Raw genomic sequence first — 55,095 nt, 5'->3', positions numbered from 1 at the left:
GCGCTGGGTCATCGGTCCCGGTCCTTGTTGCCGGGCAGCACCGAGATGTGCACGTGGTCGAAGTGGTTCTGGGTGATGTTCCCCCGGTCGTTCATCGCCCGCCAGCCGGGACGCTGGATGTTCCAGATCTGCTGTTTCCAGATCACGTAGGAGATGTTCAGGCGCCTGGCGTTGGCGACGGTGTAGGAGGCCACGGCGTCGCCGAGCTGGCGGCGGGACTCCGAGGGCATGCGGCCGATGGTGGTCACCATGAAGTCGCAGGCGCGCCCCAGGGCGTGGTCCTGGGCGCCGGCGCCGCTGCGGTAGCAGCCGATGGTGGGGAAGGGACCGTAGCGTTGGTCGAGCTCCTGCACGACCGCGCCCATGGTGGCGGTGATGTTGTTGCCCATCAGCGGGGACTTGCCGCCGCCGGGCCTGCGGCCCAAAGCGTCGCTCGGGCTGCCCAGACCGAGTTTGGCGCGGATGTCGGGCCGGGCCAGCGGGCGGGTGGAGCCCATCCAGTCACGGCGGGTTTTGTAGTTCTGCACGCCGATCGCCGGGCGACAGCTGGCGCACCGAGCAACGATCATGGTGCCTTCGGTGGGGTTGATGACCATGCCGACGTGTCCGGGGTTGTTGGCCGAGGTGCCGGGCCCGGAGTTGAAGAAGACCAGGTCTCCGGGCTGTTCGGTGCCTTTGGTGATCTTCACGCCGAAGGGCCATTGCTGGAAGGTGGTGCGCGGGATGGTGATGCCGACCGCGGCGTAGGCGGCCTGGATGAGGCTGGAGCAGTCCCAGGCGTCGGGTCCGGTGGCGCCGAACACGTACGGCTTGCCGCGCTGGGCCATCGCGAACGCGATGATCTTCTGGACCAGACCGCTGACGTCGGCGGGGGTGCAAGCGGCCGCGTCGGACTGGCCGGTCCCGGCGTCCTGGCCGACCGAGAAGTTGCCGGCGGCGTACTTCTCGGCCCATTGCATGGCCCGGGTGGCATAGCGTTCGGCCTCGGGCCCGGCGCCGTTGTAGCGGCGGATCGCGGTACGCGGGTCGACCTTGAAGTAGCCCTTGTCCTCGATCAGGATGCGAGCGGCAGCAGCAATGGCGTCGGCGGGGTCGTAGATGTCGTAGCGGCCGTCGCCGTTGCCATCGGTCTTGAAGCGGCTCCACATGTCGGTGGCAGCGCCGCCGATGCCGATCTGCATGGGCCCCGCTGCGCCTGCCGAGTTGGCACCCGAGTTGATCCCCGGGTCAACGCCTCGGCCGTGGTCGGACTCCAGCTTGCCCATCGCGGCTAGATACACCCAGGGAATGCGGTACTTGGCTCCGGTGAGCTGGTAGAGCCGCAGGTAGTGGGCGGGGATGGTGGACTCGGCCTCGCGGGAGGCGTTGGGCTGGCGGGCGGAGTCGGGTCCGGTGCAAGCTCCGGCTCTGTCAGCGCCCAGGGCCAGCACCACCAGCAGCATCGCACCCAGCAGCAGCGCCGCCAGCAGCGCAATGACCGCGATGAGCACTTTCGTCACCGCCTGCACGACTGATCCCCCGTAACGTCTATCGCTCTCCACGAGCGGGTGATCATCTAAGCAGGAGTTTGGCACCCCTGGTCAAGAAGTGTCACAACAGTGGTCATTCATCCCGCTAAGATCACCACGCCACGTTGATCACTTCGGGGAGGTGACATGAACGTGCGCATGCTCGCTTCGCCACGAAGCGCCGCCGCGTCCACCGAGTCCACCGCGTCGGCTGCGGGCGAGGTCTCTGCCAGCGAGGCGTTGTTCAGCCGGTATGTGCTGATCGGAACGCACGGCGGTGCTGGCACCTCGACTTTGCTGCGGTTGCTGGACCCTCAAGGTGAGGGCGTCTTCACCGAGTGGCGCAAAGGTCAGCAGGCCCCATCTGGACGGACGCCGCTGCTGGTGGCGCGGTCCACTCCCAGCGGGATGCTGACCGCCGCCGGCTGGGTCGCCAACTGGCGGCCCGGCGTGGCCCGCCCGGCACTGGTGGTGGTGGCCGATGCGCCTTTCCGGCACCCGCCCGCGGTGCGGTTCCGGCGACGTGCGCTGCAGTCGCAGGTGACCGCGGTGATCGACGTGCCGTACCTGTATCGGCTGCGGTATGTCGATGATCCCGCCGAGGCGCTGAGCGACCGGAAGGTCGCCGCCGCCGTCCGGAGACTGCACCGGCGGCTGGCCGAACTCCCCTTTCCCTTCGTCCCCCCTGTTGGAGCACCGTGATGCTGCTGTCATTGGCCGTCCGTGTCGAGAACGCTCTAGCTGCACTGGCCGCACCGGATGACCCTCCGCCCGGCGGTGGCCTGCTGGACAACCCTGCCCCCAGAGCACCTGGTGGCCTGGCCGATGTGGCCCAAGACTGGCTTGCCTGGGGCAAGTGGGGATGCCTGCTCGCCGGTGCCCTGGGGCTGCTGTACTGCGCCGGACAGATGGCGGTGGGCCGCCGTAACCGCTCGCACATGGCCGGAGAGGGTGCCGCCGGGATTCCCTGGACGGTGGCGGGCTTGTCGCTGGCGGCGATGGCGGTGCCGTTGGCCACCTCGGTGATGACAGGCGTCGGTAGTTAGGCGGCGTCTTGATGACCTCTGCCCAGCAGATCAGGGACGCCGTCCGACGTCGCCAGCGCCGCACTCGCCTGCTGTTTGGCACCGTCGGATTGTTGGTGGTGGTCCTGGCGGTCTCGGTGGTGATGTCGGGCGGGGGCACCTCTGGACCGGCTCCCTCGTCATCTGCACCGGCATCTCGGCAAGGGGGCGGAGTGTCGGCCCAAGGCGAAGTGACCCTGCCCGGCGCCGCCGAACTCGCCGACGGCAAGTTCCCCGTCCGCTTCCCCCACACCCCCCACGGCGCCGTGGCCGCGATGGTGGCCATGCTGAACAACAGCTGGACCATGGACGTCCAGCACAACCTCAAGGCCGCGGACATCTACGCCCAACCTGCCAGCCGTGAGAAGGCCCGGCTGGCGGCCGAGCCTTCGGCGCAGCGGCTGCGCGAGGGCATCGGGCTCCCCCTGACCGGAGGGGTTCCCGACGGGGCTTACTCCACGGTGACGCCGCGCGGAGTCAAGTGGCAGGCCCTGGGCCCTGACCGGGTCAGGGTGGCGGTGATGGTCCGCTTCACCGCGGCCGCCAGCTCCCAGACCACTCCGGTCGTCCGGGATTTCGCGATGTCCTCGGACTGGCTCTGGGACCCCGCCGTCCGTAGCGGCGACTGGGTGTTGAGCCTGGATCAGGTCGATGAATTCACCCCCGACCTCGCCGAGCCCGGCACTGCCCGGTTCAAGGAGTTGGGCTGGCTGGCGGTCCAGCGATGAAGGGGCGGCCGGTGTCATTCCGCATCGCTGCGCGTTCGGGCAGATCGTGGTCAAGCCGGTTCGCCGGGACGATGACAGCGCTGATGGCGGCCGTGCTAGCCGTGCTGGCCGTGGGCCCGACCGCAGCATCGCCTGGACCGGTCCCAGCGCCGGCCCCGATCAGCCAGCCGATGGCGGTCGTTGCGCCCACTGGTACTCCAGGGCCAAGCCCCTCACCCTCGACGCCCCCGCCTCCCGGCCCGTCCACAAGCCCGTCCCCGGCTCCGTCGGGTTCCCCTTCGGCCCAGCCCCCGGGCGCCAAGGAGTGCCTGCAAGGCGTGCTCCCGCCGCTGATTGATCCCACCGACCCCGAGCGGTCTCGGCGGGAGGCCGAAAAGTGGCGCAACAAGTTGAAGGAGTGCGTGAAGAAGGGGCAGGACGCCGTGACGCCGCCCAGCCCCACCGATGTGGTGAACGGCGGGGTCAACGCGATGTTGTCGTCGCTGGCCGAAGGGGTGGCCAAGGCTGTCACCGACATGGTCCGCGTGACCATGACCGGGTGGCTGTATGCGCCCTCGATCCAGATCGACAAGGACTCGGGGGTCGTCCAGGTCAAGCCCGACGTCCGGCAGCCCGACGGCAAGAAGGGCGACGAGCTCTACAACGGTGGGTGCATGCGGCCGCTGCCCAATGTCCCGCTGAACACCGCGCCGCCGTCCAGTGGCCCGGTGGGGTCGCAACCGGCCAGTGTCGGTCCTTCGACGTCATCGGCGCCGGGGGGTGCCTGCGACCCCAAGGCCAGCTCGATGAGCCAGATCTCGAGCCTGGGGGTGCAGGGTGTGATGGCCAGCATCGGCGCGCTGGTGGCGGCGCTGCTGTTGATCGTGCAGGGGATGCGCACCGCCTTCTCTCGCAAGGGCACTCACGTGATGGAGGCGGTGCGAGGGTTGTTGGTGGCGGCGGTGATGGCGAGCGCGGGCTTGCTGCTGCTGAACACGTTGCTGGTCTTCAGCGATCTGCTGACCGGCTGGATCCTGGACAGCTCCCTGTCCAAGGGGCTGGAGGCCCGGGTCACCACGATGATGGGTCTGTCGGTGGCCACGTTGGGGCCGGTCCCGGTCATCCTGTTGGGCGTGGTGGTGTTCACCATCGCGGTGGTGCAGCTGGTGATGCTGTTCATCCGCCAGTCGGCGATCCCGGTGCTGGCGATGCTGATGCCGGTGGCGGCCGCCGGACAGGTCGGCGGCCAGATCTCCCGGCAGTGGCTGGTGCGGCTGTGGACCAGCCTGTTCGCAATCGTGCTGTACAAGCCGCTGGCGGCGCTGATCTTCGCGGTGGGGTTCTTGGAGACCGGGCAGGGCCAGGGGATCTGGGACGTCATCCGAGGCGCCACCACGCTGGTGCTGGCGATCTTCGCGTTGCCGACGCTGATGAAAATCTTCACGCCGATCGTTGGGCAGGAGGTGTCGATCGGCTCGCACAACCTGTCGCTATCGGGGTTCGTCAGCGGGTTCGCCGAGGGCGGCATGGCCGGGTTCGGCCTGCTGGGCGGCGGCAAGAGCAGCGAGGGCAAGGACGGCGGTGACAAGGGCGGCGGCGGGGTGACGCCCACCGACCCGGCCGCCTACGAGCGGGTCGGGCTGCCGGGCAAGGAAGCCCTGGGCGCTGGAAGCGTGGGCTCCTCCAGCACGGCAGGAGCAGTGGGCGCTGCCGTCCCGGCGGTCGGAGGTGGGTTGCTGCTGGCCGAGAAGGCCGGTGAGGTGGCCAACCAGGCTGCCGACCGGTTCGACCAGGCCGTCGCCCAAGGAGCTGACGCCTTCATCGGCGGTGACGGGGTCGCGCCGGCGGCCGGTAGTTCCCCCAACGACGCGGGCTCAACGTCACAGCCTGGCTCCCAGCAGGGGCTCGGCGATGCGGCCGCTGACCTGACGCCCATGCCGTATGACCCGCGCGATGACCAGGAAATGGACCAGCGGCGTCAAGGGCCGCCCGAACAAGGAGAAACCAGCAGGTGAGCGCGGTGCGTCCCGACGGCTACGGCGACTGGCGAGTCTCGCGGTCCATGGGGCTGGGCGGCATGGACACCCGGCAGACCGTCATGGTGGTGGCCGCCGTGGTCGTCCCGGTGTTCACCTTCGCCTACATCGGAATGACGGCGGGTCTGGTCACCCTTGGCCCGGCGCTGGTGCTGGGGGTGCTGGCGGTCTCGCGGCGCGGCGGGGTGTTGCTGATCGACCTGGCGGTGGCGCGGCTGCGCTGGCAGCGAGCCCACCGGCGCGGTGAGACCACCTACCGGGGTCAGGCGTTCGCCGAGGTTCCCCGCGCTTGGGACCTTCCGGGAGTGCTGGCGCCGCTGCGGCTGGTGAATGTGGAGGAGCCGGGACGCGGCCAGGTGGGGGTGGTGTGGAACCAGGCGACCGGGCGCATGTCGGCGACGCTGTTGTTGTCCCCGGCCGGGGCGCTGCTGGCCGACCTGTCCACCATCACCACCCAGGTTGCCTCCTGGGGGCATTTGCTGGCGTCGCTGGCCGACGACGACAGTGTGCTGCACGCCGCGGTCACCATCGACCTGGTGCCCGAGGCCGGTACCCAACTGGCCGATCACATCGCCGAGCGGATCGTTCCGGATGCTCCCCGGCTGGCCGCCGAGGTGCTGGAGGAGCTGGTGGCCGCCGCGCCGGGCGGAGCCTCGCAGGTGCGGGCGCGGCTGACGTTGACGGCCGATCCGGTCCGTGGCGGGCGTGGTGCGCGCTCGGCGCTGGAGTCGGCGGCCGAGGTCGCGCGGACGCTGGGCGCGTTGCCGATCACCGCTGCTGGAGCCGAGGTCCTGCGCCGGGCCACCACCGATGACCTGGTCCGGATCGTGCGCACCGCGTTCGACCCGGCCGCCGACGCCGCCTCGGCGACGGCCTGGCGGGATCTGGAGTGGGCCGAGGCCGGGCCCGTTGCGGCCGAGGAGCACCTGGATCACTACGAACACGACGGCGCCTACAGCATCTCCTGGGTTCTGCTGGCCGCCCCACGCCAGCGGGTCGCCCACGACGTGCTGTTTCCGTTGTGCAAGCCGGGCCGCTTCGCCCGCCGCGTGACGATCATGTACCGCACCCTGTCGCGGGAAGAAGCCGGAGCGACTCTGGAGCGTGAGGCCAACGTGGCCGCCGCACGCGAGTACGCCCGCCGCAAGTCCAAGCGTGACCCCACCGCCCGCGAGCACGCCGACCGGGACCGGGCCCTGCGCGCCGCCCGCCAAGAGGCCCGCGGCGCAGGTCTGGTCCAGTTCGCGATGTATGTCACCACCACGGTGACCGACCCGGCCGACCTGGAGGAGGCGCGCCGCGAGGTCGAGCGCGCGGCCGGTGACTGCAAGCTGAAGCTCCGGGTGGCCCGCGGCGGGCAGGCGGCGGCGTTCGCCGCCGGCCTGCCGGTGGGCCTGTTCCCGCCCGACGCGTAACCGGGAGCCCCAGGTGTTCTCCAAGTCCGCCAACAAGTCCGGCAAGAAGTCCGTCCGGCGCCCTGCGGCGCCCTCTGACCCACGCAACCACGGTGAGGCCGAGCGGCCGCCCGCGCTCAACCCCAAGGTGATCGCGCCTCGGCGGGGCTGGCCGGGACCAGCGGGCGGACGCGTCGCGCACGTGGAGTCAGGATCGGTGTATCTCGGCACCACCACCGAGGTCGCTGGCCTGTTCCCGTTCCTGCAGGCCAGTGGACTCCCCACCGAGGGGGTGCCGATCGGCCCGGATCTGTACACCCACGAGATGGTGTGCCTGGACCCGGCCGGATGGGTGGGCCGACTCACCTCCAACCCGGGCATCTGGATCCAGGGTCAGCCCGGGGTCGGGAAGGCATTGGATGTCGACACCCCGATTCCGACCCCTTCGGGTTGGACACGGATGGGTGACTTGCGTGTCGGCGACCACGTCTTCGACGACAGCGGCCGTCCCACCCCCGTTGTGGCGGCCTCCCCGGTCTGGACCGGTCGCCGGTGTTTGGAGGTCGTCTTTTCCGACGGCTCGAGCCTGGTGGCCGACGCCGAGCATTTGTGGGTGACCGAGACTGCGGCCGATCGCCAACGCCGCCATGGCGAGCGCTTGCGGCCTGCTCGGCGGCGCGCTGTGGGCAACGCGCAAGAGTTGGCGGCTCTGAGAGTCGCGCAGGAAGCGACACCGTCAGGCAGTACCACCACGATCATCGCACTTGCGCGGGAGCTGGGATGGAGCGACAGCGGCCGCGACTGGGACCTGCAGCGCGTGTACCGCTGGACGAGCGATCTACAGACGGCTGCGAAGGGACCGGGCGGCAGGAGGCTGCTCGACCGGACCCAGGTGCTGGAGCGGTTGCTAGAACGCATGTCGACCTCGGCGCACGACCAGCGCGATCGCGTCCTGGGCAAGGGGCCGGTGACGACCGCGCAGATCGCCGACACATTGCGCACTGCGGGCGGCAAGGTCAATCACGCCATCCCGGTCTGCCCCCCGGTGCAGACCCCGCCCGCCCAGCTCCCGATCGACCCCTATGTGCTGGGCGCCTGGCTGGGCGATGGACATACCGACACCGCCCGGATCACCACCACCGACCCGCAGATCGTGGCCTTCATCGAGGCGGCCGGGTACACCGTCGCCAAAAGCTCAGGCGGACCGTATTGCTACACGATCCACGGTCCGGTCAAGGCCCGGTCCCGACCCGACATCACCTGCCCGCGGTGCGGCCAGCAGGTTCGGGCGCGCCACCACCGGCAGCGGTACTGCTCGCGCAGCTGCGCCGCCCGGTCCTCCATGGGCGATCAGACCACCTCAGTCTGGGCGCGTTCTTGTGCCCGGTGCGGCACCGCTCTGGCACGAACCTCTACCGGCGAGGTCTGTTGGAGCTGCTGGACGACCGGCACGCTGCGCGGGCAGCTCGCACGGCTCGGCGTGCTGGGAAACAAGCACATCCCCCAGCTCTACCTTCGGGCCGCGCCCGAGCAGCGCCGTGCCCTGCTGGCGGGACTGCTGGACACCGACGGAACGGTCTCGCCAGGCGGGCAGGTCCAGTTCACCACCACCAACCCGCGGTTGGCCGAGCAGGTGCATGAGCTGGTGTGCTCGTTGGGGATGCGGCCGACGCTGCGCCAGGGGCGGGCCCGGCTTTCCGGACGGGATTGTGGTCCCAAGTGGACGATCGGTTTCACCACCGGCGAACCGGTGTTCCGGCTGTCCCGCAAACGCGTCGCCCAGCAGCAACGCGCCCGGCACGGCCAGGGAACCTCGTCCTCAGTACGGACCCGTCTGCGGTACATCGTCGACGTACGACCGGTGGAGTCCCGCCCCGTGCGGTGCATCCAGGTCGCCACCGACAGCGGGCTGTTCCTGGCGGGCCGCTCCTTCATCACCACCCACAACTCCGCCATCACCAAGCGCCTGTGCCTGGGCCTGACGGCGTACGGCTACATGTTGCTGTGCCCAGGAGATGTCAAGGGTGAGTACCGCGACCTGGTGCAGGCGCTGGGCGGGCAGGTGGTGCGGATCGGCCGCGGTCTGGACCGGATCAACCCGCTGGACGCCGGGCCGTTGGGTCGCCGGTTGGCGTCGCTGCCGGCGCGAGAGCAGCAGCGGCTGCTGGCCGAGGTCAACGGACGTCGCAGCGAGCTGGTCCACGCGCTGCTGGCGACGACCCACGGGTTGGGGCGGCGGCCGGTGGCCTCAGAGTCCACCGCGCTCAACACCGCGATCCGCATCGCGGTGGACAAGACGATCGGGGTCGATCCGACCATTCCGGACCTGGTGGGGATGCTGCGAACGCCTCCCGATGAGCTGATGGGCAAGCTGATGGCGACGACCCAGGAGGAGTACGTCGCGCTGACGCGGGAGCTGGTGACGGCGCTGGAGAACCTGTGCGACGGCCCGCTGGCAGGGCTGTTCGACGCCCCCACCACCACGCCGTTGGATCTGGATGCCCCGGCTGTCAGCGTGGACCTGTCGCAGCTGCTGACGGCCGGGGACACCGTGGTGGCCGCCGGGCTGTTGGCGACCTGGGCCTACAGCTACTCGGCGCTGGACACCGCGCGCGCGTTCGGGATGGCCGACCGTCCGGTGGTGCTGCCGCTGGATGAGTTGTGGCGGGCGCTGCGGGCCGGGCCGGGGATGGTGGAGGCGATGGACGCCATCACCCGGCTGAACCGGGCCAAGGGTGAGGTGTCGATGCTGGTCACCCACTCCTTGGGTGACCTGCAGGCGCTCCCGACCGAGGAAGACCGAGCCAAGGCGCTGGGGCTGATGGAACGGTGTGACATCACGGTCCTGGCGGCCATGCCCGCCTCGGAGCTAGAGCGTTTCTCCCAGCAGAAGCCGCTGACCGACCGGGAGCGGAAGCTGGTGTCCTCCTGGGCCGCGCCGACGGCGACCGGAGTGGACGGCACCGCCCAAATCCATCCGGGCCGCGGCAAGGCACTGATCAAGATCGGGCACCGGGTCGGAATCCCCGTCCGGTTGCGCCTGACCGAGGTCGAACGGCGGCTGTTCGACACCGACGGCGCGATTCGGCGGCAGATCAGAGAGCAGCAGCAATGAGCGGGTCCGGCGGGCACGGCGCAGGCAATGCCGCCCCATGGTTGATCTTGAGCGTCATGGGCGGCGGCGCGGCCGTGGAAGCGGTGGTCTGGCTGGGCGGCAGTCTGGGCGCCCTAGCTTCGGGAGCGGGATGGAATCCGCCGTCCTTCAGTGTGGCCACGTTGTTCACCCTGGTGCGCAGTGGGCCTGAGGCGCTGTGGCCCGGAGTGGGGGCGGGCTGGCTGTGGAGCGGCATCGCGGTGGTGGCCGCGGTACTGGTCGCGATCGCCGTTGCGGTCGCTCGATGGGTGTGGATGCGGTCGTCGGGAATCGCGGGCCTGGCCCGCCGCCGGGAGCTGGAGGCATTGACGGTCAAGGGCCTCACGCGGCGCGTCAAGGGTCTGCGTCCCAGCCTGGCGCACGAGGCGGAGATCGATCCCGACCAGGTGGGAATGCTGCTGGGCGAGCTGGAGCCCGACGGCCTCGAGCTGCGGGCTTCCTGGGAGGACGTCATTTTGGCGTTCATGGCGCCGCGGTCGGGTAAGACCACCGCGTTGGCGGTTCCGATGGCGCTGCGCGCACCGGGCGCGGTGCTGCTGACCAGCATCAAGCCTGATGTGTATGCGGTGACGCGCGCTGCGCGGGCCCGTCGTGGCACGGTATGGGTGTTCGACATGCAGGGCATCGCCCACACGCAGCAGGGCATGTGGTGGGACATGCTGGCGCAGGCGCGCACGCTGGAGGGAGCGCGCCGGTTGGCGGGGCACTTCATCACCGCCAGCGTCGATGCCGCCAGCCGTCGCGACTTTTGGTTCTCGGCCGCCGGTAACACCCTCACCGCGCTGTTCTATGCGGCGGCCTGCACCGGTCGCACCGTCAACGACGTGCTGGTGTGGCTGGCGCAACCCGCCGACCGCACCCCGGTCGATCTGCTGAACGACATCGGAATGACGGCGCTGGCGCACCAGTTGGAAGGCACCATCAACGGCGCTCCTGATACCCGCGACGGCATCTATGAGACCGCACGCCAGTGCGTGGCGTGCCTGCTGGACCCGCAGATCGCCGCCTGGGTCACCCCGCAGCCGCACCTGGAGCAGTTCGTCCCCGACCAGTTCGTCGACTCGCGCGACACGCTGTACCTGCTGAGCGAGAACAGCGGCGGCTCGGCCACCGGCGTGATCGCCGCATGCACCGATGCGGTGTTGCGTGCCGGGACGGCGCGGGCCTCACAGCAGGGCGGACGGATCGACCCGCCGCTGGTGGCGGTGCTGGACGAGGCCGCCAACATCTGCCGGATCGAGGATCTGCCCGATCTGTACTCCCACCTGGGATCGCGCGGGCTCGTCGTGCTCACGATCCTGCAGTCCTTCCGGCAGGGCGCCAAGGTGTGGGGAGAGATCGGAATGGACGCGCTGTGGTCGGCGGCCACGATCAAGGTGCTGGGTGCCGGCCTCGACGACGCCGACTTCACCGAGAAGGTCTCCCGCCTGATCGGCGACCACAAGGTCCCCGAGCTGACCGTCTCTCACGGATCAGGTGGAAGGTCCACCAGCATCACCCGGCGGATGGAACGCATCATGCAGGCGGCCGACATCCGCGCACTCCCCAAAAGCACGGCGTTGCTGTTGGCTACCGGAGTGCGTCCCGCGCTGATCCGGCTGCGCCCCTGGTACGCCGAGCCCGACGCCGATGAGCTGTCGCGCGCTGAAGCAGCCGAGACCAAGGCGATCACCGTGCGGGCCCGCTCGACCTCGACTGAATCGGAGCGGCGGCTATGACCGTCCCCTCCTCGCCTGGACCGGACGCTGACGGTCCCCCGCAGCAACCAACACCGCAGGCTCCTACGGAGACGCCGGCGGGCTGGGACGCGCAGTTCGACCTGGTGGAAGAGCTGGCCGAGCAGGTGGCCGACCTGACCCACACGCTCGACGAACACACTCTGGCCCTGGCCGACCATGCCACTGCGATCGAGGCTCTGCAGGCCGCCGCCTCCTCCGGTGCGCCGCAGCTGGACGATGACGACGCGCATGAGCACGACCGCGAACCGGAGAAGCAACAGGGAGCTCCGCCGTTCATCCTGCTGTATGACGTCGACAGCCCCGAAGAAGAAGCCGAGCTGACCGCGCTGGACAACTGGGTCGCCGTGGTCCTGGTACCGACCTACATCACCCAGGTCACCTCCCGCCAGCCATGGTGCGCCCGCTGGTGGGAGCATCCCGAGGCGGTGGCGCGACTGCACGCGCTGTGGCTGGCCTGGCAGGAACTCACCGACGAGCACGCCTCCGGGCACACCGGTCCCAGCATCTGGCACACCAACCACCTGGACCCGGCCATGGCACGGCTGCGCGACCCGAGCGGCCCTTTCCAGAGCTGCATGATCGACCCCAAAAAACCCACGCATCGCCCGAGTCCGTCAGTGCCCGTGGAACGTTACGAAGAGCGAGCAGCAGGCCGTCAGGCAACGCCCTTGGCGAGGCTTTGAGCGCGGGCTGAGCGATCAGGGATGGGATGTCCTCACGCCGAGGCGGCCATCACTGACCCTTCTGGCGTGGGCGCGCGGGCGTTCGGCTTCTCCGAACACCAAGAACTTCTCGGGCCAACCGGAGACGACAAATTCCGTGTCAGGAAGAACGATGCTCAGCAAGTCACGTCGCAGGCTCACCGACGTTGGCCGTGATCACGTGGTGGGGATGGAGGCATGGGGGGCTTCTGATCACGGGAGAGCGCCGAGGAAGCTGGACGACCGGCACTCGGAGTGGGCGACGCCCCACGAGGGGACCGTGACCGTGATGCCTGGGCTCTTGAGGCCGGGCGTCCGGCCTGCCTCTGGTTGGACTCGGTGGCGGCGGGATTCCGCGCGGGGGACGCCGACTCGGACCGCGAGGACGGGAACGGGGTCGACGTGGGGCTCTGCGGCCCAGAGGAAGTGGGCGGGGTGCCGTCCTGCACGATCGAGCGTGCCTGTTCCATCAGGGACTGCCGGACGGCGGTGGTGCGAGGGTCGCGGGTGCGTTGCCTGGCTTCCTCTTGCGCAAGTGTGTCGAGCGCGAGCTGTGCCGCTTTGGGGTGGCGGCTTTCCAGTAGCAACTGGGCGTAGCTGTTGACCAGCACAGCCGGACTGCCTAGGCGTTCGCGTGCGGCCACTGTGAAGGCCATGTGGGCCCGGCTGAGCAGGCCCTCAAGATTCCCGAACGCCGCCAGCGCACGTGCGGCGTTGAGGTAGGCGCTGAACCTGAGGTCGGCAGGCTGGTCGGCGCCAAGTCGCTCCTCGAGCCGGTGGAGGAGCCTTAGCGTCTGGGTCTGATCTCTGGCGGTGACGTGTGCAGGAAGCAGCTCGACGGCGATGCGCAATCCGGGGGTTCCCCATGCGCCTGGCCGCCTGCGCCACTGCCCGATCTGCTCCAAGGCCTGGCGACCGAAGGCAATGGCGGAGTCCGGGGACCCTGCTTTGTGGAGGCAGCGCACCGCGCCGGCCGCCGCATCGCCCCACCATCGGTCCGAGGGGGTGAGCTGTTCGGTCAGCGATCGGTACTGATGGGCGGCGGCGTCGAAGTCACCGGCCATCTCCCACGCCTCGGCTCGGCCGTGGAGTGCGTCGTTGCGTACGGTGGGAAAGGTGGCGGCCAGGGGGTTGTCTGCAACGGCGGTGAAGTCCTCCACGGCCTGTCCGGGCCGGTTCTCATAGAGGGCATCCCTGGCAGTGGATAGGTCAATGTGGAGTTGCTGGTATTCCTCTTCCGAGATGCCATGGGAGAGATATATCGCGGGGCACCCTAGCCGTTCAGCCAGCGCTTCGATCTCTCGGGAGGTCGGGGCGTATTTTCCATGTTCCAGCCGCGATATCTGACTGGAGTCCATTCCCGGAGGGGCTGCCTGCCGTTGTGTCATTCCCTGTTGCGTACGCAGGTCATGGACCCGCCTCCCGATGGCCTCCGGCGAGCCGTCAGGACCCAGGTCGGTCATCGATCGATACCTTTCCAGCCACTTGCCCGTGATTCATCGAACAACGTTCAAGGTCACGCCATGGCATCTTGCCCCGAATTCCAATATGGATTAGCATCCATCTGCCGGAATGTTGATTTGGCGGGCAGGGGAGAGGCGTGCCGGGAAGACCTGTGGCCATCGGGGAGCTGTACATGGACGGCCGTACCGAATGGCGGGAGGGCAGCCATCTCACGATCACCAGGGCAGCGGTGGAGATTCAACTGTTCCGCCGGTTGCCTTCGCGCGAGCTGATCGAGGCGGTCCGCTCCGCTCCCGTCCGCTTCATGTGGGTCGATAGCCCTGGTGTCGCCATGGTGCGCCTGTTCTTCTCCCAGCAGGAGCGTCCGCACGAGTCTGCATGGTTCGACATCATCTACACCCCGCGCACCGAGATGATCGGTCGTGGGCGGCCGCCCGGTGTTCCGGGACAGCCGATCACGGTCGTGGTGACCCTGGTCGATGCGGCGACGGGAAGGGTGGCCGCGGTGCGCACCTCGACCTGGCCGGTCGAGGATTCGGACTTCGTCCGCGCACGTCTGGAAGGCGAGCTTGCCAAGGATTCCTCGCCTTCCGCCGAGCGCGCCTTCATCCACAGTGTCCGGGGCGGGGACATGGGCTTCGCGCACGGCCGCGCCTGGTTCGCCCGCTCGTGAGCACCTCGTCAGCAACGCTCTGGAGGCAGGAACAGTAAGCACGGCCGCGCCCGCCGGCCCCACCAGATGCCCTACCCGTTGCCCTGTCATCGGCGACGCCGTGCCGGGCGGGAGGCCGTCAAGGGAAGGCTCCGGGGAGCGGCCGGCGGCAGGGTGGTCTGGCGCGGTTGAGGCGCAGCGTCATGGTGGGCGGCCAAGCCTTCCTGCCGCATCGCCTCGGCCAGGGCCTGCTGCTCGGCACCGGGGTCTTCAGCCAGGTGGTGCTCGTCGGTGCGGCCACGCTCGGCGTCGGCGGCGGCGCGGGCATGGTCGGCCAGTCCCATCTCCTTCGCCGGCGGCTCCTCCTCGGGGAGAGCGGGGAGGGGGTGGGCGGCAGGTGCCGGGAGCGCAGCGGGCTCGGCAGCATCGTTCCAGGCCGTGGTGTTGGGGTGAGGGCCGAAGAGCCGTTGCCCCAGCAGTCGCAGGGCGCGGCGCGGTCGCGAAGACATGATCAGTTCCCGGGGAGGAAGGCGCGGGCCACAGGGAGTTATCGCCGTGCGCTGTGGCCGTGGTGTCGATCGTGCGGCGCTGGAGAGGGGCGGGGTGCCACCAGTCGATCACCAGCGGCCGGAGCCGGCGCGGTTCCTTGGGTGGAACGGGAGCGCGCGCCCTGATGACGGGTCGAGGCGTTGGCGTCGTCGTTCGGGCTGGGGGACTGCGTCAGGGTCTTGATCCTGGCGATGAGGACCTGGGTGGGGGAGACCACGCCGGTGAAGTCGCGTTGCGTGACCGCGTGGCGCAGCAGCGCCGGGACGTGGCGGCCCTGGCGAGCGGCGACCTGGATGTGGTCGTGCAACGCGGGCCAGGCCGGATCCTGAACGATCTGGCGCATCGACGGCGCTTCGGGAACGCCGTGGAACGCCTGGCCCAACGCGGCCTTGCTGCCCTCCTGGCCCACGGGGCTCTCAAGGTGGCGAAAGATGACCGAACGCAGAACCCCGGCTTGAGGTAGAGGGCTGAAGGGTGCAGGTCTGGGCTCGTTGGCGAGTCGGTCGCGTAGGTGCTGAACCACGTTGATGCCCAGAGCCTCAGCGCGCGACATCCGGTCCATCAGGCCGGGGTCGCCGAGCAGTTGGGCGGTGGTGCCGGGCTGCACGTAGCCGTCCAGAGCGCGGTTGAGCGTCTCCAGGTGATGGGCTTGGCGGGCGCCGAGTGGCGCTGTTGGCGCAGGCGGCGTCGCCGAGTCGGCCGAAGGGGTCGGCGGCGCGGTGGTGAAGGTGGCTTCTTGCCCCGGTGCGCTGGGGGCGGGCGGAGCTCCCTGGGGAGCTGTGGCGGTGGGAGCGGAGGGCGTCTGCGCGGTAGTGAGGTCAGACCGCAGGTGGTTGATCATGTGCTCGGCTGACGAGGTGTTGGCGGGGATGAAGGGAGCATCAGTCAGCAGCACGGCAGGGTCATGGCCGTCGCGGCGGGCCTGTTGGAGCAGCTCGGCCAGTTGGGGCCAGCGGGGGTCAGTGAGCACCCGCTCGGAGGCGGCGCTTTGCCCATGGGTCGAACCGCTGAGGGCTTGCTGAACGGCTTGGCGCAGGGCCGGGTCGTGGGCGGCGGTGCTGGTGGGGGTGGGGCGGTCGCCACCCAGGATCTGGGCGGCCTGACGCAGCAGCGGCAGAGCTTTCTCGGCGGCGGCCTGCTCGGTCTTGAGGTTTTGCAGTTTGTACCAAGAGATGGCGGCCTCGATCGCTCCGGCAGCGGCGATGGTCAGCAGCGCCAGGGCGGCGATGTCGCGGCCTTTGCCCAGAGACTGGGCGGCACCGTCCAGAGCCTGGGTCGACAGACGCAGCCCGAAGCTGAGCTGGTCTTGCACACGCGCCATGCGGACGCGGGCCGCGCGCTCGTACTCAGAGGCGCCAGCTTGAAGGAGGTCACGGACGCGGTCAGGGGCGTGGTTGGCGATGACGGTGAGGGTGTCGCCGAGCTGTTGAGCGTACGCGGCGCGACGCTGGTCGTCCGAAGCCTGTGCCGGGGACGGCTGCTGGGATGGTTGCTGGTGCTGAGCCTGCGCGTCGGGCTGGCCCTGGATCGGCTCAGACCCCTCGGGTCCGTCAGTCCCTGGGCGGGGGACGGACGCGGCGGCCTGCACCGGGGGAAGGTCCTGCTGGCCGTCGTTGCGGCGCGGGGTGTTGGGACCGGCGGTCTGCTGCTCGGGGATCTCCGCCGCGCTGTGACCTGCCTCGGCGGCCTGGACTGGCTCCGTCCTCGGATCCGTCCTCGGCTCAGTGTTCGGTTCGGTGATCGAGACGGTGGGCTGGGGAGCCGCAGTGAGCAGTGAACCCGCGATCGGAGGTGGCGGCGAGGTGAAGGAGGTGGTGATCTGGTCCAGGGCGCTGGCGGTGGAGGTCGCGGCGGTTTCCGCCGCGGTCTGCGGATCCACGCCGTCGGGGCCGCCGCCTGCGGTGGTTCCAGCCGCAGGCGCAAGGCCCTCGGCGAGCCGTTGGGCGATCAGCGGTGACACAAACCGCTCTTGGATCCGGGGCAGCGTCAAGTCGGGAGCACCCAGCCAGGCGGCGGGGTAAAAGCGTTCGGGGATGCCCTCAGGCGCCGGCAGCGCCAGGGCGTAACCGCCAGGCAGGGGTCGCGCGTTTTGGCTCGTGCGGCGCTCGACACGCAGCCCTTGGTCTTGGAGTCTGGCGAAAAAGTCTTCGGTGTCGCGGGCAGCGGCCGCGGCCCGGCGGACGTACTGGTTCAGAATGCGGCGCTCGGGAAGGTCCAGGCCGAGTTGACGGGCGCGGGTGATCTCGCTGCGGGTGATTTCGCCGTGGGTGATTTCGACGTCGGGGGAGGAGCCGCTGTCCACAGGCGGGCCGTCCTTTCTGCCGTCACAGATGCATGTGAGAGGTCACCGTGTCCGGCGGTGATCATGGCGGTGGTCGGGTTGAGAGCCCGGCGCCGGCGGGGTCGAGGGACGTTGGGGCCCTGGGCGGGGGCTGGGAGCAGCTCCGCGGGACGAACGTGCCAGGGCGGCAGCCGCTCTCCCAATCGTCGGCGGCAATGCGGAAAGGGTGCCGGGCTGGGTGATGCGGATCGTCATACCGTCGCTGGCGAACCGGTTCTGTTCGCGGGCCGCCATCTCCATCGCCAAGGCGGTCAGCGTGCCTTGGGCGTTGCCGCCGCGAACGGTCGCTGCCCATTGGTGGCGCAGTTGGGCATCGCTCAACTGGGCGTAGGGGCGTGCCGCTTGGGTTCCGGCGTTGGTCCGGTCGATGGCGATCAGCGCGGTGGCCAGCTCATCGCGCACCATGATCTCGGCGTTCAGGCGGCCCACCGAATGTCCACCGAGTTCTGGCTGCGCCGGGTACAGCGTGTGGATGAGGGGTTCGGGAGCCATGCGGCCGCCGTAGGCGTCGCGGCCTTCGTCGAAGGCCTTCCTGCCGTACTGCCAGCGCAGCGCGTTCTGGTTGACCGCGGTCTGCCGGTCCACCTCCACCGAGACCACCAGTCGTTGTCCGTAGCCCTCACGGCGCAGGTTCCCCAGCAGCCGTTGCGCGTGGCCCAGGTCGCGCATGGTGCCGTCGTACAGCAGGTTGTAGCCCTGGCTCCGGGCCCACCGTTCAAAGGCGCTGTTCAATGTCGAGGACTCGCGGTGCACCAGGGCCGCCATCTCAGCGGGGGCCAGTCGGGGCTGGCCGGGGATTTCGGCCTGCCGGGGCGCATCGGGTGGGAATCCGCCATGGCGCAGCAGCGCCGCTTTGAACTCGTCGGGATCCAGCCGCACGTAATCGCCGAGCTCGACGCCGTGCACCTGGTTCAGCTGGCGACCCAGCTCATCGTCTTGGCCCTGGCGCTGGGCCAGCATCTGTTGCGCGGTGCTCTTGCCGGCGCCGGGCGGGCCGGAGGTCAGCAGCACCGCGTTACCGCCGCGGGGCAGGCCCTGGCAGCGTTGCTGGAACTCCTCCAGGATCTGCTGGTGCAGGCGGCCACGGTGCTGCTGCCAGGAGCCGTCGCTGTTGTGGTAGCGGGCGAAGGTGTCGCCGGGGCCAGAGGCCAGGGCACCATTGACCATCTCGTGCTGCAGGTACCGGTAGAGCTGGTGGTAGCGAGGTTCGAGAACCTCCATCTGCTCTGCCCCCGGTCCTCACGATATGGATGATCTTCGGGGACTTTAGTGCGAATCGCGTCGGCGCCGCCAGATCTCCTCGTAGTCCTCCTCGGTGATCTGGCGCAACAGCCGCGCTTCGTGCAGCACTTCGGTGGTGTTGTCCTGGTGGGTTGGAAGGTCGTGGCCGGGGACGAACTCAACGTCTTCCAGCGGCCAGGTGGCGATGGTGTCCAGCATCTGCTCTCGGCTGATCTGGCCGTCGGCGTAGCGCTGGAGGAAATCCTTCAGCGAGTTGTTGGTCATCGGGGTTTCCTTCGTTTGTGACGGGGTCGGTCATCAGGGCTGGGACAGGGGTTAGCCAGCGATCACCGGCGACGCGGCCCGTGCTCTGGCGGGCTGGAATCGCGCCGCGGGGGCGGTGGCGGTGGCGGCGTGGGACGCGTGATCGGTGATGCCGGTGCCGGGCGCTCGGGTGCGACGCCGTCGGGCCGGACCTGACGCAGCCGGTCAACGCTGGGCGTGGCGGGGTCCAGGCGAGGTGAACGGGGACGGGACTGCGCGTGGTGGGCCGCACGTTCATCGCGTTCCAGACGACGCCGGTCAGGCGACAGGCCGCGCCGGACGCCGAGTTCGGCTGCGATAGCAGCGAGCTGTGCCTGCAACCCCGCCTCGGAGAGCTTCCCGAGGTTCTCGTGGTGCGGCTGACCGTCGCCGGGGAGGTCGGGGACGGCGGTTGTTCCGGCGGCGCGCTTGGGTGAGATGTCCCGGCTAGGGGCGCCCTGGCTCGGCGGAGCATCGGCGCGGGTTCGGCGGTGTTGTTCGGCTTGGATCCGGGTGACCAGGGTTCGCAGGTCGCGTTGGGTGTAGGCACCGTAGGAGCGCTGGGACCAGTGCGGCACATCCTCTGGGCGGTCGGCGGTCACCCTCGGCGCTTCGCCCCGAGGAGTCGCACCGGTGTCGGCTGGTTGCTGGGGATCGTGACCACCAGGACCGCTACCCGGAGCGCCGTTGGAAGGCGCAGGCGTCACCGAGGAGGCCGTCTTGGCGGCAACCGGGAGCGCGGCGTCGAGGGCGGGGTGCAGCGGACGCGGCACGTACAGGTGGATCTGGGAACCGGCGCTGGGCGATACCAGCGTCTGTGCGTCGGTGGGGAGCGCGACGGTGTAGGCCAGGATGGTGTCGGCGGTGCGCAGGTGGGGGTCGGTGACGGGGAGCGCGGTGGCGTGCACCAGGTCGCCGTTGAGTACGCGGCGCAGCGGGACGGTGGTGGTCGTCGGCTCTTCCCGTCTTGCGTCCTGTGGTTGCCACTGCACGATGACATCGCGGTCGCGGAAGCCGGTCACCGTCCCATAGGGGATGGTCGAGCGCGCCCACGGGGTGGAGGCGTGCAGGCTGATGTGGTCGCCCACCGCCAGGGGCAGGACGCGGCCGCCGGGCAGGGTGTAGTGGCGGTCGGGACCGGTGATCTCGCCAAGGACGCGGCGCAGCGCACGGGTGGCCCGGTTGATCTGCGTGGCGTCGCGTTCGACGCCGGTGACGATCTGCAGGTGCGCCAGTTCGTCGTGGGGGCTGGCGAAGGCGCGCCGGGTGCGGATCTCCGCCCAGTCGGCGACCAGCTGCGCGATCGTGCGGTCGCGGTCGTCACCGACATGCACACGCTCATGCACACGCTCGGTGTCGGGCTCTGCGCGCGGTTGTGAGCGGTCGGGGTTGTCGTCGTGCGGAGGCGGATACAGCGGGGGCTGGGATCTCACCGGGGTGCGAAGGCAGGGCGCCTCCAGCAGACGATGCACGGTGGCGTAGCCATGGCCGGGGGCGTCGGGTAGCCGCCCGGTGAGCACCACCTTGGTGGCGGTGTGCTCGGCGCGTTGAAGCAGCTGCGTCAGGTCCGCATCATCGAAGGCAGCCGGGTTCTCCACCACCAGCACCGCAGGGCCATGTGACGGCGGGACGGAGGCGGCGGAGAAGGTGGTGCTGGGGATCGCGGTGGCGGCGGTCAGCGCCTGGGCCTGCTGCTGGGTGCGGGCGATGCCGTGCACGGTCAGTCCGGCGGCCTGCCAGGCAATCCGGCAGGCGTCCAGCACGGTGGCGCGCCCGGTACCGGGGGCAGCCGCCAACGTGTCGATGCCGTGGCCGGCGGTGGTCAGCCGCTGCACGGCGGCACGTTGGTCACCGGTCAACGTGATACCTCGGGTGGCTTCGACGGCGCCGACCGCCATGGCGGCGGTGTCGGGGGACACCACAGCGTGAGCAGCGGTGTGTTCGGGGCGCAGCCGCACGCAGGTCTCGATCAGTTGGTGGCGGGCGAGGGCACGGTCGCGTTGCACATACCGCTCGCGGTGGGTCTGGTAGCGCGGCCCCTGAGTGAGGTCGGGACGCACCGGATCGGGTGGTAGCGCGACGGCGGGGCCGTTCGGCATTCGAAGGAGTTCTTCGGCCAGCGCCTGGGCGTGGCCGGCGTCGGCAACGCCTTGTGGCAGCGCGTCCAGAACCGCTGCCAACAGGCGCGGGTGGGTGGCCACGCGCCCGCCGGCGGTGACCCCGTTGGCGGGGTCGAACACGCGCTGCGCCAGCCCACTCAACGTGGCCTGCCGCGCGGGAGCGGCGGAGGTTGCGGTGTGGGCCGTGGAGCCGGACCAGCAGGACCGCACCATGTCTGTGGGGTCGAATCCCGCAGCGAGGGCCTGTCGTCGCCAGGCGGTGCGCAGCTGCGTCCCTTGGCTCGCGACCGCCGCGGCGGGAACGTCGTCGCCGATATCGGCGTGGCGCGCCGTTGGGGCGGGCGGTGCGGTCCGTGCGGTTGGCGCGGTGTGCTTGCCTTCGCGGGACATCGCGGCGGCGGCCTTGGTCATCGCGGTGGACGTCGCCGTCATGTCGCCCATGCCCAGCGCGGCCAGGGTGGTGCGCGTTTGGGCGGTGCGCTTGGAGAACAGCTCGCGCACCCGCCGGGGCACCCCGGCCAGCTCCCATTGGGTGGACCCGTTGGTGGTCCACCGGAAGCCCAGTTCGGTGGTGGCGTGGCGAAGCCGCGCCTGGGCCAACGCACCAGCTACCTGGACGTGGCGATGGAGTTCCCGGCCTCCGTTGGCGGGGGTTGACCAGCGCCCGTCGACACCGCGGACCAGGTGTGCGATCACAGCGTGGGCGTGCAGATGGGGGTCGGGCACACCGCCGTCGACGGGCCGGGCGACCTCGTGCCACATCACCCAACCCAGCAGCCCTGACGTCGGCGTCCGGGTGGCGGTGCGCCCGTCGCCGTTCTGCCCGCGCAGCGCATAGCCGCACCAGCGCTCCAGGTCGACGAGAGTGTCGTTGACGGCCTGGCGGAACGCCTTTTTCAGCAGCGCGGCCGTGAACTCGTCGCCCAGCGCCCACACCACGCTGGGCGACTTGGGGAAGTCGATGGTCAGGTCAAAGCCGCGAAGGCCAACTCGCACGCTGCGGCCGCGGTGAGCGCGCGCTGAGGCCAGCTCGCGGGGAGAGTAGAGGTCGTCGAGTCGGATACCGGCGGCTGAGGCCAGTCCGGTCTGCACCATCTCCAAGACGGTCAGGGCGACACGGTGGTCATCGCCGACACGGTGGACCATGCGGCGTATGCGGGTCAGGTGCTCGAAAGCCCGGCGGGTACGGAGCAGGTGCGACGGCGCGACGCCCAGCTCTTTGGCGGCCTGGTCCACCGCGTGAAGCAGGGGAGCGGCAGGCAGCTTGCTCGCGGGGTGGATGCTGCGTTTAGCCGAGACCAGGGCTTCGCCGGTCTCTGGATGCAGGCCGTCCATCAAGGCGCGAGCGCGGTCCTTGTCGGCTTGTCCGGCCAGCGGAGTGCCGGTGGTGATCCCTACATCGGCCAGGCCACCACCGAACCAGGTCAGCCGTTCCAGCCTGCTGGTGTCGGCCAGGGAGAGTCCCAGCGGTTCGTGGAGCTCAAAGCTTTCGGACCTGGCTTCCAGGACGCAACCGGCCGACTCTTCCAAGCGGTAGTCGAGCTGGGCGGCATCAGGTCCGATGGTCGTGAGCCATGCCATCGCCGCCCTCCCTTCTCCCGCCCAAGATTCATATACCCCACCCCCGTAAGGGAGTGTCCATACCTGGGTACATCGCGTTGATGATATTGCTTCGATGATCTTTATGCGAGATCGTCAGCCCGTTTTCGGCGACCCGATCGGTGCGTCGGAGGCAGGGGTGGACGGAAGCCGACCCCTTCCCAGGGACACGGCTGATCAGCTGCGGGTTCGTTGCACTCTCGGCGAAGTCGTCGGGGCTCGGCGCGGTCGCACTTGCAGTAGGCCGTCTCCCGCCAGCCACGTACCGCGCAGTCCGGGCAGCGCAGCCAGTGTTCGATGTAGCGCTGGACCTCGGCACGTGCCCCGGCAGCACGGAGGAGCGCTCCCCGATCCAGCCACCGCATGGTGCCGTTGCAGGTGTTGCACAGCACGCCCCGGATCCATCCGTGCTTGTGACAGTGGTCCCGCACGTGCGGAATCCGGTTCGTGCGGCACACCAGACACCGTTCTTTGGGGCGGCCCAGCTTCGCCAGCCGCCACTGGACGTACTGGACAGGTTCATGATCGTTTTCCATGTCAACGTCCTACCCAGGCCACTCCGTCGCTCAGCTCGGGCCTACTGCGCAGGAGTCCATGAGGCAGTGCGTCTGGATCGCCTGCGCCAGATGTCTGCTTCCGTTTCGGATGAGCGGTATCTAGGCTTACCGCCATGATGATCAATAGCGGTGATGACCTGGAGGCGGCGGCGCTGAGGGTCCTCAATGTCGATGGCCGGATCAGCGCTGCACGGGAACTGCGGGCGGCTAACGACGAACGCGTGCGGGTGGCTGCGCTGTTGAAGGAAGCCGAACGTGCCTATGCCATGGCCCATGCGGCGGCGCTGCGCGAGGGGTGGAGCGAGGACGAGCTTGGCAAGCTCGGTTTCACCACGCCGACTGTGCGGGCCAAGGGGCGTCCGCGAGGCAAGTCGGCAAGGACGCCTTCGCCCGCCCGCCCGTCGGGCCAGGTCTCGCCCATGTCCGCCGCATCCGATGACCGGGAGGAGGCGGCGGCACCCGCCGAGAACGCGGCACCGTCCTTCGATGCGGTCTGATCGCTGAACGTGGGGCGCTCGGCCCGGACATCCTGGGTGAGCGCTTCAGAGGCGATGACGTCGGAATCTGTTCGGGGCGCATATCTGAGGACGCCAAGAGCCAATCGCAGGAGGGCGCTCCGAACGCGACTCGTTCATCGTGATGGTCAGCGAGACGACAGAGCCGGGCATCCTGTACGCGGTCAGGATGCCCGGCCTTCCTGCTTCGGCATGCGTCGAGCGATCGTCAGACGGCGCACGGAAGGCATGTCTGGGGCTCTGCGGCCGGGCATTGAGGGGTGGTTGGACAGAAGGGCGCAGGAGGCAGATTCGGTAGCGCCATTGCGCAGGCGCAGGCCCTTCTCGGTGAGGCTCAGCTCGTTTCGTTCGGACTTGGACACCAGGCCGTTGTGCGTCAGCCAGCGCAGCCGCTGGCTGACGTGGGACGGGCCGCATCCGATCCATGCAGCCAGGTGGACCTGCTTGGTGGTTTGGGGATGAAGGTCGGAGAGAGTGTCAACGATCTTGATGTCGGTGGGGCTGAACTTCATCACATCTCCCTTGAGCCGGGGTGGCATCGGACGAGGCCGTCAGCGCGGTGCGGGGTGGGGCGCAACCTGGTCTTGGTTGCGCCCCACCCCGCACCGCGGATCATGCGGAACACAGCCGATGCCGCCCCGGCTCAAAGGGGGATGAATTCCCCGCCGAGCCAAGCCGCCGCGTCAGGATGATCTTGTGACGACAGCAGTTTCCGTCCACCCTGGTGCTTCTTCGCCCCGACCTTCAGATGCGGTCTTCTGGCCTGATCGCCAGGTACCGCTCGACCAGTTCCTGGCATGTGGGACAGCCGGGCTTGCCGGTGTTCATTCGGTCGTTGCCTGTCGGGGCGACGAAGTGTCGCCATCCGTTGCTGTGGGCGTCGCGGTCCATCTGCCACTGGTCGATGGGCCGCATTCCGGTACGTTCACCGCGCCGTAGGAACAGCCGCAATGCTTCGATCAGGTCCGGGATCGAGCGAGACTCGATGTTGGCTACCGGGCCTTCGTAGTCGCCATCGGAGCCGATCATCTCTACGCCCCATCCAGAGTTGGACTCGCCCAGGGGCCCGTCGATGTCACCGACGTGGAATCCGCCGCGGCCCTCGATCGGCACCCAGATCGAGTGGCAGCCGCCGCCGGTGTGCTGGACATAGGCCGTCCCAAAGGCCGCCTTCAGGGCCTGCACTGCCTCATCAACGTCCGGAGGAAATTCCGTCATGCGGACGCCTCCTCGATCGTCGCGCCGTTGCACAGCTCAGGGCAGTGTTCCTGCCACGCTTGGTGGTCGTAGTCGTCGGGAATTTCCTTCTGGGACCAGCCGCACCATGTCTCGTCGCGGTCTTCCCGGTGGTGGTTGAACCGTCTGATCTGGGCCACATGTTTCCTTTCCGGCATGACGAAGGCCCCGGCCGGGCGGCCAGACAACGCTGCCGCCGTCGGTGATCACGGAGTTTGTTCCTTTCGTCGTGCGTTGATCAGGCCCGACGGCGAGCGCGGGAGCAGGGCAACTCCCGCGCTCGGCCGAGGTGGGTCGGTGGTCAGCCAGTGGTGGCGGTGGGCTTGTCGTGCTTGCGCATCCACCGGATGCGTCCGGCACGGCACCGGCGGTTGCCGCGCCCAATGTCGTCTTCCTTACGCAGTCGCGCCCAAGCGCGTCGTTTGGCCACAGGGAGAGTCCTTTCCGGTCGATGGGTGTGGGGCCGAAGTGAGGAGGACAGCGGTGGCAGGCCTTGGAGGGCGGAGCTACTGCTGGGTGGGGTGATGGGCTGGCCCGGCGTCCGGGCCAGCCCATCGAGAGGGGTTGTTAGAAGGGCGGTTCGCCCTCAAAGGAGGTGTGCAGGGCGGGCGGGTAGATGTCGATGATCTGGAACCCGGCCTGGCCGGCGGGGAGGTCTTCGAGCAGGGGTTCGTGGCCGCAAGGGTCGTAGGGGTCGTCGGGGTCGAGGTAAGGAATGACCTCGCCGCCGAAGCGTTCGTTGATGTCGTCGTAGCGGTCGTAGGGGGCGTGCCCGTCAAGCTCTTCGGGGCTGAAAGGGATCATCTGGTCCTCCCTGGTGTGGATCGGTGCGGGTTTTGTTCAGCGGTCCGGGGCGGGCGGGTCAAGGCGGGGCCCCCTCGGGGTGCCTTGACCCGCCCGCCCCGGACCGCTGTGCTTTTGGAGCACCGATCCACACCAGGGAGGACCAGGAGGTTCTTCGGCCGGGGCGTGCGAGTGGCCCGGCTGGGTGGGAGACGATGAGGCGGGGTGGTGGTCTGGCTCGGGTCGTCGCGGGTGCGGCAGAGGCGAGTGAGCTCGTCGGCGAGCGCGGGAGCAGGCGGCTTCCGCGCTCGGTCGAGATGGGTTGTTGGTCAGTCGGTCAGGTCGGCGACGCGGCTGACCGTCACACTGATTCGGAAGACGCCGCCCTGGTACTTGATGGCGTCGCTCGACCGGTCCTCGACGTTGATGAGCACGCTGTTGGGATCGTCGCAGGGCTCGCTGATGCGCAGCTGGTGGCCACGGAGTTCTTCGATGTGGTCGGTGTAACCCTCGATCCAGCCCAGTGAGCCGAAGGCGAGGGGGGCAATGTGGCGGACTTCGATCTTGGGCATGGGCACGACTCCTTTGATGGTTGCGGTTCGGGCGGTGAGCTCGGCTCAGCGCGCCGGGGGTGGCCGGTCAAGGCGCTTTCCCTTGACCGGCCACCCCCGGCGCGCTGCCTTTAGGCACCGCCCGAACCGCAACCATCAAGCAGTCGGATCAAGCCAGCACGGCAAGGGCGGCAAGGTTGTGATGGGGCGGCAGTCTGGGGTCGGAGCAGACGGTCAACCCCACCCTGGCTGCGGTATCCCTGGGCGCGGACGGCGGTCGATCCTGGCGCGGTGGAGGCTCCCGGCGAGGGAGCCGGTGACCATGAGGCCGACGGCGGTGCGGTCGGGCAGCCTGTGGGGCCGTCGGTGTGGGTGCCAACCGCTGTAGATACCGGGGTCGGTCAGGAGTAGGGAGCAGGGTGCTTTGCCGGGTGGTGGTGCCGGAAGGTGAGCGCGGTCGCGGCGGTGTCAAGGGTGGCCGTTAGGCCATCGGCGTAGCCGACGCCGAAGGCGCCCTTGACGCCGCCGCGACCGCGCTGACGCTGGCGGGCTGCCAGGCCCGGGCGGCCCGCCCCGCTAGGGGCGGGCTTGAGCACCGCGTAGAGGTGCCCTGCCGGAGGGGGTGGGGGCGCGGCCGTTCAGGCCGCGCCCCCACCCTCTTTCCGGTGCAGGTGGGCAGGCCGATGCCTTTTGGAGGGGGCCGGGGGGGAGGGTGGCAGGGGGTGGCCCGCGCTGGTGGGCGCGGGCCACCTGGCGGGCTCAGCGCCGCGGGTTGTGGGGGCCCAGGTCGGTGAGGCTCAGGCGGATCCGGCGGCCGCGGATCACCAGTTCCACGCCGGAGCCGCAGAGTTCGGCGTCGGTGATGACGGGTTGGTCGTGCTGCCAGTCGGGGCGGTCGAGCCTGGTGGCCAGCTCGTCGTCGAAACCCTTGTCCAGCACCGTGTCGTGCAGCAGGTTCTGCAGGACGGAGGTGACGGCGATGGAGTCCAGAAGCGGGGAGGAGGCCTTGATGGTGGAAGGCATGACGAAAAGACCTTTCGGTGAGACCTGGGGGCAGAGGCCCGGTGGGCTGAGGGCCGCACCGGGCGCGCAGGCAGCGGGGGCGCGGGGAGCGGTTGCCCGTCTCCGGCTGCCGGTCAGGTGGCGGTGGCCGCGGTCAGTTCGTCGAGGGCCTTCTGGCGGGCGGTGGTGAGGCAGGGGCGGCAGACGTTGCCGATGCCGGGCAGGGTGGCGTGCAGGTCGCGGCGGGTGATGGTGTGGCCGCCGTTGCCGACGCAGTGCAGCAGGTCGGTCGGGGTGGGCCGGTAGTCGGCGCTCAGTCCGGTCGAGTGGTGCATCAGGTGTCCTCTCACGGGTGGGCTGTGGAGCCCGGTGCGGTGTTGCGAACGCAGCGCCGTGAGCAGGACCGTGCGGCCGCCGCAACTTCCAGGCAGGGCCGCGAAGATGTTTTCCCGGGGGTGGGGGGCAGGGTCGGGCGGCGGGTGACGGCTTGAAAAGATCTTGGCGGCCCGGCACCGGTGACAGGGGCGAGCGTGCGCGTGCTCGCGGGGGACAGGTTGCGGCGGTCGTGCGGTCCTGCTGCGGTGAAACTGCGTCGCAATACCGCAGCGGGTTCCAGGGCCTGCCGGGGCGAGACGCCTGATGGGCCCCTCGGACGGCAGCGTCGAGTGCCGGCCCGCCCCGCCTGGTGTCTGGGGCGGCGGTGGCCGCACCTGCCCTCAGCGACCGGCAGGTTCCCTTGCCCGGTATCGGCAACGTGTGCCGTCCCTGCCTCACCACCGCCCGCCGGTGGCGACGGGCGGGCTAGTGGGCGCGCCACCTGACCGGCAGTGGGGAGCGGGCGGCCGCTCCCCACTGCCGATGCCTGGCCGGGATAGCGGGAGGGTCAGGAGCTGGCCGACTGGTCGGCCAGGGCCCACAGGGTGGCGCGCTTCCAGAACCGCAGACGCCGTCCTGAGGGCAGGGTCTGGGTCTGGTCGGCGGCTTCCAGGACTGCGGGGGGCAGGGGTTTGGTGGTGGGGTGGTTGAGGATGCGGGCGGCCTCGATGGCGTCGACCAGGTCGGTGGGGTCGCCGGTGCGGCGGGGGTGGTGGCCCGGGGTGCGGGGTGGGCCGGTGGGGCGGGTGCCGCGGGCGGCGCCGTATTTCCAGATGGTGGAGCGGTGCCAGAAGCGGCGTTGGCGGCCGCTGGGCAGGGTCTGGATGTGGTCGGCCCGCTCCAGGAGTTCGGGGGGCAGGTTCTTGGCGCGGCCGTAGCCCAGGATGTGGGCGGCCTGGGTGGAGTTGACCAGTTCGGTGGGGTCGCCGGAGGTGTCCAGGGGGGTCAGGGCGGCGCGTTTGCGGGCGGTGTGGTGCTGGTGGAAGGCCTCGACCTGGTCGGCCCAGAACCACAGCGCGCGGCGTTCTGCGGCCAGGTCGGCGGGGATGGGGTCGGGGAAGCCGGTGGTGGCGCGGTCGCGGTACCAGACGCGGACGGTGGGGATCGAGGCGCCGGTGTGTTCGGCGACGCCGTTGATGTCGAGGGCTAGGCGGTCGTTGATGGTGCGTGCGGTCATGGGCGGGCCTTGGGGTCGGCGGCCGTGGGCCGGGCGGTCTGGTGGGTGGGGGCTGGCATGATGGCGGGTACACGCTGGTGGGCGGCGGCGGGATGACTCTCGTGGTCTCGCCGAACGGCCCTGGTGTGAGATGGCCGGTGGGCTTTTCCGGCCTCCCGTAGGGAGGTGCCCGCCGGCCGTCGCGCGTTCATGACAGGTCGCGTTCCTCGTCCTGGTAGCGGGCGTAGACGCGGTGGGCTTGGCCCAGCAAGTCCATGGGCGTGGTGGCCCGCATGTGGGTGGCGCGGTAGAGCAGAGCTCCCATCGCCTCGGCGGCCAGCTGCTGGTAGGCCGTCTCGATCAGGTGGTCACGGTCGGGCGGGAAGGTGTCCTGCTCGGGTTGGTCGTCGTGCTGGTCTTCGGGTGGGTTCTGGGCGAGCTGATGGTCGGTGAGTCGGGCGGCCAAGGTGATCAGGGAGCTGGCGAGGGTCTGGGCGGGGTGGCCGACGATGGTGTCGCGCTCCAGGAGGGCGGCGATGAGGTCCTCGGGTTGGGCGTCCTGGCCGCCGTAGGTGATCAGGGCGGTTTCGGCGTTGTGCAGGTGGTGGTCCATGGCGGGCTCCTGGGGCCGGTTGGCTGGGGATGATTCGGCGGGCGGGTGCTGGGCGGTGGAGGGTGCGGCACCGTCAGGTGCCGGGCCGGACAGCGCGGCGGCGGCCGTTCAGGCCGCCGCCGCGCTGCCTCCGGCCGAAGAGCGCGCGGCCGCAGGCCGCTCCGCTTCCGCCGGAGGCGGGTCGGCGGCCGTTCAGGCCTGCCGGCCCGTCTTTCCGGCGTGGAACGCGCGGCCGCAGGCCGCACCGCTGTTCGCGGCCGCAGGCCGCCGGCGGAGCCGGGCTCGATGCCCTGGCTCTGCCGATCGCCGCGCGGCGGGTGGCCGCCCCCCGGGGTGGTGTGGGGGCGGCCACCCTTGGGCGGTTAGGCGGTCTTGGTCGCCCGGCTGGTGCGGGTGGCGGTCTTGGCGGTGGTCTTGGCCGTGCTGGCCGTGCGGCGGGTGGGCTTCTTGGCGGGCTGGTCGGGCTGGTCGGTGGTGGTGTTGGCCTTGGTGCTCGCGGCGGGCTTGCGCGTGGTGCGCTTGCGCGCGGGCTGGGCGGCGGGCTCGGCGGGGGCCACCTCGGCGGGGGCCACCTCGGCGGGGGCCACCTCGGCGGGGGCCACCTCGACCGCGTTCGTTTCGGCGGGCTGCGGCACGGTCATCCCGAGCTTGGCGGCGAGTGCGCGGAGGATCACGGTTCGCTGCGCGTCGGTGGGCTGCGTCACCTTCATACCGAGTTCGGCGGCGAGTTCGGCGAGGATCGCGGCTCCCGGCGCGTCAGATCCCGGCTCGGTGGTGGGCTGCTGGGCGGCGGGCTGCTTGGTGGCGGCGGGCTTCTGCTTGCGGTACTTGGGAGCCAGCTTGCCAAGCTCGTGGAGCTTTCCGGCCAGAGCGATGCGCGCCTGCCCCTGACCGGTGACCCATGCCTTGGGGTGCAGGTCGTGAACGACAGCGATGACCCGTTCCCCGGACTTGAACCCGGCGGCAATGTTAATCCCGAGGTCTCCCCACGCGGTCAGCTCGTGACGGACCTTGGCGTTCGCACCGGTCTCGGCAACCCAGTTGCTGCCGACCCAGCGACCCCGGTCGCGGATGATGACCACTTCGGCGAACGCGGTGCCGCCGTCGGTGTAGCCCAGCTTGGGGTCGGCGGCGAGGTAGCCCATGATGATGTTGGCCATGTCAGCCCTTCTCTCGTGTGCGGGGGGCCGGTTTCCGGTCCCGCCCCCCTTGCCGGTCGATCTGTGATAATCGTACCGTCTTCTCGGTCAAAAATGGGGCTGAACTGGCCTTTTTCGTGTCTCAAATTGGTAACGATGACTCGGACCGCCTCTTCGGTGCTGCTTTTCGGGCCGGTGTCCACCGGCGGGCCGCGCTGTGTCGACCACCGCACTCCGCGGGCTGACCGCCTGGCTCAGCCCGCGCCTCGTGACGGCTGCACCGCGCGAAGCGCGGAATCCGGCCCCGACGCCACACTCGCTCACGCCTCCCAGCCACCGACCGGCCGTAGCACCGCGTACACGCCGCACTGGCGGTGCTGGACCGTGTCCTGCCCGCACCGGCGCATCGTTCCGGAGGGGCCTTTGGCGCGAACGGGCCGTCAGGTACGGCCACCTGTTCGCGCCAAAGGCCCCTCCGGGCCGCGGGGGGATTGGGGGGGCGGCGTAGCCCCCCAAGCCCACCCGGCCCGGCCATCGTCCTTCAGCTGCCGGGGCACCCCTCCGCAGCCGCCGAACCCACCAGCACGGGGCAGACATCCTCCGCCTTCTCATGGAGGCCGGACCGCAGCTGGCGGCTGACCTGTCGGCCGGTCCGGTGGGGGGTGATCAGGATCTGGCCGCCGTCGGTCTGGTGCAGCACCTCCACCCAGCCCGGCCGGTCCTCGCAGACCTGCCGGTCGTACACCGTGGTCCAGTACTCGCCGAGCCAGACCCGCTGGCCAGGCTCGGCCTCGCCCAGGGTGGTGGGCTGGCGGCGGGGGGTGCTCCAGGTGGTGACGGGTGCGAACATGGATGACCTCCTTCGGCAGGTGCGGGACGGCGGCTTGGCGCGCGGTGCGGGTGGGGCGGCCGACATCCGGCCGCCCCGCGCCCGATCGGTCAGGCGGCCCTCGGGGTCCGGGCGGGTCCGGCGTAGATGACCGGGACCCGGTACAGGCGGTCCTCCACCACCAGCTCCAGCCCCGGGTAGACGCGGTCACCGCTGCACAGCAGCAGCTCGGTGGCGTCCCGCAGGGTGGGTTCCAGGTGGTGGCTGCGCAGGGCCTCCTCGCACAGGACGGCGTGGAAGTCCGGCCTCCGAGCGGCGGCCAGCAGCCCCGAGGTCACCGCACGCGACAGGCCCGGAAGTTCCCTCCACTGGCGGCGCCGGGGGGTGTTCAGCGGTCGCAGGGCTTCCAGGTGGGCGCCGGGCCGACCCGGGTCGGCGGTGACGATGGTCGCAGGGTTGGCGTCCGGGTGGCTGGTGGCCAGGGCGAGGTTCGACATGACGGTCAGGTCCTTTCGCATGGGTTTCTGCAGAGACGGTGAGGCAGCGTGGGAGGGCCAGGCCAGCGCCTGGCCCTCCCGCTGGCGGGTCAGGCGGCGGTCTTCTTCTTCAGGTTCCGGCCCTGGACGGTGGCCACCTCCCTCGCCCGCTGGGGGTCGATGGCCCCGTCCTTCACGGCGGTCAGGTCGCTGGCGGTCGGGCGGCCCGGCAGCTCAATCCGGGAGACCACGAACTTCGGCATCGGGTCCTTCTGCCGCCCCTTGTCGTCGGTGCCGCCGCCGAAAGCGGTCGGCTCGACCACGTGCAGGATCACCCGCTCGTTCAGCCGCAGGCCGTGCTCCTGGACGAAGGCCGCGACCTCGGGGGTGCCCTCGACGTAGAGCCAGGCGTTCCGACCGCCGCGGGCGTCGTCGCCGTACTCGTAGGCCTGCAGGTAGACGGTGGCCATGAACCCGACCTTCTGGTACGGACGGTCCTTGACGTCGTGGAACTTCGGCTGACGGACGACCTGGGCGGAGAGGGTGAACAGCGCCATGACTTCCTCCTGAAGTCTCGCGCCGGGAGGGGCGGACACCGGGCTGGTGTCCTGGGTGAGGGGCTGACCCCGTCCCGACGGGGCAGGCGCGGCCGCGCGCCTGATCGGCGTGGCCACCGGGCGGCCGGGGCGCCCGAATCTTTTCCTTGCAGGTGGGTTAAGGCCGCCTGGTGGGTTCGGGTGTGGAAAAGATTCGGGTGGCACGGTGTTCGCCGCCCGGTTGCCGCGACGCAGGGCGTGCGGCAGTGTCGGCCTCGGCGGGCGGGGCAGCCCCTCACCCAGGGCGCCAGCTCGGCTGTCGGTTCCTTCCGGCGCGGGACGGAAGGAACCCTTTGCCCAAGCTGTTCACCCACTCCGCCCAGGTCATCCGCCTGCGAGGGGCCCCCTCGACCGCCGGTTTCAAGGTGCCTTCCGGACCGGTCCCGGCGGGATGTCCTTGGGTGCCAGCTGGCCGAAGGTGCGCCTGGCAGGGTCAACCAGGTCTGACGCGGCGGGCGGGTCGTCGCCGCCGCCTTTCGCCTTCGCAGGTGGCTGTGCGACAGCGAGTGCAGGTTCGGGCACCGTGGTGGTCCCCTCAACGCAGGTTGGTGGAGGTGGAACTGGTTTGTGCAGGTCAGTCACTGGGTGAGGGGGCACTGGCGGCGTGAGGGTCGCCCGGCAGGGCCCGGCGCCAGCCGGGCATCGGTGCCCGCAGGGCACCGGGCCGGACGGCCGCAGCCGCGGCCGTTCAGGCCGCGGCTGCGGCCGCCTCCGGCCACGGAACCGGCGGCCGCAGGCCGCTCCGCTTCCGCCGGAGGCGGGTCGGCGGCCGTTCAGGCCCGCCGACCCGCCATTCCGGCGCGGACCGCGCGGCCGAAGGCCGCACCGCTCTGCAACAACTGCCGCAACCGTCGCCTCGGCGGCAGGTCCGCACAGGCCTGCACCGGCGGTCAAAGGTCGTCCAGCGGCAGTGTCGCCTCGGTTTGGGCGGGTCGGGGCGCGGTGGTCGGGGCCGGCAGGCGTTGCCGGAGGTGGTGCCAGGTCGGGCCGTCGTCGTCCAGCAGCAGGTCGGGGACATCCAGCAGGCTGTCTTGGGTGTCGACGAACCGCGTCCAGGCTTGGAGGTGGCGCAGGTTGAGGTCGGGGGCGCGGGTCAGGTACGTGCCGTCTACCGAGTCCGCCCACATGGCCTGGGCGCAGTGCACGGTGCGGCGCTGGCTGTTGACCCTGCCCACATGCACCCATTTGCCGTGGTCGTGGGCGGCGCGGGCGATCTGCGCAGCGACCGCGCTGATCTTCCAGCGGGTTGTTCCTCCGACGAACAAGACATCGAACTCATCCCAGATCCAGGCGCTGTGTTCCCATTCCATGCCGTCCTGCGCGACGAAGGCGGCTTTCATGCCCAGGGCGCGGATGCGTTGGAGCATGGGGGTCGACCGCGCCCAGGTCGCGGCGTGGTCGCCGACGACGTCGGGGGCGGTGGCGGCCAGGATCTGGTCGCCGTGGTGCTGCTGGAGCCGGTCCAGATAGGCCAGGTAGCGGAGATCACCCACGTAGGCGCTGGTGAAGGCGCCGTTGTCGACCAGCACGTGCCGGTAGGCAGGCTCGATGCGGTTGCCCTGCGCCGGGCTGGTGATCATGCCCAGGTGGCCGGAGCGGATCAGGGCGCGGATGGGTTCGGATGAGGGTGGGGTCAGATAGAGCGGGGCCATGGAACGACACCTCTGAGACCACGACCAGCACCTGGCGGACGCTTGTGCCAGGGCTGGCTACGGAGAACAGGTCGAGTCCCGACCGGGGAGGGCGATCGGGGTCCGGCGAGCCGCCATGGGGGGTGGACGCCAGGGTGTGGTGACGGCGTGGGGGCAACGTCGGGGGGCGCGGACCGTTGGTGCTGCACCGAGGCGGCGGGTGGTGGCGCGGGCGGGCCGGGGGTGGCTCGGCGAGTGAGGCAGGAGGCTCAGCTGTCGCGGGGCGGGCCGGGTGGTGGGCGGGTTGGCCACTCGGTGGGCCACCCCCGGCCCGCCCGCGCCACCAGCCGTTGCCGGGCTGCACCCCCGCAGGTAGGTGGAGGTGGTGGGGGCGGCCCGGCGAGACTGGAAGGTCGTGACCGGGCCGCAGGGGTCAGGCCGCGGGCGTGATGGCGGCCGGGGGCGGGGGGATGGGGTTCCAGCCGGTGCTCTCGCACTGGAAGAACTGGTCGCCGACCGCCACCACGTCGCCGACCGACAGGCTGCGGTGCCCCGCGCGGCGGTAGCCCACCGCGCGCGGGTCGACCTCGCCGTGTTCGGGGTCGTGACCCACGTTGAGCACGATGAACATGTCCTCGCAGTGCTCGACCGGGTCGCGGTCGGCGGGACCGGTCGTGCGCAGCGCCTCGTGCAGGACGCTGGTGTCAGAGCCCAACCAGTGGTTGAGGAAGTTGGGATTGAGGAAGACGCGGATCTCCACTTCCTGCTCCTGGGCGTGCAGGAGCAGGAACCGGTCCAGCTCCTGCAGCTGTCGGTGCTTGGTCAGGCGCGCGCTGATGCCGCGGACCAGACCGATGAGCGTCAGGATCAGACGGGCGATGGTCATGAGCATGAAGGGCTCCCTGATGTCGGCGGGGAGGGTAGGTGGGCGCGGCAGGAAGGGCAGGTCCGCCGACGGGGACGGACCTGCCTGCCGGTCACTCGGCGGGGAAGACCTTGTCGAAGTCGCGGGGGTGGAACGCGACGATCTCGCCGCACTGCTCGGCGATCTGCACCATGCTCAGCGCGACCTCGTTCGACATGCCGGTGCGTTCCATCAGCAGCAACGCCGCCTGCATCCAGCCCAGGTCGGGGTGTCCGGCGGGCCCGTCGAGCAGCTGGTGGTCGACTTCCACCAGGTAGTTGGTCAGCCCGTTCGGCCCAGAGACGGCCAGGACACGGAACTGCTGCAGATCGCTGCGCACGCGGTGCTCCTTTCCGCCAGGAGGAGCAGCCGCGCTGCGGGCGGCTTTCGTGGTCGGGGGCCTCCGTCCCGGCGACCAGGACCCCATGAGCTGGCGGTGGGGCGGGGGCATAAGCGAAGCGTTGCGGCCGCCCCACCGGTGGCTCATCCTGGCTCGTCGGGACGGAGGCCTCCGACCGTCGTGCCGATCAAACAGCCGCGGCCGCGACCACGGTGGGCGCCGGGGCCGTTGCAGCGGTCAGCGGTCGATCGTCTATTCGGTGGCGCGCAACCGTTCATCCCAGCAGCATTCGTCGCCGACCCAGCCGTCGTCGTGTCGGTGGGCGGTTGTCGCGTTGACGGACTTGTTGCAGAACTTGCAGGGGACTGCCTTGCCGTTGCCGAGCTTGAAGCAGGACGTCAGCGGCATCCCCGTCACCGGGTAGCGCTTGATGGTGTCGGGGATGCGGATCTTGGCGCGGGGCGTGTGCCGCAGCTGGTCGGTGGACTCCTCGTCCAGTTCCAGGGTGCAGTGCCGGCCGCTGATCTGGGTGATGGTGCCGGTCAGCCCCCGCAAGTAGGCGGGCTTGATGTTGTCGATGGCGATGGTGTCGCCGACCTGCAGACCGGCGGCCCGCAGGTCCTGCAGGTTCTTGTACCGCTGCTTGTAGGCGTCAAGAACCGCCTGCAGGTCGCGTTCTTGGGCGCGGGACAGGATGAAGTCGATGACGTCGGACAGGGGCGGGTGGGGCAAGGGTGTGCCTTTCGGGATGAGGGCCACCGCCGGTCGGTGGCCACACAGCGGGCGCCTCCAGCAGGACTTGCCGGGGCAGACGTCAGCTGGCCCCGGCCAGGACGGCCGGGGCCAGTTGACAGGCCGACGCGCTGCGTCGGCTGGTCGATAGGGCGCACCGACCGCAGGATGGGCAGGCTGGTGCGGCTGGTGGTCAGGTGCCGGGCGGGGGAGGCACCTCCTCGTCCGGGTCGTGCTGGTGACGGTGTAGTGAGTTCACGCGCAGCTCGTCGGCAAGCAACGCCAGATCCAGGCAGGGATGGCCACCATGGCGCGGCGGGCACAGGTGGTACTGCAGATCCGTCCGGCCATAGAGCAGCTGGCTGAAATGGGTCGGAACGGCCATCAGGGTCTGGGCGTGCGCGGAGAAGCACTCCTCGGTCCAGGCATAAAGGCCGCACCCCTCACACAGGATCAGCCGCTCCCAGCCGACGGCGCGTACCTGGGTGTACTCGTCGCTGGGGATGATCTGGAGTTCGCCGGTGGAGGTTTTGATCATCACGAACCGGTCGGTCTCGGCGAAGACCGGACGCAGGTCGTCCCTGATGCGGATGGGCACGGATCGCCTTTCTGCTCGACGGGGGAAACGGGGGGTCGGGCCGGGTAGTGGCCCGGCGTTAGGCGGCCTGGGCAGCGGCAGGCGAGGCCGCGCCTTGGTGTCCGAAGACGATCCAGGCGGTGTCGGTGGCGATGCCCTGGGCCCGCTCGGTCAGGCCGCGTGCGGTGTGTGGGGCCAGTCGGCTGGGGCGCGCCGCGATACGTGTGTGCAGCTGGGCCCGCGACACCAGCGCCAGCCAGGATCGCGCCAGGTGCTGGATCACCAAGGCGTGGATGTCGTGCGGGCAGCTGCAGGCGCGGCGGGACAGGTGGGTGTGCATCCGCTCGACCTGCTCGACCATGGCCATGACCTCTGCTGGGCTGCGCAGGGGGCCGCGCGGCCACGCGGGCAGGTGGGGGCAGGGCGACAGCTCCTGCAGCGCCCGCTCGATCTGGTGCGCGGCCCGCTCCACCGTGGCGACCACCTGGGTGACCACCTGGCGCGGGTCCGGCACGGTGTCCTGGGCGGTGTTCTGGGCGGTGTCCTGGCTGGTGTTCTGGGTGGGGTTCGTCGGCGTCTGGTCGGTGCGCGGAGGCAGGGGGGAAACGGTCATCGCAGGCCCTTTCGGCGGTAAGAGGGGGCAGGCATCGTGGTGTCGGCGGGGACGGTCTGGGCGGCGATCCAGGCGTAGCCGTGCAGGTCCTCAGATGAGCGCTTGGCGAACACCACGCGCTCGGCCAAGGTGATCGCGGCGCTGGTGTCGGTGCGCTGGAAGTCCGGACCGCGGGCGGGGTTGTAGGTCACGCGCACCAGCGGCTCCAGGTCGGGGCTGGAGTTGATGGCTTCGGCCAGGCCGACGCAGTAGGCGTGCACCGAGCGGCGTCCCTGGCGGCGGCAGCGTTCCCACCCAGCCCGCGACACCCGGAACTCCACTCCACCGGCCAGGGTGATGTCGGTCAGGTTGGCGGCCACCCGGCCCTTGCCTGGACCGGCCAGCGGGATGATCGACCACAGCTTGTTGTGCAGGTTGAAGTGCACGCGGACACGCTGGCCGATCAGAAGGTGCGGATCGTCCATGCAGGGCTCCTAAACGAACAGGGCCGCCCGCCCCGGCCGCACGGTGCGGCTGAGGGCGGGCGGCCAGATCAACCGGGAGGGCCGACGGCAGCGCGCTCGGGTGGGCCCGGCTACCGCCGGGTCGGTGCTCGGTGCTGGTGCAGGCGTTCGATCGCCTGGCGGGCTTCGTGTGCTGTGCCGACGATGGCTGAGCGGCGGTGCAGCGACACCCGCCAGCGGCGCGGGCTCAACGTGGTGATGCGGACCGGGCCGATGCCGTCGAACTCCACGACCTCGAACTGTTGGTCCTTGGCGTTGCGGCCGCGGTTGACCCGCCGCCCCGTCAGGCCCGCCAGGGTGACCTTGTCGCGGTTGGCCCAGCGCTCCAGCTGCTGCATCCGGGCTCGAAACCACAGCGGGTCGGCGCTGCGGGGCGTGATGATCCAGGCCAGCATCTGCGTGATGCCGTCGAGCGTGGCGGGAAACTCTGCCTGGTCGTAGTCGTAGAACTGGTCGCGCTTGCTGGCCTGCAGCACACTGCCGGGCCGCCCCCAGCGATAGCCTGGCTCGGCCGGGCCGGTACGGCGCAGCAGCTGGATCTCGCGTCTGTCGGTCGTGCTCGTCTGGTGGTCGACCTCGGTGTGGGACCAGGTATGGGCGCCGGTGTTCGTCCATCGCCGCCAGTGCCAGTGATGGGCCTCCAGCGCCGCTTCGAGCTGCCCAAGCAGTTGCTGGTGCTCCTGGTCGGCTTGCTGCTGGGCGGCCTGCCAGCGCTGCCGGTCGGTCCTCGCCTCGCCCGGGGCGGTCATGACGCGGCCGCCGTCGCGCCGGGCTGCGATCGGGCCCGGCGGGTCTCGGCGGCCGCCAGCACGCAGCACAGCTGGGTGACCACCTCTCGCGGTAGGTTGTGCAGCTCCACCAGGTCGACCCGCTCGGCCTCTTCGCGCAGCGTGAAGCTGGCGCTCATCAGCCGGTCGTGCGCGCTGGACCAGCGCAGACCGGTGGTGCTGCGGCTGGAGAATCTGACGTGACCTTCCCGGGTGCCGGGCAGGATGAGACTGATCTGGCCGGCCAGCTGGGCGCGCCGCGCGTCCTGGTGGGCGCATTGGGCCTGGTGGACCCGGACCCGGGCTAGCGCCGTGGTGTAGGCCGGCAGCAGCCGCCGCACGATCTCTTGCGCGATGACGGCGGCTCCTCGGCTGGTCATCACGGTGATGGACGGCGCCCGCACGTCCCGGGGCCGCGGGCCGCGGGGGAAGCGGCCCCCGATCTCCACGCGGGCGGTGGACAGGTAAGAGACGTAGCGGACATACAGCAGGTGGCCATCGCCGCGCGTCAGCTCGCACGTCATCTGGCTGCCGTTGCGGCTCACCACCGGCGGCGCCACCTGCCAGGCGGCGCCCAGTTCGGCCGCCACTGCGGCGGCCAGCGCAGGCAGCTCATCGGCCCCGATCGGCTCCTTCATCAGCGTGTCCTCTCCGGAGGCCGCCTCGCGCCCCTGATCGGCCAGAGGCGCGAGGCGGCGTGGGTCATGCTGCAGGTCATGCAGGGTGCGCCGAGCGCTAGATCAGCTGGCTTCGGCGGGCGCACAGGTGGTGTCGGCCCGCGGGGTCGTGGCCGGGGCCTCGACCTCCGCCAAGCCCTCAGCCTCCGCCACGCTCTCGGCCTCGGCCTCGGTCTCGGCCCGGAGCTGGTCCTGGATCACCTGCTCCATCAGCTGCAACGCCAACGGGACTGGCAGGTTGATCAGTCGCAGATTGACGCGGTCGTCCAGAGGCCGCTTCGTCCAGTTGATGCGGTCGCTCGGAATTCGCGTGGTCAGCTCCACGCTGGTGCCGGCGGCGGTCGAATCCCGCACCAGGTGCAGCGATCCGCCCCCGTAGTTCAGGTACGGCTCGCCCCTCATGGGCGCGATGCTGACGGCCTTGTTGTACAGGTCCTGCAGTTCCTGGTGCCGGCGGCTGACCTGCTTCTGGTGCTCGCGCAGGCGTTTGAGGGTGGCGTCGTAGACCGGCAGCAGCTTGGTCTGCAGGGACGCGGCGATCGACGACGGCTTGCGGTGGGCCGCGGCCTTGTAGACCACCTTGGTCATGTCGTAGGGCAGGTAGGGCCCGCAGTGGTCGAAGGTCGCGGTCACCAGGATGCGGTCGCAGATCCAGGGGTCGAGGTAGGTGATCTGCAGGCGGCGGCCGTCGGTGTGGACCAGCTCGCCCCTGGCCGGCTCGTGGTCGCTCTGGCTCGGCTGGACCGCCGGGGCGCTCCAGCCCTCGCCCAGTTCCTTGGCGATCTGCTGGGCCAGGTCGGTGAGGGTGTCCATGGATCTCCTTGTCGTGGCGATGGAAACCAGACGGTCCGGGCCAGATGCGTGGGATCTGGCCCGGACCGCGGAGGTCGGCGAGGGGAAGGGGTTAGAACGGCACCGGCAGGTCCGAACGGCTGGCGGTGTTCCAGGGGTCCGCGGTCGCTCCGCCGTCGCTGCCCCACCCGGGCACGGCGGCCGGGGCGGTGCCGCTGTCGGCCGCGGACTCGAACCCGTTGACCTTGGTCCGCTGGGCCTTGGTGACCTTGGCGGTGGCGTAGCGCAGGGACGGGCCCACCTCGTTGACGTCGACCTCGTAGACGGTGCGTTTCTCGCCGGCCTTGGTCTCGTAGGAGCGCTGCTTGAGGCGTCCGTGCACGATCACGCGCGCCCCTTGGGGGAGGGCGGACTCGCACAGGTGCTCGGCGGCCTGCTGCCAGACCGTGCAGGTCAGGAACAGGGTCTCGCCGTCCCGCCAGGTGTCGGCCTGGCGGTCAAAGACCCGCGGGGTCGAGGCGAGACGCAAGGAGCACACGGCCTTGCCGCTGTTGGTGAAGCGCAGGACCGGCTCCTCCACCAGGTTGCCGATCAGGGTGATCTCGGTTTCGCCTGCCATTGGTGGCTCCCTTCTCGCAGGCGTCGGATGGTCAGTTCGTGCCGCCACTGCGTCTTCCGGTGTCGCGGCGGCAAGAGCGCAGGTCAGCGAAGGATCTGGGGGTGGGGTTGGAGGGCTGGTGCACAACGTCGGCGTTTAAGGGCCGGGCGTCGGACCTCGTGGGTTCCCGTCATCGGGCTCGCCGGAGGGGGCGCCGGCGCGCCTGGTCGCGCAGCAGCGCGGCCGTCTCGCCGATGCCCCACTGCTCCACCAGGCAGCGCAGCTGCTCACCCAGGCCGCTGTTGTTGATGAACGAGGCCTCGGCCAACAGCGCGTCGTGCACCGCTTCGTCCAGGTCCTCGCTGGCCGCCCCCAAGCGCGCTGCCATCTTCTGCAGCACCGCCATCTCCCGCCCGGTGTCCTGGCAAAGGTCGACCTGCGATTCCCCCTCGTCGCCGCGGACGGTGAAGACCGTGGCGGTCGTTCCGGGACGGCGCTGGGCGGCTCGTGCCTGCCAGGCCGCCGCCTGCGGCGAGGATGCCTCGGCTTCGATCTCCCAACTGACCAGGTACAACATCGCAACCTCCGTTCTGGTGATGGACACCGTCGCCCCGGCCCGGTCGCTGCGCTAGTGACCAGACAGGGCGGCGGGCTTGGGGACTCAGGAGGACCGGCGGGATCGGGATGTCGAGCTGGCGCGGCCACCTCAGTGGCTGGGCTCGTAGGCCTCGTCCGGTGCCCGGTGGGCGGTGGGGTGTTGGCGATGCCAGCTGGCGGTCCAGCGGGCGTCCGACCGGTCGGCGGCCGGGTAGTACCAGCCGCACGAGCACACCGCCCAGCAGAAGCTGTCGTAGCAGTGCGATCCGCTCTCGTTGATGTAGTGGCCGGCGGGCTGGGTGGTGTAGGTCAGGTGGCGGGCTTCCGGTGCCAGGTCGCGCAGGATGGCGTCGGCGACCTGCGCGGTCGCGCGGTCGTGCCAGGGGCCGTCGAGGGTCAGCCGGAGACCGCCGGTGGTGGTGCTGGCGTCCAGGACGCCGGGCCGGATGATGAGCTCGGCGCCGGGCACGGCGGCGCGCACCGATCCGTCTTTGCGCGGCCACCGGCGCGCGCGGTTGCGGCGCATCTTCATGCCTTCGGCCACCGACGCCGGGGCGAAGAGTGGGCGGGTGCCGCTGCTGGGGTCGGTGGGGGCGCGGTGGAACACCTCGGCCACGGTCCGAACGGCGTCCTGGGCCAGGCATGCGCCGTGCAGGACGGCCAGTGCGATCCGGTGACCAGCGGGGTTGGTCAGGGTGATGCGCTGGTGTCCGGTGCCGTTGCTGCGGGCGGCGATGGTGCCGCCGGGCAGGTCCACACGATGGGCGCGGTGGCCGTTGGCCAGGGCGCGCGTGAGGGCGACCAGAGCGAGGTGTTCGTGGTGGCGGGGAGTGGGCGCGGGTCGGTAGCCGCGCCGCTGGGTGGGGGAGTGCTGAGGGGCAACGCTGGTCATGGGCTCTCCGCTGCGGGGAAGTGCTCTTGACGCGGTCACATCGGGTGGTACAGCGCCAGGGTCGAAAACATGTGCGCGCCCACCGCAAGGATCAAAAACAGCAGGCCCCGGGCTCGCTCCCATGCCTTGTCCTGCGGGTCGTCCACGACCGTGGCGTGCACGAACGACACCACCGAGATCAGAAGGAAGATCAAGGCGAAGGTCAGCAGTAGCGCCGGAGCCATGGGCGGTTCCTTTCCATCTGCGGGATCAGCGGCCCGCGCTGGCTGGCGCGCCAGCCAGCGCGGGCGCGTCGATCACGGTGTGGTCGGGGGGACCAGGTCGGCGCGGAGTTGGTCGAGCCAGTCCCGGGCGGCTTGCAGGTGCTGGGCGGTCAGGCCGCGCAAGGCGTCGACGGTGATGACCTGGTGCGGGCCGACTCCATCGAGCTCGGCCAGCGCGGCGGCGGCGTCGGGCTCGTCCTCCAACCACACGAACGGGCGCCTGGCCGCCCAGGCCGCCAGCTTCTTGGCCTTCCACTGCCCGACCGTCAGCCGCGAGTCGGGGCCGGATCGGGGGCGGTGGCCGATGTCGACCCAGGGCAGCTCGGGAAGTCCGATACGCGGCCCGATCTTGGGGTTGGCGTGCTGGGACCAGGTGGTGCCCCACACCAGCTGCGCGCCGGTGGTCTCGGCCAGCGCCAGCAGGGCCGCGCCGTGCGTCGGGTTGAGCGCGACCTGGTACTGGCGGCGCCGTCCCTTTTCCGCGAGGGTGATGCGGTGGACGGTGTAGCCGTCCTGGAGCTTGCCCAAGGGGTTGAGCACGCCGTCGACGTCGATGAACACGATGGGCTCCACGGTGGACTGCACGATGGGCTGCACGGTGGGTTCCTTTCTGCGCGGGCGCAGGGGCATGGATGTCCGGTCGGGGGAGGTGAGCGGAAAAGAAGGCGGTCACGCCGCCGCGACGGCGGCCGTCCTGCCCGGAGGCATGGCGGCAAGCAGGGCGGCGTTGGCCTGGCGCTGCCGTGCGGCCCGCAGGTTGGCCTCCTGCTCGCGAATCGCCGCCCAGGCGCGCTGGATGTCTTGTCCGGCTTGGGTCACCTGGCGGGGGGCGTGGTGGCGCGCCCAGGCCAGCCGCAGCGCGTAGTGCTCTGGATGGTTCAGCCAGTGGAAGATCAGGGCGTGCACCACCAGCGCGCACCGCTGGTTGGTGGCGGTCGGCGCCGACGTCGAGCAGTTGAGGCCGACCGAACGATGGCACGAGACATCCCTGTGGGTCAGCCGCCGCTGACGCATGGTGTCGGTGTTGATGACCGCGCCGCCGAGCAGGCGCACCCTGTTGATCACCGGCCGGTCTCGGCGCTGGTCGCCCCATCCCCAGCGGTCGCCGATGCCGTACTGCACATACACGTAAGGGGTGTCGACGTCGAGTTCGTCTGACCCAACCGGCTGTTCCAAGGTGATGGTGAAAGCTCCCCGCACCCGGGGGCCGGTCACCTGGTAGGCCGTCTCGCCCTTCTCCCAGTCATGCCGGTAGTCCACGATCAGCTTGCCCAGGCCATCGAGTTCCAGTTCGGCTCGCGGCGCGGTTGCGGCTTCCGGCGCAGTGTCCACATCAGGCTCCTTGTCTGCCACAGGGCCCAAACGACATGTGCCGGCCGCCCCCGCGCAGGAGGGCGACCGGCACTGGGGGCCGACGTCAGGAAGGGATGAGGCTGGTCAGGTCACAAAACGGTGAGTCGCTCCACCGCCGGTGCGCCCGAGCGGCGCCGATCGTTGACGTGGCCGTCACCGCGCCGATCGCTGGAGCCCGTCGCCGCAGCCGCGCGGGCCCGGTCGGGCGAGGTGATGACCTGCGTCACCGCGTCGATCAGCGGTCCGATCATCGCGGTCGTCACCGGGTCTGGAGCCGTCAGCGTCTTGCGGTCCAGGTCCACCTCGACGGCCGGACCAGCGACCACGGCGAACCCGGCCTGCACTACCTGCCCGCGCAGCGACTCCACCAGCGTCTGCAGCGGATCGGCCGGTTCGGTCAGCTGGCCTTCTGGCAGGTCGTCGCGGTCCTGGGCGGTGGTCACGGTCGCAGAAGCATCGTCGGACGGTGCGGGGCGCGGGCTGGGCTCGGTCTGGCAGATGTCGTAGCGCTGCCGGGACCGGAACCGCAGGCGCTCCTGGCCGTCCTCGTCCTTGCCTCGGATCGGCACGCAGATCCACAGCGGCCGCCGGTTGAACTCCTCATTGCGCACGCGGCGGCCGCGTTCGTGCCACTGCCGAGGGGTGGCCACGTCGGTGAGCTGGATGCCGTACTGGTCGGCCTGCTGGAGCAACAGCGCCTGGTTGCGCAGGCTGAGCCCGAAGAACGAGGCCTGGGCGGTGTCCAGCATCGTCGTGAGGCGGGCCGCCAGCGCCGGATCCCCCAGCCCTTCGGCCGCCAGTTGACTCAGCGCCTCATCGCGCGCGGGCGGCCGCGGCCTTGGCCGGATCGCTCGAACGCCGACGGCGGGTGGCAGTCGTCATGATCGGCTCCTTTTCGATGGTGCGAGTGGGACAACGGCCTCAGGTGAAGCACCAGCCGCTGTCGCAGCGGCCGTCGTCGTCGCGGTCGCCAGCAGGGTCGTCAGCGCGGTCGTCGGTGGAGGGCAGCACCGGGGTGAGCGGGATCACCTGGTCCAGTGGGCCGTTGAAGCGGGTCAGCCAGACCGGGTCACTGTTCATGGCGGTGCGGCGGGCGTTGATGGTGTTCTCCAGCTGGCACGCCTGTCGGAACTGCGCGGGCTGGGTGCGGCGCATCGCGGCCCAGGTCTCGGGCCGGTGGTGCGGGCAGAACCAGCACGAGGAAGGCGGCGGTACCGGCAGCCCGACCGACTGGATGATGCGGGCGCAGTCGGTGCGCCGGATCCCCAGCTCCAGCAGGGGGTAGACGATCTGCTCATACGGTTCGCTGCGCCGGTTGTTGGCGCGGTGGATCTCATCCACGCTGATCCCGATGCCGAGCGTGGCCGGGCAGCGGGCGCTGGCGCCGCGCCGTTTGAGTTCCCGCCCAGTGACTTTGATCTTGAAGTCGACCGTGCAGCTGCGTGTGCCGGGGGCGCCGTTGGACATCCGGACCGGGATCGGGATGGAGCGCGACCCCTCGCGCATCAGGCGGTCATACAGGGTCTCGATGCTGCCGTCGCGGCGGGTGCGGTGCAGCTCGCGCAGTTCGATGCCGTGGGCGGCCGCGAACGGCATCGCGTGCTGATGCAGGTAGGACAGCGTGGCGGGGTTTTCACTGTCCTCGCCGACGTTGGCGAACAAGAACACATCGAAGTCGAGCTCGCCCATGGCGGTCAGCGCCAGCACGGCGACCGACTGCACGCCGCATCCGAACGCGAACGCCTTCAGTTCTTGGGCCCTGGCGGAGGGACCCGGGCGGATCAGGGTCGGGGCACCAGTGGTCATGGCGACTCCCATCGGTGGCAATGGCGACGGGCCCGCGGCGCCGTCTGGCGCCCGTGGGCCCGTCGCCCCGGATCGGGGCAGGTCAGTGAGGGGGAGGGGACAGAGACTCAGCGGGGACCGGACGGTGGGTTGCTGGCGGGCCTCTGCTGCAGTACCGAGCGCAGCGTGGCCGGCGTCATCCCGGCGCGGATCAGGTCATCCAGCAACATGGCCAGGCCACAGCGCCGGTCGGTCCGGTAGGCCTGCTCCAGTGCCGCATCAGCCAGCGCCGTGTCGCCGTTCAGGAAGGCGGCATAGCCCAGCAGCGCCGCCGGGGCGGCCCGGTAGGCCGGTTCGGCCCTGCGCGCAAGGTCGCTCCAGAACCGCACGTAGGCGGGCATGCTGTCCGGGTCGAAGGCCATGCGGATCAGGGCCTCATCGCTCAGGTGAGTGACCTCCAGCAACACCAGCAGCCAGGCCACCTCGTCGTCGGTGGCGGGTGCCTCCTCGGTAGGCGGAGTGGTCGTGTTCTGAAGACGTTGGAACAGCTCGGTGAGAAACCGCGTGCCGTTCGTCCGGAGCCGTTCGTTCAGAGCGTGGGGGGCGGCGGTCTGCTCCCGATAGGCGCGCAGGCGTTTCTCGGCTCGCCGGGTCGACTCCTGCATCGCTTTGCGTGCGGTGCCGGTGACCGGTGTGAGCGCAGGCAACTCCATGGTTCCTCCTCAACGGGCGGCCGATCAGCTGGTGGGCATACGCCGCAGCACCTGACCTGCTCACGGCCAGGTGCTGCGGTGCTGGAGGGCGGTATCAGAACTGGGGAGAGTGGTCCGGCTCATTGCTGGCGGGCGGCGCGTTGTCCCACGGCGCTCCAGGCGGCTGCGCCATCGGCCATTCGGCTGCCGGCCCTGCCGAGTGGTCGCTCGTCGGTCCAGACGCCGGATCGGTCGGCGAGGTGCTGGGAGGGGGCTCCGCCGGCGCCGGTGGGAGCGCACCGGCGCCCGGTCCGGTGCTCTGGTCCGCGGGGTTGGCGACGGGCGGGGCGGCGAGATGGTCGGGGGCCTGCTGGCCGCGCCGGCTGATGTACTCCGTCAAGGTCAGCAGCGTTCGCCGGTCATCGCCGAAGGTCACCGCGTTGCCCAGCCCCAGGTTCATCGCCTGGCTGTACAGCTCGCGCAGGTCGGCCTTGGTCGCCTCGGGCTGGGCCGCGGCGGCTCGCAGGTCGTTGATGGTGGGGCGGGGGACCCCGTCGTTGAGCCATTTGAGCAGGTTGTAGGCCAGCTCCATGCCCGGCTGGGCGATGACGCGGCCGTTGAGCTCGGGGCAGCGGGTCTTGGTGATGCTCAGCGTGTTGGAGGCGTCCATCTCGCCCACCACGTCGAACTCGTAGTCGATGCCTTCGCGCTGCACCGCCGTCGTGCCGACCTTGCGCGGGGTCTGCTTACCGTTGACCTCGGCCATGACGTACTTGGTCTTGGCGCGCATGGTGACGATGATGTGTCCGGGGTAGCTGAGCAGGGCGTCGATCATCTGCCGTTCGCGCGGGGTGACCTCGTTCCATCCGCCGAACTTGTTGCCGCCGTAGTTGTGGCGCGCCGCCTGGTCGACCAGCTCCAGCACCCCGCCGTGCCCGGCCCAAAAGTGCGAGAACGAGTCGATCACGATCACCGGGATGTCCTGGGCCGCGGCGGCGGCCAGCGCCCGGATCAGCCGGTTGGGGTCGAAGTCCTGCAGTGGTACGCGGGTGCGGGAGAACTGGAACAGGTGGGCGTACTTGCTGGCGGAGTTGCGCTCGGTGTCGATGACGCCGATGCCGCGTCCGCCCAGGTGGGCGGTGGTGGGGTCGCCTGCCACCAGACCGGTGGCCAACTGCAGCGCGGTGTAGGTCTTGCCCGACCCCGAGGGGCCCACCAACGCCACCCGCGCCTTGGCCTGTTCCTTGGTGGCGGGCACGAACACCAGGCCGTCGTCGATTCCGCCGCCCCAGCGCTCGGTGGAACTGTGGTCGGCCGAGGGGTCGTCGTCGGGGTGGGGGGCGCGTCCCGAGGCGTAGGGGCTGGCATTGACACGCTGGTGCAAGGTGCCCAGGTCGCTCACAGTGTCCCTCCGTTCATGGCTGGTGGTGCACGGTCAAAGCGCGGCCCCGGTAGGCCGCATACAGCTCGGGGTGGTCGGCCTTGAAGGCCCGGGTGTCGAACTTCAAGCTCGGCACCAGGTAGCTGCGCCACAGGTCGGGACGGTCGGTGCGCAGCCGTTTGGTGGCCACGCCGCCGTGCGGGGTGAAGGAGTAGACCGGCTGGCCGTCGACGATGCAGGTCTCGGCGCCGCCGAGCTCGGCGATCATCTGGTTCTCCACCTGGTCCAGCTCGGCGGTGGCGGCCGCGATGGCTTCTTGGAGCTGATGGCGACGTTCCAGCAGCGGCTCCACGGCCGCGGCCTCGGCATGGTGGTCGGTGCCGCTGGTGGTGCGCCGGGTCAGCAGGTCGCGGGTGGCCGCCCCGCCTGCACATCCGCCCAGAACCGCTCGGCGATCTTGATCAGGTCATCGATGAGCGCCTGGTCGCGGTCCAGGTAGTGGTAGCGCAGGCGGTTCCCGCCGACCAGGGCGGCGACCGCTCCGAACTCGGCGCCGGTGACGGCCAGGTACCACTGCAGCTGCAGTGCGGGGCCGTCAGGTACCCCGTGCTGCCAGTCGGCGTCCTGCCAGGCCGACCGGTTCTTGATCTCCAGGATCTTCAGTCGGCCCTCGCCGAAGGTGCGGTCGGGGTTGGCCAGCATCCACGGCAGGTCCAGGTGGGCCAGCATGCCCGGCGAGTGGTGCACCGGGATGCCGGTCTCCTCTGACCAGCCTTGGGCGATGACCTCCTCCAGGCGTCGCCCCCACCGGGCCGCCTGGGACTCGCCCTCATACGGCAGCTCTCCGCGTTTGTCGTGGTAGACCGCCAAGGCGCTGGTGTAAGGGTTCAGACCACAGATCGCAGCGATGTCGCTGCCGCCCAGCCCCTGGCGGCGCAGCTGCAACCACAGGGGCCGGTCCTTGTCGGCCAGGTCGGCGGGTGCGATCAGGCGGGCGTCGGGCAGGCCCGGCACCAGATCGCCCGTCGTGGGCAATGCGACCCTCCTTCCTATCGTGGGTGCGGATACAGCAGCGCCGCCGCTTCGGGATCGAAGCGGCGGCGCTGCTGGTCTGGTGGGATCGGGAACGATCAGGCGGCCGTGGCCACGGGCTGTTCGGCCTCGCCCTGTCCGGTGTCCTGCCCGGTGCTCTGCGCGATGTCGGTCGTGCCCTCGTCCGCGGACTCGCTCGTGGTCGCGGCGGCCGCCGGATCCTTGGGGGCCGTTTCGTCGCCGGCCCCGGCTCCGACCTCGTTCCCGTCGCTGTCCCCGTCGCTGTCCCCGTGGTTGTCGCCGTTGACCTCGGCCTGGTCGGGGTCAGCACCGGTGTAGGGGACCCCGTTGATGACGGCCTTCTCGATCGGCGACGGCTGGTACCCGAAGGCCACCAGCTCCTTCAGGTAGGCGCCCGCCACCGGGCGGCGGCAGTGGGGATTGGACTTGCCGTCGGTGCGCCAGGTGAAGCGCCGGTCGTTGGGACCGGCGACCTCGTACTCCATCGCGGCCAGGATCTCGGCCATCAGCAGCACCTGCCGCCGCCCCGCCGATGCGGTGGCCGCCTCCTTGGCCGCGTCCTCGAAGCTCTTGCCGGCGAACTGCTGGAACAGCAGCTCGGTCGCGCGTGTGCCCAGGCATTCGCGCACCGGCGTCGGCATCACCAGCAGGTAGCGGCTCACGAACGCGCCGACCTCCTGACCACTGGTGCGGCGCCGGGCCAGCATCTGCAGGAACTTGCGGCGCACCTCGGTGGCGGCCAGCCACTCCCGGTTGCCCCGCACCACCAGCTCACGTGGGATCTCGTTGGTCTCGGTGGCGCCGTGGGTGGCGTGGAGGGTCTTGCCCGGTCGGATGGTGTGTCCGTGCGTCTGCGGGTGCTGGCACAGGTGCACCGCCTCCAGCCCGTCCCGCTGGAAGCTGGGGATGTGGACCCTGGCGCCCGGGCACTGGGCGTGCTCGGCGGCGTCCAGCGGCTTGCCGTCGTGCTCCAGCAGGTCCAGCGCGTAGGACCCGGCGGGAACCTGGTCGGCGAAGGTGTACCCGGCCGCGATCAGTTCGGCGCGCAGCCGCATCCGTTCGCCCGTCGCCGGGTTCTGGTAGCCGTGGCCGTACTGCTGGGGATCGGCGCAGTAGGCCGTCGGCTCGGTCGGCGAGTACCAGAAGTACACCCCGTGCCCGGGGCAGCTGGCGTGCTGCTCGACGGTCAGCTCCTCGGCCTGGCCGTCCCCGGGGGTCAGCTCGCTCAGCCGCAGGCCTCCGGCGGGCACCTCCTCGGTGATGGTGACACCCTGCCGGGTCAGCTCGGCCACCAGGCGCTCGTGCTCGGCCTGCTCCTGGCGCTGGGCGCGGATCTGGCTGGCCACGTGCTCCAGCGACTGGCCGAACGCCTTGGCCCGGTACAGCGCCTCGACGGCCGCGGTGTCGTCCTCGTCGAATCCGGCCAGCACCTCCAGTTCGATCAGGTCCCAGTCGTAGCCGCTGTCCCGCAGCTCCTGCATGCGGCTGGGTGCCATCTGACCGGCCTTCACCGCCTGACGGACCTCGGCGGGCTTGAGCCCGGTGTCGGCGCTGAGCTGCTTCTTGGTCACCCCGGCCTGGTGGGCCTGCCCCAGGACCAGGACCTCCTGGAGCGGATCGAAGTTCTTGCGCAGGGCGGGGGAGTTCTCGGTGTACATCTCCACCAGCGCCGCGCCCTGGCTGGAGTCGGTCTTGAGGCTGTAGGGGACCTCGGTCAGCCCGACCTTCCTGGCGCCCGCCACGCGCCGGTGTCCGGCGACCAGGAAGAACATGCCCGGCTCGTCGGGGTCGATCCGCAGCCGCACCGGCTGGTTCACCCCCGGCCTCAGCGAGTCCAGGAACTGCGGGTTCAGGTCGAGCTCCTCCTCGGTGCGGCGGGGGTTGAGCGGGTCGGGCTTGATCCGGTCCAGCGGCATCATCGGCTGGGCCTGCGGCACGAACTCCGTCCGGCCGTTCTCCTGGGCCGGGTCGGTCGGTGCGGTCTGCGGTTCGGTGTCGGCCGTGACAGGGGCACTCATCGGTGATCCTTTCTGGTCAACGGGGTGTGGTACGGGCGTTGCTGCTGCGCGGGGGTCACGCGATCGGCAGGACGCGATGGGGTCGCTGGGGCAGCGGACCCATCGCGTCCTGTCAGGCGCTGACCAGCAGCGTGGCGAGCTGGGCGTTGACGGTCCTCAGGGCGGCCTGGGTGTCGCCCAGCGACAGCGACAGCACCTGGGCGTGCTGTTCGGTGGATTTCTTGAGGGCCGTGAACCGCCGGTGCAGGGCTTCGATGGCCTTGTCGGAGGCACCGTTGCGGCGTGCCTGCACGATGTCGTGCGACAGGCGGTCCAGTTCGTCGCGGGCCTGGTTGGCCCACGCCGTCTCGATCATGCTGCGCATCTCATGCTGGTCGGGGATGGGGATGCGCGACAGCTCGCTCTTGGGGCCCAGCCGCGACACCAGGGTCCGCAGTCGGGCCAGGATGTCGGCGTGCGCGCGGTGCACGAAGTACACCCCGCCGGTGGGGCGCACCTTGATGGCGTCCAGGTGCACCACGTAGTCGTGGACCAGGGTCCGCAGCCGGTCGCCGGTGTAGTAGTGGCAGCGCTGCTGGTAGGTGGTGCGGACCTCATCCAGCAGGTGCATGACGGTCTCGGCCTCGCGCAGGCCCAGCGTGGCCAGGGCGCTGTAGTCGGGGTTGACGCGCAGGCTCCCAGCGCCGCGGGGCACGCCGGGGCGGGTGTCGCGGACGAACTCGCACTCGGCGACCTGGGAGTAGGTCAGGGTGCTGTGGGTGGCGTCGCGGACCTCGCGCACCAAGTGGCGCACGATGCTGTGGCGGTCGCGGCGCACGTGCCGCCACATCAGGGTGATCTCCACCGCCTGGCCGCTGGTGCGGCGGGCGCTCTGGCTGTTGCCGGTGGCCGGCTGACCCGATTCCAGGGCGTACTTGTGGTTCACGCCGCGTGCGCCGGTGACCTGCTCGAAGGCGTCGATGGCGCGGATGGCCGGCGGCAGCAGCGCCGCGTCCAGCCCCAGCTCGATGAACCAGCGCTCCAGGTCGGTGTGCCGGACCCGGCCCTCGAACACCGAGTAGAGCACCACGTGGCCCAGCAGCGGGGCGCCGGGGTCGTCCATCGCGGCGGTGTAGGCGTCCAGGCTGGCGGTCATGGCGCGGGTGCCGGGCCGCTGCGACGCGCTCGCCGGTCCGGTCGGGGTGGGCAGCGGAGTGGCGGGGGTCAGGCTGGCGGAGGGGCGGTGGGTCATGGTGGCGGCTCCGTTCCGGTCGGGGACGCGTGGACGGGCAGGGTCGGCGGGACAGGCAGGGTCGGTGGGATGGGCGGTCACAGGACCTGGAAGATCTGGCGGGTGCTGCCGGGGTCGGTCAGGTCGGTGATGCTGTGCAGGTGGTCGGCCACCTGACGCAGGCCCTGGTCGAGCGAGGTGGCGATAGCGACGCCGAACACCCGAAAGCCCAGGGCGTCCTTGCGCTGGCGCCAGGCGGCCAGCCAGTCGGCGTCGACCTGGCACTGGCCGTCGGTGATGAACACGACATCGCCGCTGCTGGTGCGGTCGGTGGTGAAAGCGGTGTGCAGGATGTCGGTGGCGGCCTCCAGCGGGGCCTGGAAGCTGGTGCCGCCGTCGAAGAAGTGCTCGGCGAAGTCGGCGATCTGCGCGGGGCTGACGGGCTGACCGGCCGGGAAGGCGAACACCTGGATCTGTTGGGCGGCCGAGAACAGCACCCCGACAAAATCGCGGTGTCCGGCGCGGGCCTGGTCCAGCAGCGCCAGCGCGCACGCTTTGGCCCACGCCTCGCGGGTGTAGGGCGTGCCATCGCTGGCGGTCATCGAGCCCGAGCAGTCCACGCAGGCGACGATGGGGCCCTTGCCCGCCGGCTGCTCGCCGTGCTGGTCGTGCACCATCAGCCGCCGTTCGGCCAGCCGCGCGGCAAACAGCGGGCGCAGGGCCGGAAGCGCCAGGGCGGCGATCTCGGCGTCGGTCAGACGGCTCAGGTCATCGCCCAGGGTCAGACCGACCACCTCGCCGGGGGAGCCGTGCAGGGTGCGGGTGCGTTCGGCGGCCGCCATCTCCCGGAACCGGCCGATCAGGTCGGCGAATTCGCTGAGCCTGCCGCCGGTCAGGCGCTGGGCCAGGTCGGCGCGGGTGGCAAAGTCCATGCGCTGCAGCTGGCCCGGCTCGATGCCCCAGGCGGCCATGGCCTGCTTTTCGGCGCGCACCTGCGTGGTGGCCTGGGCGGCCGCGGCGCGCACCGTGGCCTGGATCCCCGGAGCCACCTGGGTCAGCAGCTCTTGGGCGCGCTGGCCGACCTCGGCGGCGGCCTGGTCTGCCAGCTCGGCGCTCTGAATCGCGTCGGTGAGCACCTGGGCCTGCGCAGCGGGCACGTTGCCGTCGGCGTCGGCGGCTGATTCGGCGGCCTGCAGCGCGGCGGCGACTTGCTGGGCGTGCTCGTCGGCGGCCTGGCGGGTCTGCTGGGCGAACTCGGCGGCGCGTTGGGCCTCGGCGGTGCGCTCCAGCAGCCCGGCCAGCCGCCCACTCTGGGAGATCACCGCCAGCGCCGCAGTGTAGGGGTCACCGACGGTCTCGCGGCGCAGCGCCTGGAACTCCGGTGCCGCCAGCAGCTGCTCACACACCTGCCGGTTGATCAGGCGGGAGGCGTCCATCTCGGCGGCCGACCGCACCTGCGGGCTGGCCTTGTAGGCCGCCGCCCACACATCGGCTAGCAGGCCGGTGGCGTAATCGAAGCGCTGCCCCAGCTCCTGACCGAGCTCGCGCAGCGCGCCCGCTTGGTCGTAGACCTCGCGCCACTGCATCTGGTCGAACCGGTCGGTGCGGATCGCCTGCGTCGCCGGCGGCTCGGTCGGCGCCAGCGCCGCGGCGCCCTGCCCGGGTGCAGCGGTGCGGCTGACCCAGCGTCCGGCCAGGGAGGCCAGGTCCCGCAGCTTGGTCAGGGTCCGCCGTCCAGCTCGGCGTTTGCGCCCCGGCCGGGACGCGGACGACATCATCGACGGTGCCGACCGTGCCGACGGCGGTTGGTCGGACCCGGCAGAAGTGGACGTCATTGAGGAGCTCCTTTCGCGGGCGGCGGCCGCGGTGGTGGTCGACGGGCAGCAGGTGGGCAGCCCAAAGCAGCGCCGCCCGCCGACACTCGGTGTGTCGGCGGGCGGCGCTCAGGGGCAGCGGTCGCTGTGGTGCGGGTCACACCATCCGGTTGATCACTGCGGGGTCGATGTCCAGGCACTCCACCAGGACCCGGCTCGTCACCGCTCGGCACCGGGCCAGCATCTGCTCCAGCTCGGTGGTGGAACGCCCGGCCGCGGCGGCCTCCTGGCACATCTGCTCCAGCCGCACGCCGGTGCGGCTCAGCTTGCCCCGGGCCTCCTTGGTCGCCCACTCGACCAGGGCTTCTTGGGACTGCCCGGTCATCGAGTCCAAGGTGGCGGCCAACTCCTCGACAGCCTCGGCCAGATCCAGTGCCTCCTGCAGGCTGGGGTTGACCATCTGCAGCACCTGGCGTTCCACCGTCGGCCGCTGGTCGGGGACGTCCCACAGCACGTGCGTCAGGATCGCCAGGTCCTCCTCGCTGGCACGGACGCTCCCCCGCAGGAACGCCCGGGCCTGCAGCAAACGCATCGCGGCCTTCCAGCGACGGTCGGAGGCGATCAGACCGGCCTTGCGCAGATCGGCACGCAGGCCGCACACCGCATCCACCACGTTGTCGCCCAGCTGCACCGCCGGGACGTGCACCCGCACCGCCTCGGTCAGGCTCGCCAGATCCACGGTGGTCCGCCCCGGCGGCCCGGCCGCACCGGCGGCGGGGGTGGCCACCGATCGGATCAGGTTGGCGAAGTGGGTGTGGTCGCTGAGGTAGTCGACCTCCAGCCGCACCAGCAGCCGGTCGTAGATGGCGTCGGTCTCCTCGCCCTGACCCAGTTCGTTGCTGGCGGTGATCGCGCTGACCAGGGGGCACTTGATGGGCGGGGCACCGTTCTCGGGGTGGTAGATCCGCTCGTTCAGCAGCGACAGGGTGGCGTTCAGCGCGCCGGTGCCGCACTTGAAGATCTCGTCCATGAACGCAATGTGCGCCTGGGTGGCCCGGCCGTCGAACATCTGGGTGTAGCGGCCCTGGGTCAGCGCGGCCACGTCGATGGGACCGAACATCTGCTTGGGGTCGGTGAACTTGCTGAGCAGGATCTCCCACAGCTGCGCACCGGTGATGCGTCCGGTCAGCTCCCGGGCCAGAGCGGACTTGCCGGTTCCCGGCGGGCCCAGCAGCAGCGAGTGCTGCCCGGCCAGGATCGCGGCCATCAGCGCCTGGACCACGTTCTCACGCTCATAAAACATCGCGCCGATCTCATCGCTGATGGAGCGCAGCGCGGCCGCGGTCGCAGCGGCCGACCCGGCCGGGATCCCGGCCGCTCCCACAGGGGTCCCGGCTCCGTGGGTCACGGGCTGGGCACTGGTCATCGTCACATCCCACCTCCATCCCCGCCCGGCCCAACACCCTGCGTGAACAGGGATCGGACCGACCGGGTCTTCGTCCGGAGCAGCTGTCGTTGCTCTT

General features: G+C 70.4%; 57 protein-coding genes. 10 read left to right on the top strand and 47 right to left on the bottom strand.

The window, feature by feature from the left end; all coding sequences use genetic code 11:
* Positions 1 to 8 precede the first annotated feature (8 nt).
* Positions 9 to 1,508, bottom strand: a complete 1,500-nt coding sequence (locus tag AKI01S_RS20315; RefSeq protein WP_067820000.1) for a C40 family peptidase — start codon at positions 1,506 to 1,508, stop codon at positions 9 to 11.
* 147 nt (positions 1,509 to 1,655) lie between these two features.
* Here AKI01S_RS20315 and AKI01S_RS50720 point away from each other — a divergent pair, with 147 nt between their 5' ends.
* The 8 genes from AKI01S_RS50720 (at position 1,656) to AKI01S_RS20275 (ending at position 12,285) form a co-directional block, all read left to right on the top strand.
* Positions 1,656 to 2,210, top strand: coding sequence for a hypothetical protein (locus tag AKI01S_RS50720; protein WP_157419965.1), 555 nt, complete (start codon positions 1,656 to 1,658; stop codon positions 2,208 to 2,210).
* Entirely contained in the window at positions 2,210 to 2,554 is a 345-nt protein-coding gene (locus AKI01S_RS20305; protein WP_067819993.1) for a hypothetical protein, read from the top strand. The genes AKI01S_RS50720 and AKI01S_RS20305 overlap by 1 nt, the downstream gene beginning before the upstream one ends.
* Positions 2,555 to 2,565: 11 nt before the next feature.
* Positions 2,566 to 3,300, top strand: coding sequence for a hypothetical protein (locus AKI01S_RS20300; protein WP_157419964.1), 735 nt, complete (start codon positions 2,566 to 2,568; stop codon positions 3,298 to 3,300).
* Positions 3,301 to 3,617: 317 nt separating this feature from the next.
* A complete protein-coding gene (locus AKI01S_RS20295) occupies positions 3,618 to 5,294 on the top strand; it encodes a TrbL/VirB6 family protein (RefSeq protein ID WP_067819986.1) in 1,677 nt (558 codons plus the stop codon).
* On the top strand, positions 5,291 to 6,730 hold the full coding sequence (locus tag AKI01S_RS20290; RefSeq protein ID WP_067819983.1) for an SCO6880 family protein: 1,440 nt from the start codon (positions 5,291 to 5,293) through the stop codon (positions 6,728 to 6,730). Before AKI01S_RS20295 ends, AKI01S_RS20290 begins: the two co-directional genes overlap by 4 nt.
* A gap of 13 nt (positions 6,731 to 6,743) precedes the next feature.
* The gene (locus tag AKI01S_RS20285) at positions 6,744 to 9,824 is read left to right on the top strand and encodes an LAGLIDADG family homing endonuclease (protein ID WP_157419963.1); all 3,081 of its coding nucleotides are present in this window, start codon (positions 6,744 to 6,746) and stop codon (positions 9,822 to 9,824) included.
* Entirely contained in the window at positions 9,821 to 11,581 is a 1,761-nt protein-coding gene (locus AKI01S_RS20280; RefSeq protein ID WP_067819977.1) for a type IV secretory system conjugative DNA transfer family protein, read from the top strand. Before AKI01S_RS20285 ends, AKI01S_RS20280 begins: the two co-directional genes overlap by 4 nt.
* The gene (locus tag AKI01S_RS20275; protein ID WP_083999903.1) at positions 11,578 to 12,285 is read left to right on the top strand and encodes a DUF4913 domain-containing protein; all 708 of its coding nucleotides are present in this window, start codon (positions 11,578 to 11,580) and stop codon (positions 12,283 to 12,285) included. Before AKI01S_RS20280 ends, AKI01S_RS20275 begins: the two co-directional genes overlap by 4 nt.
* A 176-nt stretch (positions 12,286 to 12,461) precedes the next feature.
* Here the strand turns inward: AKI01S_RS20275 and AKI01S_RS49330 are convergent, their stop codons facing one another.
* Positions 12,462 to 13,766 carry a helix-turn-helix domain-containing protein gene (locus tag AKI01S_RS49330; protein WP_083999901.1) on the bottom strand — a complete coding sequence of 435 codons (1,305 nt, stop codon included), beginning with the start codon at positions 13,764 to 13,766 and terminating at the stop codon, positions 12,462 to 12,464.
* A 173-nt stretch (positions 13,767 to 13,939) separates the two neighbouring features.
* Between AKI01S_RS49330 and AKI01S_RS20270 the strand changes: the two genes are divergently transcribed.
* Positions 13,940 to 14,440, top strand: coding sequence for a hypothetical protein (locus tag AKI01S_RS20270; RefSeq protein ID WP_157419962.1), 501 nt, complete (start codon positions 13,940 to 13,942; stop codon positions 14,438 to 14,440).
* 86 nt (positions 14,441 to 14,526) lie between these two features.
* On the opposite strand, the gene AKI01S_RS20265 is transcribed toward AKI01S_RS20270, so the two are convergent.
* The 6 genes from AKI01S_RS20265 to AKI01S_RS54685 all read right to left on the bottom strand — a co-directional run bounded on the left by AKI01S_RS20265 (position 14,527) and on the right by AKI01S_RS54685 (position 23,088).
* Complete coding sequence (locus AKI01S_RS20265) at positions 14,527 to 14,763, bottom strand: hypothetical protein (RefSeq protein ID WP_067819971.1); 237 nt, start codon at positions 14,761 to 14,763, stop codon at positions 14,527 to 14,529.
* 203 nt (positions 14,764 to 14,966) lie between these two features.
* Positions 14,967 to 17,270: a hypothetical protein gene (locus tag AKI01S_RS20260; RefSeq protein ID WP_067819968.1), complete on the bottom strand. Its 2,304-nt coding sequence runs from the start codon at positions 17,268 to 17,270 to the stop codon at positions 14,967 to 14,969.
* A 42-nt stretch (positions 17,271 to 17,312) separates the two neighbouring features.
* Complete coding sequence (locus AKI01S_RS20255) at positions 17,313 to 18,530, bottom strand: zeta toxin family protein (RefSeq protein WP_067819963.1); 1,218 nt, start codon at positions 18,528 to 18,530, stop codon at positions 17,313 to 17,315.
* A gap of 45 nt (positions 18,531 to 18,575) precedes the next feature.
* Positions 18,576 to 18,815, bottom strand: a complete 240-nt coding sequence (locus tag AKI01S_RS20250; RefSeq protein WP_067819960.1) for a hypothetical protein — start codon at positions 18,813 to 18,815, stop codon at positions 18,576 to 18,578.
* A 62-nt stretch (positions 18,816 to 18,877) separates the two neighbouring features.
* Positions 18,878 to 22,534 carry a MobF family relaxase gene (gene mobF / locus AKI01S_RS20245; protein ID WP_067819957.1) on the bottom strand — a complete coding sequence of 1,219 codons (3,657 nt, stop codon included), beginning with the start codon at positions 22,532 to 22,534 and terminating at the stop codon, positions 18,878 to 18,880.
* Positions 22,535 to 22,635: 101 nt separating this feature from the next.
* Positions 22,636 to 23,088 carry an endonuclease domain-containing protein gene (locus tag AKI01S_RS54685; protein WP_083999899.1) on the bottom strand — a complete coding sequence of 151 codons (453 nt, stop codon included), beginning with the start codon at positions 23,086 to 23,088 and terminating at the stop codon, positions 22,636 to 22,638.
* Positions 23,089 to 23,222: 134 nt separating this feature from the next.
* Between AKI01S_RS54685 and AKI01S_RS20240 the strand changes: the two genes are divergently transcribed.
* Positions 23,223 to 23,606 (top strand): hypothetical protein, encoded by a 384-nt coding sequence (locus AKI01S_RS20240; protein ID WP_067819954.1) that lies wholly within the window; start codon positions 23,223 to 23,225, stop codon positions 23,604 to 23,606.
* A 182-nt stretch (positions 23,607 to 23,788) separates the two neighbouring features.
* Here the strand turns inward: AKI01S_RS20240 and AKI01S_RS20235 are convergent, their stop codons facing one another.
* From AKI01S_RS20235 to AKI01S_RS20050, 39 genes are all read right to left on the bottom strand, one after another.
* Positions 23,789 to 24,136, bottom strand: coding sequence for a hypothetical protein (locus AKI01S_RS20235; RefSeq protein ID WP_067819951.1), 348 nt, complete (start codon positions 24,134 to 24,136; stop codon positions 23,789 to 23,791).
* Between the two features lie 232 nt (positions 24,137 to 24,368).
* Positions 24,369 to 24,842: a hypothetical protein gene (locus tag AKI01S_RS20230; protein ID WP_067819948.1), complete on the bottom strand. Its 474-nt coding sequence runs from the start codon at positions 24,840 to 24,842 to the stop codon at positions 24,369 to 24,371.
* Complete coding sequence (locus AKI01S_RS50715; protein WP_157419961.1) at positions 24,839 to 25,000, bottom strand: hypothetical protein; 162 nt, start codon at positions 24,998 to 25,000, stop codon at positions 24,839 to 24,841. Before AKI01S_RS50715 ends, AKI01S_RS20230 begins: the two co-directional genes overlap by 4 nt.
* A gap of 427 nt (positions 25,001 to 25,427) precedes the next feature.
* A complete protein-coding gene (locus tag AKI01S_RS20225) occupies positions 25,428 to 25,664 on the bottom strand; it encodes a hypothetical protein (protein ID WP_067819943.1) in 237 nt (78 codons plus the stop codon).
* A 308-nt stretch (positions 25,665 to 25,972) separates the two neighbouring features.
* Positions 25,973 to 26,215 carry a hypothetical protein gene (locus AKI01S_RS20220; protein ID WP_067819938.1) on the bottom strand — a complete coding sequence of 81 codons (243 nt, stop codon included), beginning with the start codon at positions 26,213 to 26,215 and terminating at the stop codon, positions 25,973 to 25,975.
* Between the two features lie 738 nt (positions 26,216 to 26,953).
* The gene (locus AKI01S_RS20215) at positions 26,954 to 27,217 is read right to left on the bottom strand and encodes a hypothetical protein (protein WP_067819935.1); all 264 of its coding nucleotides are present in this window, start codon (positions 27,215 to 27,217) and stop codon (positions 26,954 to 26,956) included.
* Positions 27,218 to 27,330: 113 nt separating this feature from the next.
* Positions 27,331 to 27,531 (bottom strand): hypothetical protein, encoded by a 201-nt coding sequence (locus AKI01S_RS20210; protein ID WP_067819932.1) that lies wholly within the window; start codon positions 27,529 to 27,531, stop codon positions 27,331 to 27,333.
* Positions 27,532 to 28,079: 548 nt separating this feature from the next.
* The gene (locus AKI01S_RS20205; protein ID WP_067819929.1) at positions 28,080 to 28,748 is read right to left on the bottom strand and encodes a hypothetical protein; all 669 of its coding nucleotides are present in this window, start codon (positions 28,746 to 28,748) and stop codon (positions 28,080 to 28,082) included.
* A gap of 187 nt (positions 28,749 to 28,935) precedes the next feature.
* Positions 28,936 to 29,340: a hypothetical protein gene (locus AKI01S_RS20200; RefSeq protein ID WP_067819926.1), complete on the bottom strand. Its 405-nt coding sequence runs from the start codon at positions 29,338 to 29,340 to the stop codon at positions 28,936 to 28,938.
* Between the two features lie 362 nt (positions 29,341 to 29,702).
* Positions 29,703 to 30,500 carry a single-stranded DNA-binding protein gene (locus tag AKI01S_RS20195; protein ID WP_067819924.1) on the bottom strand — a complete coding sequence of 266 codons (798 nt, stop codon included), beginning with the start codon at positions 30,498 to 30,500 and terminating at the stop codon, positions 29,703 to 29,705.
* Positions 30,501 to 31,020: 520 nt separating this feature from the next.
* Entirely contained in the window at positions 31,021 to 31,329 is a 309-nt protein-coding gene (locus tag AKI01S_RS20190) for a hypothetical protein (protein ID WP_067819921.1), read from the bottom strand.
* Positions 31,330 to 31,418: 89 nt separating this feature from the next.
* Positions 31,419 to 31,805 (bottom strand): hypothetical protein, encoded by a 387-nt coding sequence (locus tag AKI01S_RS20185; protein ID WP_067819919.1) that lies wholly within the window; start codon positions 31,803 to 31,805, stop codon positions 31,419 to 31,421.
* A gap of 89 nt (positions 31,806 to 31,894) precedes the next feature.
* Positions 31,895 to 32,341: a hypothetical protein gene (locus tag AKI01S_RS20180; RefSeq protein WP_067819915.1), complete on the bottom strand. Its 447-nt coding sequence runs from the start codon at positions 32,339 to 32,341 to the stop codon at positions 31,895 to 31,897.
* 929 nt (positions 32,342 to 33,270) lie between these two features.
* A complete protein-coding gene (locus AKI01S_RS20175; protein ID WP_067819911.1) occupies positions 33,271 to 34,032 on the bottom strand; it encodes a hypothetical protein in 762 nt (253 codons plus the stop codon).
* Positions 34,033 to 34,444: 412 nt separating this feature from the next.
* Positions 34,445 to 34,903, bottom strand: a complete 459-nt coding sequence (locus AKI01S_RS20170; RefSeq protein WP_067819908.1) for a hypothetical protein — start codon at positions 34,901 to 34,903, stop codon at positions 34,445 to 34,447.
* Positions 34,904 to 34,988: 85 nt separating this feature from the next.
* A complete protein-coding gene (locus AKI01S_RS20165) occupies positions 34,989 to 35,255 on the bottom strand; it encodes a hypothetical protein (protein WP_067819905.1) in 267 nt (88 codons plus the stop codon).
* A gap of 252 nt (positions 35,256 to 35,507) precedes the next feature.
* The gene (locus tag AKI01S_RS20160) at positions 35,508 to 35,987 is read right to left on the bottom strand and encodes a hypothetical protein (protein WP_067819901.1); all 480 of its coding nucleotides are present in this window, start codon (positions 35,985 to 35,987) and stop codon (positions 35,508 to 35,510) included.
* 193 nt (positions 35,988 to 36,180) lie between these two features.
* A complete protein-coding gene (locus AKI01S_RS20155) occupies positions 36,181 to 36,585 on the bottom strand; it encodes a hypothetical protein (protein ID WP_067819898.1) in 405 nt (134 codons plus the stop codon).
* A 58-nt stretch (positions 36,586 to 36,643) separates the two neighbouring features.
* Entirely contained in the window at positions 36,644 to 37,177 is a 534-nt protein-coding gene (locus AKI01S_RS20150) for a hypothetical protein (RefSeq protein ID WP_067819895.1), read from the bottom strand.
* Positions 37,174 to 37,641, bottom strand: a complete 468-nt coding sequence (locus AKI01S_RS20145) for a L5-gp82 domain-containing phage-derived protein (protein WP_067819891.1) — start codon at positions 37,639 to 37,641, stop codon at positions 37,174 to 37,176. The genes AKI01S_RS20150 and AKI01S_RS20145 overlap by 4 nt, the downstream gene beginning before the upstream one ends.
* 110 nt (positions 37,642 to 37,751) lie before the next feature.
* Positions 37,752 to 38,429, bottom strand: coding sequence for a hypothetical protein (locus AKI01S_RS20140; RefSeq protein ID WP_067819886.1), 678 nt, complete (start codon positions 38,427 to 38,429; stop codon positions 37,752 to 37,754).
* Complete coding sequence (locus AKI01S_RS20135) at positions 38,426 to 39,085, bottom strand: hypothetical protein (protein WP_067819882.1); 660 nt, start codon at positions 39,083 to 39,085, stop codon at positions 38,426 to 38,428. Before AKI01S_RS20135 ends, AKI01S_RS20140 begins: the two co-directional genes overlap by 4 nt.
* A gap of 102 nt (positions 39,086 to 39,187) precedes the next feature.
* Positions 39,188 to 39,937: a hypothetical protein gene (locus tag AKI01S_RS20130; RefSeq protein ID WP_067819879.1), complete on the bottom strand. Its 750-nt coding sequence runs from the start codon at positions 39,935 to 39,937 to the stop codon at positions 39,188 to 39,190.
* A gap of 91 nt (positions 39,938 to 40,028) precedes the next feature.
* Positions 40,029 to 40,535, bottom strand: a complete 507-nt coding sequence (locus tag AKI01S_RS20125; protein ID WP_067819875.1) for a single-stranded DNA-binding protein — start codon at positions 40,533 to 40,535, stop codon at positions 40,029 to 40,031.
* 169 nt (positions 40,536 to 40,704) lie between these two features.
* Complete coding sequence (locus AKI01S_RS20120; RefSeq protein ID WP_067819872.1) at positions 40,705 to 41,091, bottom strand: hypothetical protein; 387 nt, start codon at positions 41,089 to 41,091, stop codon at positions 40,705 to 40,707.
* Positions 41,092 to 41,220: 129 nt separating this feature from the next.
* Positions 41,221 to 42,003: a hypothetical protein gene (locus AKI01S_RS20115; protein WP_067819868.1), complete on the bottom strand. Its 783-nt coding sequence runs from the start codon at positions 42,001 to 42,003 to the stop codon at positions 41,221 to 41,223.
* A 35-nt stretch (positions 42,004 to 42,038) separates the two neighbouring features.
* Positions 42,039 to 42,227, bottom strand: coding sequence for a hypothetical protein (locus AKI01S_RS20110; protein ID WP_067819865.1), 189 nt, complete (start codon positions 42,225 to 42,227; stop codon positions 42,039 to 42,041).
* A gap of 72 nt (positions 42,228 to 42,299) precedes the next feature.
* Positions 42,300 to 42,863 carry an HAD domain-containing protein gene (locus tag AKI01S_RS20105; protein ID WP_083999897.1) on the bottom strand — a complete coding sequence of 188 codons (564 nt, stop codon included), beginning with the start codon at positions 42,861 to 42,863 and terminating at the stop codon, positions 42,300 to 42,302.
* Between the two features lie 72 nt (positions 42,864 to 42,935).
* Positions 42,936 to 43,598, bottom strand: coding sequence for a hypothetical protein (locus AKI01S_RS20100; protein WP_067819863.1), 663 nt, complete (start codon positions 43,596 to 43,598; stop codon positions 42,936 to 42,938).
* Between the two features lie 110 nt (positions 43,599 to 43,708).
* Positions 43,709 to 44,368, bottom strand: coding sequence for a hypothetical protein (locus tag AKI01S_RS20095; protein ID WP_067819860.1), 660 nt, complete (start codon positions 44,366 to 44,368; stop codon positions 43,709 to 43,711).
* 172 nt (positions 44,369 to 44,540) lie between these two features.
* A complete protein-coding gene (locus AKI01S_RS20090) occupies positions 44,541 to 45,341 on the bottom strand; it encodes a phosphoadenosine phosphosulfate reductase (protein ID WP_218009747.1) in 801 nt (266 codons plus the stop codon).
* 191 nt (positions 45,342 to 45,532) lie between these two features.
* Positions 45,533 to 46,117, bottom strand: coding sequence for a DUF4192 domain-containing protein (locus AKI01S_RS20085; protein WP_067819854.1), 585 nt, complete (start codon positions 46,115 to 46,117; stop codon positions 45,533 to 45,535).
* A 94-nt stretch (positions 46,118 to 46,211) separates the two neighbouring features.
* Positions 46,212 to 47,498: an ATP-binding protein gene (locus AKI01S_RS20080; RefSeq protein ID WP_067819851.1), complete on the bottom strand. Its 1,287-nt coding sequence runs from the start codon at positions 47,496 to 47,498 to the stop codon at positions 46,212 to 46,214.
* A gap of 13 nt (positions 47,499 to 47,511) precedes the next feature.
* Positions 47,512 to 47,829, bottom strand: a complete 318-nt coding sequence (locus AKI01S_RS20075) for a hypothetical protein (protein WP_067819848.1) — start codon at positions 47,827 to 47,829, stop codon at positions 47,512 to 47,514.
* Positions 47,830 to 47,876: 47 nt separating this feature from the next.
* Positions 47,877 to 48,512, bottom strand: a complete 636-nt coding sequence (locus AKI01S_RS20070) for a YqaJ viral recombinase family nuclease (protein WP_067819846.1) — start codon at positions 48,510 to 48,512, stop codon at positions 47,877 to 47,879.
* A gap of 95 nt (positions 48,513 to 48,607) precedes the next feature.
* On the bottom strand, positions 48,608 to 50,548 hold the full coding sequence (locus AKI01S_RS20065) for a ParB/RepB/Spo0J family partition protein (protein WP_067819842.1): 1,941 nt from the start codon (positions 50,546 to 50,548) through the stop codon (positions 48,608 to 48,610).
* A gap of 112 nt (positions 50,549 to 50,660) precedes the next feature.
* Positions 50,661 to 51,779, bottom strand: coding sequence for a DUF6744 family protein (locus tag AKI01S_RS20060; RefSeq protein ID WP_067819838.1), 1,119 nt, complete (start codon positions 51,777 to 51,779; stop codon positions 50,661 to 50,663).
* 77 nt (positions 51,780 to 51,856) lie between these two features.
* Positions 51,857 to 53,593, bottom strand: coding sequence for a VWA domain-containing protein (locus AKI01S_RS20055; RefSeq protein WP_218009746.1), 1,737 nt, complete (start codon positions 53,591 to 53,593; stop codon positions 51,857 to 51,859).
* 136 nt (positions 53,594 to 53,729) lie between these two features.
* Positions 53,730 to 54,998 (bottom strand): AAA family ATPase, encoded by a 1,269-nt coding sequence (locus tag AKI01S_RS20050; RefSeq protein ID WP_083999906.1) that lies wholly within the window; start codon positions 54,996 to 54,998, stop codon positions 53,730 to 53,732.
* Positions 54,999 to 55,095 lie beyond the last annotated feature (97 nt).

Source organism: Actinomadura kijaniata NBRC 14229 (assembly GCF_001552175.1).
Lineage (GTDB): Bacteria > Actinomycetota > Actinomycetes > Streptosporangiales > Streptosporangiaceae > Spirillospora > Spirillospora kijaniata.
This window is presented reverse-complemented; position numbering and strand designations above follow the sequence as displayed.

Coding starts and splice junctions, on each gene's coding strand:
- AKI01S_RS50720 (WP_157419965.1), top strand. CDS start 1,656: ATGAACGTGCGCATGCTCGCTTCGCCACGAAGCGCCGCCGCGTCCACC.
- AKI01S_RS20305 (WP_067819993.1), top strand. CDS start 2,210: ATGCTGCTGTCATTGGCCGTCCGTGTCGAGAACGCTCTAGCTGCACTG.
- AKI01S_RS20300 (WP_157419964.1), top strand. CDS start 2,566: ATGACCTCTGCCCAGCAGATCAGGGACGCCGTCCGACGTCGCCAGCGC.
- AKI01S_RS20280 (WP_067819977.1), top strand. CDS start 9,821: ATGAGCGGGTCCGGCGGGCACGGCGCAGGCAATGCCGCCCCATGGTTG.
- AKI01S_RS20275 (WP_083999903.1), top strand. CDS start 11,578: ATGACCGTCCCCTCCTCGCCTGGACCGGACGCTGACGGTCCCCCGCAG.
- AKI01S_RS49330 (WP_083999901.1), bottom strand. CDS start 13,766: ATGACCGACCTGGGTCCTGACGGCTCGCCGGAGGCCATCGGGAGGCGG.
- AKI01S_RS20270 (WP_157419962.1), top strand. CDS start 13,940: ATGGACGGCCGTACCGAATGGCGGGAGGGCAGCCATCTCACGATCACC.
- AKI01S_RS20265 (WP_067819971.1), bottom strand. CDS start 14,763: ATGGGACTGGCCGACCATGCCCGCGCCGCCGCCGACGCCGAGCGTGGC.
- AKI01S_RS20255 (WP_067819963.1), bottom strand. CDS start 18,530: ATGGAGGTTCTCGAACCTCGCTACCACCAGCTCTACCGGTACCTGCAG.
- AKI01S_RS20250 (WP_067819960.1), bottom strand. CDS start 18,815: ATGACCAACAACTCGCTGAAGGATTTCCTCCAGCGCTACGCCGACGGC.
- mobF (WP_067819957.1), bottom strand. CDS start 22,534: ATGGCATGGCTCACGACCATCGGACCTGATGCCGCCCAGCTCGACTAC.
- AKI01S_RS54685 (WP_083999899.1), bottom strand. CDS start 23,088: ATGGAAAACGATCATGAACCTGTCCAGTACGTCCAGTGGCGGCTGGCG.
- AKI01S_RS20240 (WP_067819954.1), top strand. CDS start 23,223: ATGATGATCAATAGCGGTGATGACCTGGAGGCGGCGGCGCTGAGGGTC.
- AKI01S_RS20235 (WP_067819951.1), bottom strand. CDS start 24,136: ATGAAGTTCAGCCCCACCGACATCAAGATCGTTGACACTCTCTCCGAC.
- AKI01S_RS20230 (WP_067819948.1), bottom strand. CDS start 24,842: ATGACGGAATTTCCTCCGGACGTTGATGAGGCAGTGCAGGCCCTGAAG.
- AKI01S_RS20225 (WP_067819943.1), bottom strand. CDS start 25,664: ATGATCCCTTTCAGCCCCGAAGAGCTTGACGGGCACGCCCCCTACGAC.
- AKI01S_RS20220 (WP_067819938.1), bottom strand. CDS start 26,215: ATGCCCAAGATCGAAGTCCGCCACATTGCCCCCCTCGCCTTCGGCTCA.
- AKI01S_RS20215 (WP_067819935.1), bottom strand. CDS start 27,217: ATGCCTTCCACCATCAAGGCCTCCTCCCCGCTTCTGGACTCCATCGCC.
- AKI01S_RS20210 (WP_067819932.1), bottom strand. CDS start 27,531: ATGCACCACTCGACCGGACTGAGCGCCGACTACCGGCCCACCCCGACC.
- AKI01S_RS20205 (WP_067819929.1), bottom strand. CDS start 28,748: ATGACCGCACGCACCATCAACGACCGCCTAGCCCTCGACATCAACGGC.
- AKI01S_RS20200 (WP_067819926.1), bottom strand. CDS start 29,340: ATGGACCACCACCTGCACAACGCCGAAACCGCCCTGATCACCTACGGC.
- AKI01S_RS20195 (WP_067819924.1), bottom strand. CDS start 30,500: ATGGCCAACATCATCATGGGCTACCTCGCCGCCGACCCCAAGCTGGGC.
- AKI01S_RS20190 (WP_067819921.1), bottom strand. CDS start 31,329: ATGTTCGCACCCGTCACCACCTGGAGCACCCCCCGCCGCCAGCCCACC.
- AKI01S_RS20185 (WP_067819919.1), bottom strand. CDS start 31,805: ATGTCGAACCTCGCCCTGGCCACCAGCCACCCGGACGCCAACCCTGCG.
- AKI01S_RS20180 (WP_067819915.1), bottom strand. CDS start 32,341: ATGGCGCTGTTCACCCTCTCCGCCCAGGTCGTCCGTCAGCCGAAGTTC.
- AKI01S_RS20175 (WP_067819911.1), bottom strand. CDS start 34,032: ATGGCCCCGCTCTATCTGACCCCACCCTCATCCGAACCCATCCGCGCC.
- AKI01S_RS20170 (WP_067819908.1), bottom strand. CDS start 34,903: ATGCTCATGACCATCGCCCGTCTGATCCTGACGCTCATCGGTCTGGTC.
- AKI01S_RS20150 (WP_067819895.1), bottom strand. CDS start 37,177: ATGACCGTTTCCCCCCTGCCTCCGCGCACCGACCAGACGCCGACGAAC.
- AKI01S_RS20145 (WP_067819891.1), bottom strand. CDS start 37,641: ATGGACGATCCGCACCTTCTGATCGGCCAGCGTGTCCGCGTGCACTTC.
- AKI01S_RS20140 (WP_067819886.1), bottom strand. CDS start 38,429: ATGACCGCCCCGGGCGAGGCGAGGACCGACCGGCAGCGCTGGCAGGCC.
- AKI01S_RS20135 (WP_067819882.1), bottom strand. CDS start 39,085: ATGAAGGAGCCGATCGGGGCCGATGAGCTGCCTGCGCTGGCCGCCGCA.
- AKI01S_RS20130 (WP_067819879.1), bottom strand. CDS start 39,937: ATGGACACCCTCACCGACCTGGCCCAGCAGATCGCCAAGGAACTGGGC.
- AKI01S_RS20125 (WP_067819875.1), bottom strand. CDS start 40,535: ATGGCAGGCGAAACCGAGATCACCCTGATCGGCAACCTGGTGGAGGAG.
- AKI01S_RS20120 (WP_067819872.1), bottom strand. CDS start 41,091: ATGTTGTACCTGGTCAGTTGGGAGATCGAAGCCGAGGCATCCTCGCCG.
- AKI01S_RS20115 (WP_067819868.1), bottom strand. CDS start 42,003: ATGACCAGCGTTGCCCCTCAGCACTCCCCCACCCAGCGGCGCGGCTAC.
- AKI01S_RS20110 (WP_067819865.1), bottom strand. CDS start 42,227: ATGGCTCCGGCGCTACTGCTGACCTTCGCCTTGATCTTCCTTCTGATC.
- AKI01S_RS20095 (WP_067819860.1), bottom strand. CDS start 44,368: ATGCTGGACACCGCCCAGGCCTCGTTCTTCGGGCTCAGCCTGCGCAAC.
- AKI01S_RS20085 (WP_067819854.1), bottom strand. CDS start 46,117: ATGGAGTTGCCTGCGCTCACACCGGTCACCGGCACCGCACGCAAAGCG.
- AKI01S_RS20065 (WP_067819842.1), bottom strand. CDS start 50,548: ATGAGTGCCCCTGTCACGGCCGACACCGAACCGCAGACCGCACCGACC.
- AKI01S_RS20060 (WP_067819838.1), bottom strand. CDS start 51,779: ATGACCCACCGCCCCTCCGCCAGCCTGACCCCCGCCACTCCGCTGCCC.
- AKI01S_RS20055 (WP_218009746.1), bottom strand. CDS start 53,593: ATGACGTCCACTTCTGCCGGGTCCGACCAACCGCCGTCGGCACGGTCG.
- AKI01S_RS20050 (WP_083999906.1), bottom strand. CDS start 54,998: ATGACCAGTGCCCAGCCCGTGACCCACGGAGCCGGGACCCCTGTGGGA.